The organism is Sphingobium sp. FW306-1B-F04DB, assembly GCF_058781925.1.
The window spans coordinates 1-57671 of the sequence record NZ_JBYSXE010000017.1; the positions used below are offsets into that span (position 1 = coordinate 1).

A 57671-nucleotide genomic window follows, 5' to 3' on the forward strand; every position below is an offset into this window, starting at 1 on the left:
AGCCCCGCCGCCACCGGCACGCGCTTGTCGAGCACCAGCCGCGCTCCGCTTTCGACACCGAAGGCCTGTTGCAGCGCATGCGCCGCCCGCAGCACCAGATTGTCGTCACTTTCACCGTCGAGCGCCCCGGCAAAGGGCCCCTCGATCGTCAGCGACAGTGCATCCGCCTTCTCGCCGCGCAGCACGTCACCGTCTCCCGCAAAGGCGAACAGGCTTTCGATCGTGTGATAGCCATCGGCGCGCCGCGCGCGGACATGGAGCGCCAAATTGATCTTGGCCCAGGCGATTTCGGTCAGCATGGCGGTCAGGGCGCGATATTGTCCGGCTTCAGCCCGGTATCGAGCTTGGACCTGATCCGTTCGGCGATGTGTCCTTCGGCAGTCACCAGCGCCGCGGTCCACGCATAGCGCGCGTCGATCCTGCGCCCCGCGGTCCAATAGGCGTCGCCGAGGTGCTCGCTGATCGTCGGTTCGTCGGGCACTGCCGATGCGGCGCGCTCGAGCGTTTCGACCGCCTTGGGGATGTTGCCGCGAACGAAATAGGCCCAGCCGAGCGAGTCGGCGATCGCGGGATCCTGCGGCGCGAGCTCGCTGGCACGGCGGATCAGCCGTTCGGCCTCTTCCAGATCCTCGCGATACTCGAGCTTTGCGTAGCCGAGATAGTTGAGCACCACGGGCTGATCGGGGCCGAGTTCGGCGGCGCGGGTCAACGCGACCTTTGCATTGGGCCAGTCGCCCGCCTCGTAATGCGCGCTGCCCTTGAGCAGCCACAGCGCCCAGCCCGCACCATCCCTGGTCTTTTCGGCCATGGCGAGCGCGCGGTCATAGGCGATGGCGGCCTCGTCATGGCGCTTGAGTTCGGCATAACGCTCGCCCAGCCGCGTGAAGTCGCTGACGGTCGCGCCCCGCGCCAGCGTCGCTGCGGTCGCGGTCTCCAGCGCGCGCTGCGTTTCGCCGGCATCGACCAGTATCTGCACGCGCGCGTCGCGTGCCGCCGCATTCCAGGGCCCCTTGCGATTGATCCGGTCGAGCAACGGCAGCGCGAGATCCGGATTGCCTCTCGAACCCAGCATGTCGGCGACGAGCAACAGCGCGATATCGCTGCCGGGATCGAGGATCAGCGCGATCCGCGCGATCGAGAGCGCGATTGGTGTCGGACGATCCTGCCGTCCGATGTCCTCGGCCAGCCGCGCGAAGAGCAGCGACACGCCCTTGCTTGCATCGGTCGCGGCGCCAGGCAGCTTCTTGTGCCGCGCAACGAGCGTGTGCGCCGCCTTGAGCGTGACATCATTGCCTTCGAGCAGTTCCATCGCGGCGCGGCGCTCACCCAGCGCCGCCAGACGGCTCGCCACCGCAATCCGCACCGCAGTTTCGCTCGCCCCCCTGCCGATCGCGTTGAGCGCGCGATAGCCGGCCTCACCGTCCTCGGCCTTGCGCTGCGCGAGCAGCAGCAGCGCCTCCTGCTCGCCCTTGTAGGCCGAGGTCAGCGCGCTCGTCGTACGCGCCCTCAACAGTTCGACGGTCGCACCGTCGCGCGCACCGAAATTGGTCCAGGCGCGCAGCATCGGCGACAGGAAGGCGAAGGTCTCCTCGCCTTCCATCGTGCCGATCGCACCGCGCGCGCTTGCCCAGTCTCCAGTCGAAAGTGCATTGGCGAAGAACAGCAACCGCCCGTCGGCGGGCAGCGCGCCACGCGCGTCGAGGATCCGGGCCGCATCGAGCGCCAGCGCGGTGTCGCCCGCAGCCAGCGCGCCGCGATAGGTTCGAAGCGCCATCGTCAGGTCGCCCGGATCGGCGACGAGCAAGGTCGCATAGCCAGCCGCAGCGGCGACGGGTTCGCCCGCATTGTCGGCCAGCCGCGCGCGCACATAATGCGCCATCGCCTCGGCATCGGGCCGGTTCGCCAGCGCGAGCGATGGCAGCATCGCCGCCGCGATCAGCGCGGGCGCGACGATGGTTCGGGTCGTGACGAATATCCGGGCGAACATCCAGCGGGGCACTCCGACGCGGCGTCCGCGGAACCGCGGGCCAGCAGCGATCATACACCATGACGCCCCATGACAGGCAAGCGTCGTATATTGCCCGCGCGCCGCGACGCGCAGGCGAAAGACCGCTTGATCTCAAGCCGGCTTTAAGTTGTACGACTCGCGGGCATTCGACCTGCACGACGAGAAATGGAACAGACACATGCCCGCTGCCTTCATCGAACATGTCAACCTCACCGTCCGCGATCCCGCGCGCTCGGCCGCGCTCATGCACGATCTGTTCGGCTGGCATATCCGCTGGCAGGGGCCGGCGATCGACAACGGCCATACGATCCATGTCGGCGACGACCATGTGTATATGGCGCTCTATACGAGCAAAGGGCGCGACTATGACGTCGCGACTTTTGCCAAGGGCCGGCCGCTCAACCATGTCGGGATCGTCGTCGACGATCTCGATGCCATCGAGGCGCGCGTGCGGGCTGCGGGCCTCGAACCGTTCAACCATGCCGGTTACGAACCCGGCCGCCGATTCTATTTCTTTGACCATGACGGAATCGAGTTCGAGATCATCAGCTATCGCGCCGCCGCCGACTAATTCGTTGACACCGGTGGCGACGCAAAAGCCAAGCGCCAGAATATGATCCGATGTCTATCAGATTCGTTGCTCTTACGAATCATTCGCCGCCGCGGCTTTGGACAAATTTTACAACGAAATCCTAATGATGATTTGCCTCTATTTTCCAGAACCAAGAAAATGCGAACGACTAAAGGTCTTACACGAGTGTAAGTATTAAGAAATTTTCGACCACTGTCGAATTCGTTCTTTTCAACCTCCAACAATTCTGGCATCAATCATTCACCGGCTTAAGTGACCCGGCCGGATTGGCAGCGGGGGGTTTCGATCTCCTTTGCGACCCAGGTGTAGAAACCCCCTGTTGCCAAACTTCCCACCAGAACCGATGTCGATCCATTCGCGAAGGCGGCGCAACGCGGCCGTCGCCCGCCCGGGTCCGGTATCACCGGACGCGCTCCGCTGCCTGCTGCCCCAATTAATCCATTGATACCGCTGTGCATTCCCGCCACTGTGCGGGGCGGCGCGCGGCTTTCCGCTTCGCGCGCACGCCGGTGGCGCCGATTTGAAGTCGGCTTCCTGTAAAGCGCGCCCCGCCAAGCGCATGGCGCGCTTTTCTTTTGCGTGGCCCATGACGCGGAAGCGCCCGGGCGCTGGGTCGTATCCGCTCTCGCGTTCGGCAGCAGCGGCAACCGGATGGAGAGACCGGGAACACCGGCCGAATTCGCCCGGAAGAACAGCGCGATCAGCCCCTCGCCACCCGCGCAGTTCTTCCTGTGATCTCCACCCCTTACATATTGGGGTAGTTGGGGCCCCCGCCACCCTCGGGCACTACCCAGTTGATGTTCTGCGTGGGGTCCTTGATGTCGCAGGTCTTGCAGTGGACGCAGTTCTGCGCGTTGATCTGGAAGCGCGGATTGCCCTCTTCCTGCCCCACGACCTCATAGACGCCCGCGGGGCAGTAACGCTGCGCAGGCTCGTCATAGAGCGGCAGGTTGTGCCTGATCGGGACGTCGGGATCCTTGAGCGTCAGGTGGCAGGGCTGGTCCTCCTCGTGATTGGTGTTTGACAGGAACACCGAGGATAGCCGGTCGAAACTGAAGACGCCGTCGGGCTTGGGATAGTCGATCTTCCTGGCGTGGTCGGCGCGCTGCATCTTGGTGTGATCAGGCTTGTGCCCGAAGGTGAAGGGCAAACCGATCTTCAGGTAGCGCATCCACATGTCGATGCCCGCGAAGAGCGTGCCGAAGAAGTTGCCGAACCGCGAAACCGAGGGCTCGACATTGCGCACCATCTTGAGTTCTTTGGCGATCCAGCTTTCGTTGAGCGCCTGCGGGTAGCTCGACAGTTCGTCCGCCGAACGATCCGCCGCAATCGCCTCGAACGCTGCCTCGGCTGCGAGCATGCCCGATTTGATAGCGGTATGGCTGCCCTTGATGCGCGGCACGTTCACGAAGCCCGCTGAACAGCCGATCAGCGCGCCGCCGGGGAAGACGAGCTTGGGCACCGCCTGCCAGCCGCCCTCGTTGATCGCGCGCGCGCCGTACGACACGCGCTTGCCGCCCTCGAGCATCTTCTTGATCTCGGGATGCGTCTTCCAGCGTTGGAATTCCTGGAAGGGATAGAGGTGCGGGTTGGAATAGGAGAGCGCGACGACGAAGCCGAGCGCGACCTGGCCATTGGCCTGGTGATAGATGAAGCCCCCGCCCCATGCGTCGCTGAGCGGCCAGCCCTGGCTGTGGATCACACGGCCGGGAACGTGCTTGGCAGGATCGATGTCCCACAGTTCCTTCAGCCCGATGCCATAGACCTGCGGCTCGCAATCGCATTCGAGGTCGAAGATGCGCTTCAATTCCTTGGTCAGATGACCGCGCACGCCCTCAGCAAAGAAGGTGTATTTGGCATGGAGCTCGAGCCCCGGCTGGTAATCGGGCTTGTGCGTGCCGTCGCGCGCGACGCCCATGTCGCCCGTCGCGACGCCCTTGACCGACCCGTCCTCGTTGAACAGCACCTCGGCGGCCGCGAAGCCGGGGAAGATCTCGACACCCAGTCCCTCGGCCTGCTCGGCGAGCCAGCGGCAGAGATTGCCGAGCGAGCCCGTATAGGTGCCCTTGTTGTTCATGAAGGGGGGCATCATGAAATGGGGCATTGCGAACTTGCCCGTCTCGGTCAGCAGCCAGTGATGGTTCTCGGTGACCGGCACCTCGGCCATCGGGCAGCCCATGGTGCGCCAGTCTGGCAGCAATTCGTCGAGCCCCTTGGGGTCGACCACCGCGCCCGAGAGGATGTGCGCGCCGACTTCGGAGCCCTTTTCGAGCACGCAGACCGAAAGCTCGCGGCCCTTCTCGTTCGCAAGCTGCTTCAGCCGGATCGCTGCCGCCAGGCCCGCCGGCCCGGCGCCCACGATCACGACGTCATAGGGCATCGATTCCCGTTCGCTCATCTTCCGCTTCCCTCCATGGCCGGTGCGCGATGGATTCCTGTCATCGTGCCCGGACAACGCTTTATCACTAATGCCCGTGCATTCAGATTGACCCCGCCGTCAACCTCTGACTCTAGTGTTTGCGATGGACGCGGGGGCTGAAATCCTTGAAGCGCAACATGCGCTGAGCACACTCGGCTGGTGGCACGAGGCGGGAGTCGACATGCTTGTCGACGAGGCGCCCCGCAACTGGCTCGCCGGGCCGCGTCCGGCTGCCGTAACGTCGCCGGCCGCCGCGCCGTGCCCCGAGCCCGAGGCATTGCCCGCGACACTGGAGGCCTTCCGCAGCTGGATCGAGGCGGCCGAGCAGCTTCCCGACGGCTCGATCAAGGGACGAAGAATTTTTGCATCGGGCGAACCGACATCGCGGCTGATGGTGCTGGTCGACATGCCCGAAGCCGGTGATTCCGACGCCGGAATGCTGTTGTCCGACGAGGCCGGGCAGTTGTTCGACCGGATGATGGCGGCCATCGGGCGGGGCCGCGGGACGATCTGGCTCTCCTCGCTCGTGCTCGCGCGGCCGGCGGGCGGCAGGATCGATTCCCAGCGCGTCGAAGCGATCGGTGCATTTGCGAAACATCATGTCGCGCTCGTTCGCCCTCAGCGATTATTGCTGATGGGTCAGGCGGCAAGCCGTGCGGTTCTCGGGATGGATCTCGTCGCCGCGCGCGGAAGATTACACGCCGTTAACCATGGCGGCGTCAATATGGAGGCAGTCGCGACGTTCGCGCCGCGCTTCCTGCTGCAAAATCCGCAACGCAAGGCGGACAGCTGGCGGGATCTGCGGTTGCTTATCGAGGGAATGCAATGAAGCTCACCCCCCTTCTCGCCGGCGCGCTGCTGCTGTTTTCAGCGCACCCTGCGCTGGCCGCGAACGAGGGTGTGCAGACTTCGGCGCGCAAGCCCGCGCGCGAACCCTTGCCGCGCCAGCTCTCCGCGTCCGAGCGCGAGCTCTATCGCGCGGTCTTCGCCGATATCCGCGCAAGCCGCTGGGTCGAGGCCGCGGCGCGGCTCGATGCCGCGAAGGACGGGCTGCTGACGCCGCTTGCGCGCGCCGAGCTCTATCTCGCCAAGGGCTCGCCCAAGGTCGAGCTCGACCCCCTGCTCGCGCTGGTGGCCCAGGCGCCCGACATGCCCAAGGCGGCGCAGCTCGCCCGTCTCGCAACCACGCGCGGCGCAACCACCCTGCCCCCGATTTCCGAGCCGCAGCGCCTTGTGTGGCTCGGCGGCAAGCCCTTGCGCGGCCGCGCCTCGACCACCAGGGGCGACCTCGTCGCCGAGACGCTGAGCGCCAGGGTGCTGCCGCTCATCAAGGACAACCAGCCCGCGGCGGCCGAGGCGTTGATTGCCGAGGTCGAGGGCCAGCTGACCCCCGAGGCGCTCACCGAATGGCAGCAGCGCGTCGCCTGGTCCTACTATATTACCAACAATGACGCCGCCGCGCGGATGCTCGCCGCCAGGGCGCAGCGCGGCGTGGGCGAATGGGCGGTCTATGCCGACTGGGTCGTCGGTCTCGCCAGCTGGCGCCAACGCGACTTCCGCGCCGCCGCCGCGGCCTTCCAGTCGGTTGCCGCGCGCGGTGCCGACAGCGAGTTCCGCGCCGCGGGGCAGTTCTGGGCGGCGCGTGCCTTCATGGCCAATGGCGAGCCCGAAAAGGTCCAGCCGCTGCTGCGCAACGCAGCGCGCAATGACGAGACCTTCTATGGCCTGCTTTCGGCGCAAACGCTGGGCATCGCCGCGCGCGATGACAATGGTCCCGATCTGGTGACCGCCGACTGGAAGCGCCTTTCCCGGCTTGGCAATGTCCGCACCGCGATCGCGCTGAGCGAGATCGGCGAATACAAGCTCGCCGACGAGACCCTGCGCCATCAGGCGCGGATCGGGACGCGCGCCGATCATGCCGCACTGTGCGAGCTAGCGGCGCGACTGAATCTGCCCGAAACACAGATCTGGCTGGCACATAACGGCCCCAGCGGCGCGCAACCGGGTGCCGGCACACGCTATCCCGCGCCCGACTGGACCCCCGATGGCGGCTGGCGCGTCGACAAGTCGCTCGTCTATGCGCACGCGCTGCAGGAATCGAACTTCCGCCGCGACGTGGTGAGCCCCGCCGGGGCTTACGGCCTGATGCAGGTGATGCCCGCCGCCGCACGCCACATGGCACGCGACCGCGGCGGCGATTTCTCGCGCGAGGCGCTGACCAATCCTTCAACCAATATCGAGTTCGGCCAGCGCTACCTCGAATATCTGCGCGATTTCGATGGAACGCAGGGGCTGCTGCCCAAGGTCATCGCGGCGTATAACGCGGGCCCCGCCCCCGTCCGCGACTGGAATTACCGCAACATCGATGGCGGCGATCCGCTGCTGTACATCGAGTCGCTGCCCTATTGGGAAACGCGCGGCTACGTCACGATCGTGCTCCGGAACTACTGGATGTACCAGCGCAACGCGGGCGAGAAATCCGCCAGCCTTGCCGCGATCGCGCAGGGCATGTGGCCGCGCTTCCCCGGGCTTCGCGGCGCGACCGCCGTGCGCATGGACGCCGCCAACAGGACGCAAAGTGCCGATTGACGAAAGCCGGGCGTTCCGCCCGGTCAACATCGCGGTCATGACGATCTCCGACACGCGCGGGCCTGACGAGGACACGTCGGGCGACGCGCTCGTCGAACGGCTGACCGCCGCCGGGCATCATCTTTCCGACCGCGCGATCGTCCGCGACAAGATAGACCTGATCGTCGCGCGCCTGCACGGCTGGATCGACGATCCGCAGATCGATTGCGTCATCACCACCGGCGGCACCGGCGTCACCGGCCGCGACGTCACCCCCGAGGCGCTCGCCCGATTGGGCGGCAAGGACATTCCCGGTTTCGGCGAGCTGTTCCGCTGGCTCAGTTACCAGACGATCGGCACCTCGACGATCCAGTCTCGCGCCGCGGCCAGCGTCGTGCGCGGCACCTATATCTTCGCGCTGCCCGGCTCGACTGGCGCGGTGAAGGATGGCTGGGACGGCATCCTCGCTACCCAGCTCGATATCCGCCACAAGCCCTGCAACTTCGTCGAGCTAATGCCGCGCCTCACCGAACGCTGAGGCTATTCGGCTGCGGGCTGCATTGCGGCCAGTTCATGCCCTGCGGGATCGCGGAAGTGGAAGCGCCGGCCGCCCGGAAAAGCGAAGATCGGCAACGTGATGGCGCCGCCAGCGGCGATGACCTTTTCCTGCACGGCTTCCAGATCATCAACCTCGATCACCGGCAGCAGCACCGCAGTATGCTGCGTGGCGTCGCCATTGAGGCCGAGATCGGTGTCGCCGGTCATGGTCGCCGCATAGTCGGGCCCGAAATCGGTGAAGGTCCAGCCAAACGCGTCCGCGTAGAAGTGCTTGGTGCCGGCAACGTCGCCCACGGGCAGTTCGACATAGTTCAATCGCGCCATTTTTTTCTCCATTGTTCTTGATTTGTTCTTACGCGACATGCATCATAAGTCAATGGACTCGAAGCTCCGCCCTGCGCGCGGCGCGACGCTCAATCGCGAAAGCAGCCGCTTCAACCTGCCCGAGCGCATCGTCGATGGCGACTGGCTCGACATGCGCGAAGACCTCGACGATGCCCCGCCCCCGCTCAGGACCACCGTCACCATCGAGCACCCGAAGACGATCCTGACGCGCAACACCTCGCCCGACGTCGTCTTCGACCGTTCGATCAACCCTTATCGCGGGTGCGAGCATGGCTGCATCTACTGCTTCGCGCGCCCCACCCACGCCTATCACGACCTGTCGCCCGGTCTCGATTTCGAGAGCAAGCTGTTCGTCAAGCCCGATGCCGCCGAACTGCTGCGAAAGGAGTTGGCGAAACCGGGCTATGTCGTCGCGCCGATCGCGATGGGCACCAACACCGATCCCTTCCAGCCGATCGAGCGCGACTGGCATATCACCCGCCAGTGTATCGAAGTGCTGGCGGAAACCTGTCATCCGCTGCTTATCACGACCAAGTCCGACCGCGTGCTCGGCGATCTCGATCTGCTTGGCCCCATGGCCGAGAAAGGGCTGGTGTCGGTGATGATCTCGATCACCTCGCTCGATCCCAGGATCGCAATGACGCTCGAACCGCGCGCGCCAGCCCCGCGGAGGAGACTTGCCGCGGTCAAGGGCCTCGCCGATGCGGGCATCCCCGTCACCGTCTCGATCTCGCCCGTCATCCCCGCGATCACCGACCATGAAGTCGAACATCTGCTCGAAGCAGCGGCAGAAGCGGGCGCCACCCACGCCGCCTATATCCCTGTCCGCCTCCCCTTCGAGGTCGCCCCGCTGTTCAAGGCCTGGCTCGACGCGCATTTTCCCGATCGCGCGGGCAAGGTGATGTCGATCATCCGCTCGATCCGCGGCGGGCGCGACAACGACCCCGATTTCAGCAGCCGCATGCGCGGCCAGGGTGCTTGGGCCGAACTGCTCCGCACGCGCTTTGTGCTCGCCTGCCGCAAGAACGGCCTCAACCAGCACGAACGCCCGCCGCTCAGGCACGACCTGTTCCGGCCGCCGCAGGGCGATCAGCTGAGCCTGTTCTGACGCAGGATCGCGTTCGGGGGCGCGCCGATCACCCCTTGGTCGGTTTTTCCTCGTAGTAGAGCGGCCCGAGCGCATCGATGATCGTCACGGCGTCCAGCGCGCGTTCCGGCTCGGTGCCGGCATCGACCAGGCGTATCGTCAGCTCGGTCTTGAAGCCCGTCGGGACGCTGCTGATTTCAACCCCGTATTGCCGCGTCGACATCCGCCGCGAAAATTCCTTGCGGTCGATGATCACAAAGGCCGGCTTGCCCGCCGCCCGCGCCACCTCGGCGGCACGCAGCAGCGTCATTTCCTGGACCAGCGCCGCAGACGGCGTGTTCCCGATAAACTCGACTTTGGTGGTCCCATCCGTATTCGCGGTCGTGCGAAATCCGTCGGTGCGGTCGATTCCCCCGAGCAGGCTGGTGCCCATGCTCAAAGCGCCGCCGATCAGCGCCCCAAGGATATTGGGCCGCGCCTTTTCATAGTCGACGACCGCGCGCGGCGTTTCGGGCGCGATCAGCGCGCTCGATATGACATCGGCAAGCGCCTTCTGACGGCTCTCGCGCAGATCCTTTTCGAAGGGGGCGACATCGGGCACCAGCCCGGCGTCCTTTGCGGGCATTGCCGCCTTGAGCGCGGTCAGCAGCTCGATGGTCGCGGCATCGCGCGGCATGGGGCTGGCCACCAGCGCGCCGATCGCATCGGCCGGGCGCGCTTCGGCCACCGCGATGCGTGCCTCGACCTGACGGCTGCGTGTCTCGATATAGCGATCGAGCGAGGTCATTGCCGCAGATGCGAACTCTGCAACCGGGGCCTCCGCTGATGCCGGACGCGCAGCAGCCACCCGGGTGCGCAGTTCGACGAGGTCGCGACGCGCCCCCGCCGCATCGCCCGTCGCCGCACGCGCATAGGCGGTGTGAAGCGACACGAGCACGGCCGACAGCATCTGCGAGAGTGCCGGGTCTTGCACCATGAACCCCACCGGCTTGAACGGTCCGGCCGGCCAGTCGACCGCGACGCCGGGACGCAGCGCGAGCACGCCCGCGAAGTTCCCTACTTCGGCTTCCTTGCCGAGCGCCACCGCTCCAACCTCGGGATCAAGCCGGTTGGCGCCGAGCCACGGCGATGGCGAGGCAGCACCGAGCGGCCTGGCCACCTGAAGCACATTGGCGGCGGCCTGCTGGACCTGCAGCGAATAGGGGCGCGCTGTCATTGCGGTGCGGGCAAGCGGAACCGCATTCGATATGTCACCGGATTGGGCAAGCGCGAGCGCGCGAAGCAGCATCAGCGAAACCGCCATACTGCGCTGGTAAAAGCGGTCCCCGGCAAGATTGGCGGTGGCGGCTTCGGCAAGATCCAGATCGGCCAGCGCCTTTGCGGTATTTCCCGCGCGAAGATAGGAAGCCGCCCTTGCGCGCAGCAGGTGCGCCCGCCTGAGAGTCTGGGTCGGGAGCAATCGCGGGCTCGCCAGCGCGCGGGTGCACGCCGCGACATCACCCCGGCTCGCGAGCAGCGAGGCATAGGGCCGCGTGCTTGCCTCGCCACGCATGCCATCATCCTGTTTTCCCGGATGAATGCGTCCGTCACACGCCTCGAAATCGCGCTTGTCCGAAGCCTGCGCCGGCACCGCAACAAGCGCGCCGAGCGCGAGCAATACAATCCTCCCCCGCAACCGCATCTGACTTCCCCCCAGAAGTTGTGCCCGAACTGGTAGATGAGGAGCGCTGGTCCGGCAAGCAGCACATGCTTGAAAACCGGCATTATTGTGCACGCGCCTGGCGCTCGCCTGCCGCAAAAATAGTCTCGATACGCGCGACGCCCGCCGCTCGAGCACGTCCTGGGCAGGTCGCCGCAAAGGAAGAAGTTGAGATTGTTTTGCTGCCGATTTGAACCTTTTCCGTATCGAACCAAGAAAAGAAATGATAGGTTAACTCAAGCAGACGGAGCGTTGGGGGCGATCCCATGGACAGCTTGTTTGATACTGTAATTGGCTTGGTCAATGCAGGGTTTGCCGGCGTCGGCATCGTTGTTATTCTGCTTTTGAGCTTGCTGATGCTGCGGAAGGAGCAGCTGACCCCAGAGAAGGAAAGGCTGAGCAATCGCATTCTGACTTGGGGCATTTCCTTTGCCGTATTGTGCGGTGTTCTTTCTGTCATTTCGCCGGTGGTCCAGGCGCAATGGGGCGTTAAGCCCGATAGTCGACCCAAGATGCTGCGGCTGGCATTCTCTCCAAGCTTCGAGACGCGAAAACTGCCGCCGCCCCGGATCGAACTGCCGAATGGCGAACATGCCGATCCCGAAAAGCCGTTCGCCATCACCGGTGATATGATTCAGATCAGTGTGGACGCTGCCTTGGCGGAGGTCGAGAATCTGGAAAAAACCGCAAGGGCACTTGGCGAAAGCGTCAAAGACTATAGGAAACAACGCGACGAGTTGGTGGCAATGACCGACGCACCGGATCCCTCGGCGGAGTCGGACCTCAAAGTGCTATCCCAACAGTCAGTAGTGTTGGAAGCCAAGGTTGCGCAGTCGATAAGTAGCGGTAATTTTCAGGCCGCAGCAGAGGCCAGCAAGCAACTGCGCGACCCCGCGCGCGGCTCCAAGGTCATGGTCGAACGGGCAATTGGCCGAGAATTTTGAAACTGGCAATCTTGTCTAACGCTACGCCGCCGCCGGCACTGACGGCAGCTTGATCGGCTCAAGCCAGCCGATGTCCTGACAAGTCGCTGCGTCGCCTCTCCCCGCTGCGAACTACGGAAGCGGCCTTGCTGCCGGGTCCCGGCCAAATCGGCGGCGCGCAGAATGTCCTTAATGTTGCGCTAATGTGACGCTGACATATTTGGGTCAATGCAACCTTAGCGAGCCGTCGATTCGACATGTGTCATATCCAAGCGTCCGATCTGGTCGAGTGCATCAACAACACGCCAATGCACAAGCAAAGCAAGACCATGCCCGAACTCAAGCAGGTCTATAGGGTTGAATCGGTCAGGCCTGCGGGCGACGGCTACAGCGTCAGGCTCGTCGAACTCACGCCCGATTGCTACAAGGGCGGCCCGTGCGCGTGCGACAATTGCGGGTGGGATGCCAGCCGGTTTCGCAAGGTTTATCGCCCCGACGACGGCAAGCTCGCGGTGTTCCACGCCATGCTCGACGCACCGGCGGAGCGGCAGCTGAGGCCAACGGGATAAGCTGCCGCCACGGATAGCCCGTTGTTCCAGCCGCGACTTTCCAATCACAGACACGCGAGGCGACGACTCACGCGGCCGCCGACACCGACGGCAGCTTGTGGTCCTTGTACTGCGTCCTCAGCGCGGTCTTGAGCAGCTTGCCCGTCGCGGTGTGCGGCAGGCTGTCGACGAACAATATCTCGTCGGGCAGCCACCATTTGGCGACCTTGTCAGAAAGATAGGCCGTGATCTCGGCGTCGGACACCTCGGTGCCCGGCTTCTTCACCACGAGGAGCAGCGGCCGCTCGTCCCACTTTGGATGATAGACCCCGATCGCCGCCGCCTCGGCCACCGCGGGATGGCCGACCGCGGCATTCTCGAGCTCGACCGAGCTGATCCATTCGCCGCCCGACTTGATCACGTCCTTCGAACGGTCGGTGATCTGCATCGTGCCGCACGGGTGCATCACCGCGACGTCGCCCGTATCGAACCAGCCTTCGGTGTCGACGCAGTCGCCCCTTTCGTCCTGGAAATAGCGTTTGATGATCCACGGCCCGCGGATCTGGAGCCGGCCCGAGCTTTGCCCGTCGCGCGGCTGTACCCGGCCCTCTTCGTCGACCACGCGCAGCTCGACGCCGAAGGGCACCCTGCCCTGCTTGACGACCTGGTCGACCTTCTGCTCGAAACTCATCTCGTCCCAGTTCGCGGTGGGAGCGCCCATCGTGCCGATCGGCGAGGTTTCGGTCATCCCCCAGGCATGGCCGACGCGGATGCCCATGCCCATCAGCCGCTCGATCATCGCGCGCGGCGCCGCAGACCCGCCGATGGTGACGAGCTTGAGGTGTTCGGGCGCCTCGCCGGTCGCGTCGATATGCTGGAACATCGCGAGCCAGACGGTGGGCACGCCCGCCGAATGCGTCACCTTCTCCTGGTTGAACAGCCGGCACAGCACGCCGCCGTCATTGACCGCAGAATAGACGAACTTCACGCCCGCCAGCGCACCCGCAAAGGGCAGCCCCCAGGCCGCTGCGTGGAACATCGGCACGATCGGCAGCACCACCGACTGGTTGCTAAGGTCGAACACATCGGGTGCGACTTCCGCCAGCGCATGGATCACCGAGGAGCGATGCTCATAGAGCACGCCCTTGGGATTGCCCGTCGTGCCGCTGGTATAGCAGAGCATGCACGGCTCGCGTTCGGGCCCCTCGACCCAGGCGTAATCGCCATCCTCCGTCGCTATCAGCGCCTCAAAATTGTCGGGCGCATCCGAATCGAAGCAGACGAAATGCTCGATCGAGGTCCATTCGGGCTTGAGCCGGTCGACGATCGGCTGGAATGCCTTGTCATAGAACAGCACCCGGTCCTCGGCATGGTTGGCGATATAGACGAGTTGCTCGTCGAACAGCCGCGGGTTGATCGTGTGGATCACCCCGCCCATGCCGATCGCGCCATACCAGGCGACGAGGTGGCGGCTGTGGTTCATCGCCAGCGTCGCCACGCGATCGCCGCGCTTCACGCCCATTTTTTCAAGCGCTTGCGCGAGCTTCCTCGAATCGCGTGCGATCCCTGCCCAGTTGGTGCGCGTCGTCGTGCCGTCGGCCCAGTAGCTCACGATCTCGCGCCGGCCGTTCTCGCGCTCCGCGTGATCGAGAAGCCGCGGCACGCGCAACTCGAAATCCTGCATCCCACCAAGCATTTGTCTCTCCTCGACAATGTGGGTTCCGTTTTCGGAATCCCGTATTTGAGGAGAAGATTACCCGAAAATCCGGCCGAATCCAGCGCCGCAAGCTGACGCTACGGCAAGGAGGGCAGGCGGATGCCTATGCCTTCAGGAGACGAGCGCAAGCCGCGGCTGGTCGGCGGATCTGAGCGATACCGACAGGATGCCGGGAAGCGCCTCGATCCGCGCGGCAAGCTCGGCGTCGAGCAGGAAGTCGCGGCCGAGCAGCACGCGCGCGCTGGCGCCGTCGGGCAGTTGCGCGTTGAGCACCAGCTCGCCGCGGCTGCCGCGCGCGCCCGCCATGAGGCTCGCGAGCGGTGCGATCACCTGCGCATCGTCGATCGAGACCTCGAGCATCAGCCGGACATTGCCCGCGAGCTTCTCGAAACGCTGGATACGCTTCACCGTCACGCGCGGCGTCTCCTCGCCCGGCCGGCGATCCAGCTCGACCGTCAGCAAGGCGCAGCCAATTTCGCGTGCGGCGTCCTCCAGATCCTTCGCGACATCCTCCTCGAAGCAGGTCGCGATGAACTGCCCCGATGCATCCGAACATGTCGCCATCAGATAGCGCCGCCCGCGTGCCGAAGTGCGCCAGCGCGCATCCTCGATCAGCCCCGCCATCGTTCCGGGCGAGCGCGTGGCCTCAGCGGGCGCGGGCTGGGAGCAGAGCGCGGCATAGCTGCGCGCGCCATGCGCATCGGCGAGGTGGCGGAACCGGTCGATCGGATGCGCCGAGAAATAGAAACCGAACGCGTCCTTTTCCTGCGCCATCCGGTCGGCAAGCGACCAGTGCGCGCTCTGGGGGATCTGGATCGCGGCCGCCCGTGCGTCGTTGCCGCCAAACAGCCCACCTTGCCCGCTGGTGCGCTGCTCCTCGGCGTGCGACGCGACCGCGAGGATCGTCTCTGCCACGGCAAACACGCCCGCGCGATCCGGATCGACCCCGTCAAACGCGCCCGCCGCAGCCAGGCTTTCCATCTGGCGGCGGTTCAACGAGCGCGGATCGACGCGGTTCGCGAAATCATCGATCGAGGTGAACGGCCCCTTGGCCTCGCGTTCGGCGACGAGTGCTTCCATCGCCTTTTCGCCCACGCCCTTCAATGCCGCGAGCGCATAGCGCACCGAAAGCCCCTCGGCACCTTCCTCCACCGAGAACTCGGCCTCGCTCGCATTGATGCACGGCGGCAGGCAGGGCACGCCGAGCCGGCGCATATCCTCGCTGAAAATGCCCAGCTTGTCGGTCTGCGCCATGTCGAAACACATCGACGCGGCGAAGAATTCGGGTGCGTGATGCGCCTTGAGCCATGCGGTCTGATAGGCGAGCAGCGCATAGGCCGCCGCGTGGCTCTTGTTGAAGCCATAGCCCGCGAACTTGTCGATCAGGTCGAACAGCTCGTTGGCCTTTTCCGGGCGGATATCGTTGCTGGCGCACCCTTCGACGAAGCGCGCCCGCTGCGCGTCCATCTCGGCCTTGATCTTCTTGCCCATCGCGCGGCGCAGCAGGTCGGCGTCGCCGAGCGAGTAGCCGGCAAGGATCTGCGCGGCCTGCATCACCTGTTCCTGATAGACGAAGATCCCGTAGGTCTCGGCAAGGATGCCCTCCAGCATCGGGTGCGGATATTCGATCGTCTCGCGCCCGTTCTTGCGCGCGCCGAAGGTCGGGATGTTGTCCATCGGGCCCGGCCGGTAGAGCGATACGAGCGCGATGATGTCGCCGAAATTGGTGGGGCGCACCGCAGCGAGCGTGCGGCGCATGCCCTCGGATTCGAGCTGGAACACGCCCACGGTGTCGCCGCGCTGGAGCAGTTCGTAGACCCCCGGGTCGTCCCAGGCGAGCCCGGCGAGATCGACATGGATGCCGCGTTTGGCGAGCAGCTGCACCGCCTTCTGCAGCACAGACAGCGTCTTGAGCCCGAGGAAGTCGAACTTCACCAGCCCCGCGCCCTCGACATATTTCATGTCGAACTGCGTCACGGGCATGTCCGAGCGCGGATCGCGATAGAGCGGGACGAGCTGATCGAGCGGACGGTCGCCGATCACCACGCCCGCGGCGTGGGTCGAACTGTGGCGCGGCAGCCCCTCGAGCTTCATCGCGAGATCGACGAGCCGGCGCACATCCTTGTCGGTCTCGTATTCGTGGCGGAACTCGGGCACCCCGCCCTTTTCCATCGTCCGCTCGAGCGTCCACGGATCGGTCGGGTGGTTGGGCACCAGCTTGGCGAGGCGGTCGACCTGGCCATAGCTCATCTGGAGCACGCGCCCGGTGTCCTTCAGCACCGCGCGCGCCTTCAGGCGCCCGAAGGTGATGATCTGCGCCACGTGATCACGGCCATATTTCTGCTGGACGTAGCGGATCACCTCTTCGCGCCGGGTTTCGCAGAAGTCGATGTCGAAGTCGGGCATCGAGACGCGCTCGGGGTTGAGGAAGCGTTCGAACAGCAGGCCGAGCTTGATCGGGTCGAGATCGGTGATGGTCAGTGCCCAGGCGACCACCGAGCCCGCGCCCGACCCGCGGCCCGGCCCCACCGGAATGTCATTGTCCTTCGCCCATTTGATGAAGTCGGCAACGATCAGGAAATAGCCGGGAAAGCCCATCTGGATGATGATGCCCACCTCGAACTCGAGCCGGTCGAAATAGGTCTTGCGCGCCTCGTCATCCGCAATCCCCGCCTTTTCCAGCCGCGCCTCGAGCCCCGCAAAGGCATCCTCGCGCAGCTTCCTCGCCTCGCCGTCGCGGTCGCCCGCAAGGCTGGGCAGGATCGGCGCGCGCTTGGGCGCCATCACCGCGCAGCGCTGCGCCACCACCAGCGTATTCGCCAGCGCCTCGGGCAGGTCGTCGAACAGCAGCTTCATGTCCTTGGCGGGCTTCAGCCACGCATCGGGTGAGCTTTTGCGCCGATCGTCGCTTTCGACATAGGAGGAATTGGCGATGCACAGCATCGCGTCATGCGCGGCGTGGAACCCCGCATCGGCGAAGCAGCAGGGATTGGTGCCGACGATCGGGATATCGCGCGCATAGGCCAGATCGAGCAGCAACGGCTCGGCCTTGCCCTCCACCTCGTCGAGCCGGCGGACGATCTCGATATAGAGCCGGTCGGGGAACAGCGCCTGCAACCGGTCCAGATAGGCCGCGGCGCGCGTCACCTGCTCCTCAGCGAGCAGCCGCGTCAGCCCGCCCTCGGCGCCCGCGGTGAGCGCGATCAGCCCGTCTGTCCGCCTCTCCAGCGCCGCGAAGGACACATGCGCCTGCTGCTCGACGGGGCGGTCGAGATGCGCCGCCGAGACGAGCGCGCAGAGATTGTCATAGCCCTGCTCGTCCTGCGCATAGAGCGCGATCCAGTCAAAGACCGGATCGACATTGTCGGGCATGTCGGGCCGCACCACGCACAGCATCGTGCCGATGATCGGCTGGACGCCCGCGCCCTTGCACGCGTCCGAAAAGGCCATCGAGCCGTAAAGCCCGTTGCGATCGGTGATCGCCGCCGCGGGAAAGCCAAGCTCGCGCGCGCGCGCCGCGATCTTCTTGGGTTCGATCGCGCCATCAAGCATGGTGAAGGACGAGAAGATACGGAGCGGAACGAAGGGCGCATGCGGCATGGCCGCACGCTAGGCGCACGCCCGCGATTCGGAAAGGGCGCGATGCGCACGCGCAGGACTGGAACCCCCGAAGGCCATTCATCGTTTTCGGAACGAAACAAAGCACGGAGGACCCGCATGACCGAGATGATCCCCGAAACCCCCGACGCGCAGCTGATGCGGCGCGGCAGGGGCTGGTTGGTGGCCTATGGCGTCATCTCGATCATCATCGGCATCGTCGCCTTCATCTGGCCCTTCCCCGCGACGATCGCGGCGACGATATATGTCGGCGCGGCGCTGATCGTCGCGGGCATCGCCGCACTCGCCTCGGGCATGGGGGGCGACGGCCATGAATCGCGCTGGTACGACATACTGTTCGGGCTGCTGACGCTCGTAGTCGGGGCCCTGCTCGCCTTCCGCCCCGTCTCGGGCGCGATCTCGCTGACGCTGCTGGTCGCGATCTGGCTGGGCGTGCGCGGCGTCCTCGAGATCGTCTGGGGCATCCGCTATCCGCGCCACCGCTGGTGGATGATCTCGATGGGCGCGTTCAACCTGCTGCTCGACGTGCTGATCCTCGCGACGATCCCGTTCACCGCGATGATTCTGCCCGGCTATATCCTCGGCTTCAGCTTTCTCATGGGCGGAATCACCGCGATCGCGATCGCGGGCCGTGTGCCGCGCACCGGCTGAGCCTCAGAGCAGCTTTTCGATATCCTTTTCCAGATCCTCGGGCTTGGTCGTCGGCGCATAGCGATCAACCACCTTGCCCGAGCGATCGACGAGGAACTTGGTGAAGTTCCACTTGATCCCCGTCGTCCCCATCAGCCCCGGCTGCGCCGATTTGAGATAGTCGTAGAGCGGGTCAGCGCCGGCGCCATTGACCTCGATCTTGGCGAAGAGCGGAAAGGTCACGTCATAGGTCAGCGAGCAGAAATTCGCGATTTCCTCGGCATCGCCCGGCTCCTGCGCGCCGAACTGGTTGCACGGAAAGGCGAGGATCTCGAAGCCGCGATCGTGATATTTGCGGTACAACGCCTCGAGCCCCGCATATTGCGGCGTGAACCCGCATTTGGAGGCGACATTGACGACCAGCAGCACCTTGCCCGCATAGTCCGAGAGCTTCTGCTCCGCCCCATCGGGCAGCTTCACCGCGAAATCCGTCACTGTCGTCATCGTCGCCTCCGCTATTCGAGCACCCCTTCGTGCAGCCGCACAACGCGGTCCATCTTCGCCGCCAGTCGTTCGTTATGCGTCGCCACGAGCGCGGCCGAGCCCTCCTCGCGCACCAGCCGCAGGAATTCGGCAAGCACGATATCCGCCGTATGCTCGTCGAGATTGCCCGTCGGCTCGTCGGCGAGCACCAGCGCCGGCCGGTTGGCGAGTGCGCGCGCGACCGCCACGCGCTGCTGCTCGCCGCCCGAAAGCTGGCTCGGCCGGTGGCTGAGCCGGTGGCCGAGCCCAAGCGACGTCAGCAGCGCCTGCGACCGCGCATGTGCCGTTGCGTTCTCGGCGCCGTGGATCAGCTGCGGCAGCACCACATTCTCCTCGGCATTGAAGTCGGGCAGCAGGTGATGAAACTGGTAGACGAAGCCCAGCGCGTCGCGGCGCAGGTTCGTGCGGCCGTCATTGTCGAGCTTCGCCGCCTCCTCGCCCCTGATCCGGATCGAGCCCTCGAAGCCGCCCTCAAGCAGCCCGACCGCCTGGAGCAGCGTCGATTTGCCCGATCCCGAGGGGCCGAGCAGTGCGACGATCTCGCCGGGGCCGACATGCAGGTCGATGCCGCGCAGCACCTCGATCGTCTCGCCGCCCTGCGTGAAGCTGCGGCGCAGATCGGTGGTCGCAAGGATATCACTCATAGCGCAGCACCTGCACGGGATCGGTGCTCGCCGCCTTGAAGGCGGGGTAGAGCGTGGCGAGGAAGCTGAAGATCAGCGCCATCGCGCAGATTGCGATCACCTCGAAGGGATCGGTCTTGGCGGGCAGCTCGGTCAGGAAGCGGATCGAGGGATCCCACAGGTTCTGGCCCGTGACGAGCTGGATGAAGTTCACCACCGACTGGCGGAAGAACAGGAAGATCGCGCCCAAAATCAGGCCCGCAACGATGCCCAGCGTGCCAATCGTCACCCCCACCGTCATGAAGATCTTGATCAGCCCGCCACGCGTCGCCCCCATCGTCCTGAGGATCGCGATGTCGCGGTTCTTCGCGCGGACCAGCATGATCAGCGACGACAGGATGTTGAATACCGCGACGAGGATGATGATCGACAGCACCACGAACATCGCGACGCGCTCGACCGCGAGCGCCTCGAACAACTGCGCGTTCATCGAGCGCCAGTCGGAGACGATCGCCTTGCCCGCCACCTGTTGTGCGAGCGGCGCCAGTATCGGCCCGACATTGTCGGGATCGACGGTCTCGACCTCTATCATGCCCACCGAATCGTCCATCAGCAGCAACAGCTGGGCGTTCTCCATCGGCATGATGACGAACGCCTTGTCATAGTCGTAAACACCGACCTCGAAGATCGCGGCGACGCGATAGGCGACGATCCGCGGCACGCTGCCAAAGGGCGTCGTCTGTCCCTGCGGACTGATCAGGCTGATCGTGCTGCCCACGCGCACGCCCAGCGCTTCGGCCAGCCGCGCACCGATCGCGATATTCTCGTTGCCGGGCTGCAGCGCATTCAGACTCCCCTGCCGCACATTGCCCGCGATCTGCGGATTGTTGCGGATGTCCTCGAGCGTCATGCCGCGGACGAGCACGCCCTCGACGCGCCCCTCGGAACTCGCCATCAACGGCTGCTCGATCAGCGGCGTGGCGGATACCACGCCCGGCGTCTTCTTCGCCTCGACCAGCACCTGCCGCCAGTCGTCGAGCCGGCCGCCATAGCCCTGCACCACCGCATGGCCGTTGAGCCCGGTAATCTTGTCGAAAAGTTCGGCGCGAAAGCCGTTCATCACGCTCATCACGATGATGAGCGCAGCAACGCCCAGCATCACGGCGAACAGGCTGATGCCGGCGACGAGGAAGATGAACCCCTCCCCCTTTCCGGGCAGCAGATAGCGTTTGGCGATCATCCGCTCATAGCGGGAAAGGATCATGGGTGAAGCCTTGGCAAAGCGGGCATGATGCTCGCGGGTCTAAAGTGGTTTCGGAGAAAGTGGAAACCGGTTTTTCGATGCTCTTCGAGGGGTTGGATCCGGGCTCTTTCCTTTTGGCATTGCCGGACCGGCTCCGGGCGGGATTCGGGACACGGGCAACATGCTGAGCCTGTTGCCAAATGAACACAGGGTTAAGGCAATCGTCGGGACCGCGCGATTCGGACGATGACAAGGCACAGGTCATTGCGTAGCGTCCGCATGCTGAAACGCAGGCCAAAGGCCGTGGTTCGGGGAAAAGCTTCGCCCACCGGGACGTAAAAGGGAACGGACTGGAAGCGCGCCGAAGTCAATCCAAGGGGGCTGACGAGCATTCGTCACGCGGGTGCCCGGATCGGAAACGATCCGGGCACTTGTCTTTTGTGCGCCATTCCATCCATTTCGAAAGCGGAATTTTACGCAGCCTGGCGACGATTTGCGCTTCATCAAAGAAAAGGGGCAACCGGTCCTTCACGGTCCGGCTGCCCCAGTTCACCCTGCGGGCGATCACCACCAAAGGGCGGACGCCCCGGCCCGGGTCGCTGGGGCCGGGGCGTCCAGGCCTACTCGGCCGTTTCGGCAATCTCCAACAACAGGGCGTTTTCCAGAATGCGTATGCGTCCGCCTTCGAGCGCGATGATTCCCGAATCGGACCATGCTCCCAACTGACGATTGATCTGCTCGCGTGACATCCCCGCGAACATGCCGAGTTCTCCCTGGCTTAGGTCGAGGCGCAATCGCCCGTCATTGCCGCCGCTCAGGCTGAGTCGCTGGAGGAAACGCGCCAGCCGCGGGCCCGAGGCATAGGCGCGATCGCTCTCGATCGTCGCGTTGGCCTGGCGCAGCCGGCGCGCCAGCTCGCGCATGATACGCAGCGCCATGCCATGATGCTGCGTCACGATTCCCTCGAAATTCTCGCGCGACAGGCGCAGCCCCGTCACTTCTTCGAGCGCGGTGACCGAGGCGGTCCGCTCACCCCCGTCGAGCAGCGCGATCTCGCCAATGACGCTGCCGGGCTCGGCATAGTCGAGGATGATCTCGCGGCCGTTGCTCGCGAGCATCGAGATGCGCGCGGTGCCCGTGAGCATGATGAAGAGCGAGGTGCCCTCATCCCCCTGCGCGACGATATCGCGGCCTTTCTTGTAAGTCTGGTGGACGCCGTGGAGGATGATCGCGGCGAGCTCTTCCTCGCTGCACGACGCGAAGATCGAATGCTCCGGCAACAGCGCGGATAACTGCTCGGCTTTCATGCCGCCCCCTTTTCCAGATCGAAATGAACCCGATTCGATCGGAAAAGAACGTTATTTTTCGCTACCGAGTCAATCTCGGCCTGAATCCGATCCGGTGCGGCACCACCGGCGCCGCGCGCGCAATCGCCTCAGACCAGCCGGCTCTGCTTGAGCGCCGCCGCGATGAAGCTCGCGAACAGCGGGTGCGGATCGAACGGCTTGGACTTCAGCTCGGGGTGAAACTGCACGCCCACGAACCAGGGATGATCGGGCCGCTCGACGATCTCGGGCAGCGCGCCGTCGGGGGACATGCCCGAAAAGACGAGCCCGCCCTTCTCCAGCGGATCGCGATAATGGACGTTGACCTCATAGCGATGGCGATGGCGTTCGCTGATGTCGCCCGTGCCATAGATGCTCGCGACATGGCTGTTGCCCGCCAGCTTCGCGGGATAGGCGCCCAGTCGCATCGTACCGCCCAGGTCACCGCCCTCCTCGCGCTTCTGAAGGCCTTCGGCGGTCATCCATTCGGTGATCAGGCCGACAACGGGTTCCTCGGTCGGTCCGAATTCGGTGGTCGAGGCATTGGCGATGCCCGCGGTGTTCCGCGCACCCTCGATGCACGCCATCTGCATGCCGAGGCAGATCCCGAAAAAGGGCACGCGGCGCTCACGCGCGAACTTGACGCTCTCGATCTTGCCTTCCGAACCGCGCTCGCCGAAGCCGCCGGGCACGAGGATCGCGTGCATCGGCTCGAGCTGCGAGGCGATGTCCGCCTCGCCTTTTTCGAACAGTTCGGCGTCGATCCAGCGGACATTGACCTTGACGCGGTTGGCGATGCCGCCATGCACCAGCGCCTCGTTGAGCGACTTGTAGGCGTCGGCAAGCCCGACATATTTGCCGACCACGCCGATCGTGACCTCGCCCTCGGGATTGCCGAGGCGGTCCATGATGTCGTCCCAGCGCGCCAGATTGGGCGCCGCGCCCGCGTCGATCCCGAAGGCCGCAAGCACCGCGTTGTCGAGGCCTTCGGCGTGATATTGCAGCGGCACGCCGTAGATGCTCGATGCGTCGAGCGCGGGAATGACGGCTTCCTTGGCGACGTTGCAGAACAGCGCGATCTTGGCGCGCTCGCTCTCGGGCAATGGCCGTTCGCAGCGGCAGACGAGCACATCGGGCTGGATGCCGAGCGCGGTCAGGTCGCGCACGCTGTGCTGCGTCGGCTTGGTCTTCAGCTCGCCCGCAGCCGCGATATACGGCACCAGCGTGACGTGCACGAAGACGCTGTTGTTGCGGCCCAAATCGTTCCGGAGCTGGCGGATCGCCTCCATGAAGGGCAGCGATTCGATGTCGCCCACGGTGCCGCCGATCTCGCACAGCACGAAATCGACATCGTCGGTCTCGCTGCGCGCGAATTCCTTGATCGCGTCGGTGACGTGCGGGATCACCTGGACGGTCGCGCCGAGATAGTCGCCGCGGCGTTCCTTCTGGATGATCGTCTGATAGATCCGGCCCGAGGTGACGTTGTCCGACTGCCGGCCCGAAACGCCGGTAAAGCGTTCATAATGGCCGAGATCCAGGTCGGTCTCCGCGCCGTCGTCGGTCACATAGACCTCGCCGTGCTGATAGGGGGACATCGTCCCCGGATCGACGTTCAGATAGGGGTCGAACTTACGGATGCGCACGCGGTATCCACGCGCCTGCAAAAGGGCAGCAAGACTTGCTGCCATGAGACCTTTGCCAAGCGAGGAGACCACGCCGCCGGTGATGAAAATAAACCGCGCCATGGGAGTAAAGGCTTAGACCTGAAATAATGGGTACGGCAAGCGCCCGAATCTGACGCTTGCCAGTAAAATTGCGTCAAGACCCTAAAAACGGGTCGGTTTAGGGGTTCGGCGTCGCCGAATTATTGGCCGGAGCCGTCGTCGCGGGCGCAGGCGCCGCGGGAGCGGTTGTCCGGACCGCGCTCGGCGGAGCTACGGGCGCAGCGACCGGATCGGGATTGGCGGGCGCCGCACGGCGCTCGGTGCGCGGCGCCGGCGTGCTCGGCTTCGGCGCGGCCGGTGTCGTCGCGGCAGGCGCCGTGGCACCCGCGAGCGGATCGGTCGTCGGCGCGGGCGCGGCGGGCGCCGCTTCATTGCCCAGCGGCAGCGGCTGCGCCGGCGCCGGAGCCTGTGCGGGCTGGCGCACCAACGAGGTATCGAGCTCCGAGCCCGAGCTGCGGAACGACGCGAGCGCGGCAAGACTGATGCACATGATCACGAACAGCGTCGCGAGGATCGTCGTCGCGCGCGTCAGGAAGTCGGCCGCACCACGCGCGGACATCAGGCCCGACGGGCTGCCGCCCATGCCAAGGCCGCCGCCTTCGGAACGCTGCATGAGGATCACCGCGACAAGCGCAGCGGCGATGATGGCGTGAACGACGAGCAGGAATTGGAACATGGGTGCTTGTGCCGACATTCTTGAGAGATGAAGCGCTGCCCCTTACCCCCTCGCGCCCGGATGTTCAACACGCGAGACAGCGCATCTTTTCGGCGTCAGTCCCGCGAAAGCGTGAAACGCAGCTCACCGCAGGCAATCGCTCTTCAATCGTTTGCTTTCTTCGTGGGCTTCGCGTGAGCAAACGACGCTCGATATCGATTGCGACGAAATCGGCTGACGCCGCCCGAGCTTCAGAGTCCCGCTCTCAATCCTTTCCGATCCATTCGCGATCGACCTCGAACAGGATGCCGGGGATCATCACGTCCGGCCGAAGCTCCTTGATCGCGGTGAAGAACATCACACGCTCGTCATCGCCCGATTGGGCGCTCAGAATCATTCCCCTTGCCGGCCCTGACATCGCCGTGCACACGCTCGACCAGACCAAGCCGCTCGTGCCCCGGCAGACCGCCTTCACACCCGCGATTGTGTCGGTGCCGTGCTTCCGTTCCCGCCTGTTTTCGCCCGGACGCGCCATTAGACTATGGATGCGCTCGAAACTGCTGGAATATTCGCCCGCGCTATGGGTGAAAGGCCAGGATCCAAGCGGCCGCATGTCGTTCGATTGGTCGACATTGAAACTGTGGATGAAGCCGTCCGAGACATAGGCGCGCTCGATATCGTATTGAAAGGAAAGCGCCGTTGCGCACGGCTTGGCCGGGTCGAAGCTGGCCATACGCGTCAGCAATATGCCTTGCGTGCCTGTCCCGTAGAACCAGAACTCCGACATACCGCCCGGCAGCGACTCAATGACCTGATTCTGCTCGGCCGCGGTGCCGACACAGGGCGCGCCATCGAACTCACTGGACCAGATCGGGCCAGCGACCCCATGGGCATAGAGGCCCCGCTGATCGGGGACCGGACGATAGTCCTCATTTTCGCCATGCGACGCCTCATTGGTGAAATGAGCCGGAAGCGGAGCCCATGGCGCCTCCCGCGCCTTCGTAGCCGTCGCGGCGACCAGCAAAAGCACAAGCAGCCAAGACTTCATTACTGCCTCCCCGTCTGCGTTCTCTGCGCGAACTTTTTTTTGGCACGCAGGAGTTACAATGAGACTAAGGGTGACAGTTTACACAAATCCATTCTGGAACCGGAACGACCAGCTGCTCTCAAGCTCAGCCAGCCGCTTCTATGATCGGAACGAAATCCTGGGCCTTCAAGCTAGCACCACCGACGAGTGCGCCGTCGACGTCCTTTACGCCAAGCAGTTCGGCAGCATTGGAGGGCTTGACCGAACCGCCATACAGGATGCGGATCTTCTCCCCCTCCCCGTCGAACAGCGCCTTGAGCTTCACACGAATCGCGGCATGCATTTCCGCAACATCCTCGACTGAAGGTGTGCGCCCTGTGCCGATTGCCCAGACGGGTTCGTAGGCGACGACGAGGGTTTCGCCGTTGCCGGAGGACGGTATCGAGTTGTCGAGCTGCCCCATCACAGTGCCGATCGCGTAACCGGCGTCGCGCTCTTCGATGGTCTCGCCGACACATACGATCGCGATCAACCCGGCAGCAATCGCGGCTGCAGCCTTGGCCTGGATTTCGGCATCGGACTCGTGGTTGTCGGTGCGGCGCTCGCTGTGCCCGACGATGGCGAACCTCGCCCCCGCCTCCTTCACCATCGCGGCCGAGACACATCCCGTATGCGCGCCGCCGGGTGCCGCGTGGCAGTCCTGCGCGCCGACCGACAGTTGCGGCTGCCGCTCCGCAGCGGGCGCGATCAGCGTGAAGGGCGGGCAGATGGCAACATCGGTCTGCGGATTCGCGGCCGCGGCCGCGGCAATCGCATCAAGCTCGGCCAGCTGGGCGCGATCGCCGTTCATCTTCCAGTTTCCGGCGATCAGTTTGCGCAGTGCCATCCGTCGAGCTCCGTTGATGTTTCCAGCGATGATTCCGCGCGGCCATATCGCCGATGCCTTGTCGAAAAAAGGTCTGGCCCCTAAAGCAGCGCATCACTTCCCTATTTCGAGCGACGAGCCAGCATGATCTCCTTCCTCCGCCGCATCTTCAATTCCAAGATCGGGCTGATCGTCAGCTTCGTGTTTATCCTGCTCGTCGCGATCTCCTTCGCGGGCGCGGACATTACCGGATCGATGGGGTCGGGCACAGGCCTCAGCAGCACCACCGTGGCCGAAGTCGGCAAGCATGACATCAGCAGCGAAGAGCTGTCGATGCGCGCCAACAACCAGCTTGACATACAGCGCCGCCAGACGCCCGGACTCGACATGACGAGCTTCATCAATGGCGGGGGTCTCGAAGACACGCTCGAGCAGATGATCAACGTCCGCGCGCTCGAGGAATTCGCCAAATCGGCCGGGCTGGGGGTCAGCAAGCGACTGATCGACGGCGAGATCGCCGCCATCCCCGCGTTCAACGGCCCCAATGGCCAGTTCGACCGCACCACCTTCCTGACGGTGCTCGCACAGCGCAAGATCACCGAAAAGCAGCTTCGCGACGACATCGCATCCGATCTCTACACGCGCCAGATGCTCGTCCCCGCGGCAGGCGCTGCACGGGTTCCCGCCGCGATCGCGCGCCCCTATGCCGCCCTCGCGCTCGAATCGCGCAGCGGCCTTGTCGGCTTCGTGCCGTCGACCGCGATGGGCAAGGGCAACCCGCCGACCCCGGCCGAGCTCGACGCGTATTACAAGCAGAATGTCGCGCGCTACACGGTGCCTGAGCGCCGCGTGATCCGTTACGCGCCCTTCGGCCGCGCGATGCTCGCCGCCAAGGTCAAGCCGACCGAGGCCGAGATCGCCGCCGCCTACAAGGCTGACGCCGCCAAATATGCCGCGGGCGAGACGCGCAATCTGACGCAGGTCATCCTGCAGGACCAGAACGCCGCGCGCGCCTTCGAGGCCAAGGTCAAGGCCGGCACCAGCTTCGCCGCCGCCGCGCAGCAGGCCGGTCTCGAGCCCGCCGCGCTCGCCGGTCAGGACCGCGCCAAGCTCACCGAACTCGCGTCCAAGGCGGTCGCCGATGCCGCCTTCGCCGCGCCGCAAGGGGGCGTCACCGCGCCGCAGCGCTCGGGGCTCGGCTGGCACGTCGTCCGCGTCGATTCGATCACGACGATCCCCGCCAAGTCGCTCGATTCGGTCCGCGCCGAACTCACCGAGACGCTCGCCAAGCAGAAGGTCGACGTCGCGCTCGCCGACCTCTCGGCCAAGATCGAGGACGCGATCGCCGATGGCGCGACCTTCGACGAGGTCATCAAGGCCAACGGCCTCACCGCGGTCTCGACCCCCGCGATCACGGCAGCAGGCGTCGATCCCGAAAATCCCGCCTTCCGGCCCGATGCGGCCTTTGTCCGCCTGATCGAACCCGCCTTCGATGCCGCGGTCGATGACGATCCGGTCGTCGAAACCGTCGCCGAGGGCGAGCAATATGCGCTGGCTGATGTCGAGCGCATCCTTCCCGCCGCGCCGCGCCCGCTCGCGCAGATCCGTGAGCAGGTGGTCCAGCAGTTCGAGCTCGACCGCGCCTCGCGCCAGGCGAAGGCGATCGCCGACGCGATCGTCGCCAAGGCATCGAAGGGCACGCCGCTCGCACAGGCCATTTCGGAAGCCGGCGTCAAGCTGCCCGCCCCCGAGGCGATCGGCGGCAAGCGCATGGAGATCACCGCGGGCGGCCAGCGCGTCCCGCCGCCGCTCGCGCTCCTTTTCTCGATGAAGGAAAAGACCGCCAAGCGGCTTGAGGCACCCGGCAAGCAGGGCTGGTTCATCGTCTGGCTCGACAAGACCACGCCGGGCGACATCGCCAGCCAGCCGCAGCTCGTCGCGGGCCTGCAGGGCGAGATGAGCCGCATCATCGGCCAGGAATATGTCGCGCAGTTCGCCAACGCCGCCAAGGCCGAGCTCGGCGTGAAGCGCAACGCAAAGGCAGCGGCTACGCTGAAGCGTCAGCTCGGCGGTACCGACTCTGTAGCACAGTGAGCGCCGCCGCCGTTGACGCGTTGAAGGCGGGGCGGCCCGCGCTCGTCTGGCGGCGCCAGATCGCCGATACCGACACCCCGGTATCGGCGGCGCTCAAGCTGATGGAGCCCGATCGCGGCGACTATCTGCTCGAATCGGTCGAGGGCGGCGAGACGCGCGGGCGACACAGCCTGATCGGCCTGGCCCCCGATCTCGTCTTCCGCGCCCAGGGGAATGCGGCAGAGATCAATCGCGACTGGCTCACCGACCGCGCCAAATTCGAGCCCGTCGAAAGCGCTTCGCTCGAAGCACTCCGCACGCTCGTCGCGCAATGCCGGATGGATGTGCCCGCCGCACTGCCCCGCGCGCTCGCCTGTCTTGTCGGCTATTTCGGCTATGAGACCGTCGGGCTCGTCGAAAAGCTGCCGCGCCCCGCGCCAAATCCGCTCCAGCTTCCCGACATGCTGTTCGTCCGCCCGACGATCATCCTGATCTTCGACCGGCTTGCGGACGAGCTGTTCTTCGTCTCTCCCGTCTGGCCCGACACGCCGGGCAGCCCCGAGGAAAAGGTCGCGCTGGCGGGGGAGCGGATCGATGCGACGGCGGCAAGGCTCGCACAGGCCATCCCCAACACCCTGTGTCATCCCCGCGAAAGCGAGGATCCAGCTTCTTCTTCAGGCGCCGCTCTGGATCCCTGCTTTCGCGGGAATGACACTGAAATCGTGCCTCAGCCCGTGCTCGCCCCCGGCCGCTATGCCGAGATGGTCGCCAGCGCCAAGGATTATATCGCCGCGGGCGATATCTTTCAGGTCGTACTCGCGCAGCGCTTCACCACGCCCTTCCCGCTCCCGCCCTTCGACCTCTACCGGTCACTGCGGCGGATCAATCCCTCGCCCTTCCTCTATTATCTCGACATGCCCGGCTTCGCGCTGATCGGCTCGAGCCCCGAGATCCTCGTCCGCGCGCGCGATGGCGAGGTGACGATCCGTCCGATCGCGGGTACGCGTCCCCGCGGCAAGACCGCCGCCGAGGATGCCGAGAACCGGGCCAGCCTGCTCGCCGATCCCAAGGAACGCGCCGAACATCTCATGCTGCTCGATCTCGGCCGCAACGATGTCGGCCGCGTCGCCGAGGCGGGCAGCGTCCAGGTGACCGACAGCTACACCGTCGAATTCTACAGCCATGTCATGCACATCGTTTCCAACGTCGTCGGCCGTCTCGATCCGAAGAAGGACGCGCTCGACGCGCTCTTCGCGGGCTTCCCCGCGGGCACCGTCTCGGGCGCACCCAAGGTCCGCGCGTGCGAGATCATCGCCGAGCTCGAGCCCGAAACGCGCGGCGCCTATGCCGGCGGGGTCGGCTATTTCTCGCCCGACGGCGCGATGGACAGCTGCATCGTGCTCAGGACCGCGGTGGTGAAGGACGGCGTCATGCACGTCCAGGCGGGCGCGGGCATCGTAGCCGATTCGGACCCCGCCTATGAGCAGCGCGAATGCGAGGCCAAGTCAGGCGCGCTCTTCGCCGCGGCGAAGGAGGCCGTCAGGATCGCAGGGGAAGCGGGCTTCGGGCAGTAACGCAACGATCTCAACCCATTCCGGCTGAGTCTGTCGAAGCCCTCACGTCTTCTCCGCGTCCTCTGCGTCTCCGCGCGAACACTATTTTGCGCGCAAAGACGCAGAGGACGCAAAGGCGGAAGGAAAGGGCTTCGACAAGCTCAACCCAAACGGTACGTGGAGCATTTGCACGAAAGGAAGCTACCCATTAGCGTCCCCACCCATGCGCATGATCTCCAAAGCAATTTCCGCCCTTCTCCTCGCAGCCGCCCTCCCCGCGGCCGCCCAGACGCTTCCGACGAGAGAGGCCGATGCGGTCCTCAGGGACTTCGCCTTCCGCTCGGGCGAGAAGCTCCCCGAACTCCGCATCCACTACACCACGCTCGGCACGCCACACCGCAATGCGAGGGGCGAGATCGACAATGCCGTGATGGTGCTCCACGGCACCGGCGGCAGCGGCAAGCAGTTCCTGTCGCCGCAGTTCGCGGGCGAACTCTACGGCCCCGGCCAGCCGCTCGACATCAAGCGCTACTACGTCATCCTGCCCGACAATATCGGCCACGGTGCCTCGTCAAAGCCGAGCGACGGCATGAAGATGGCCTTCCCCAAATACGACTATGACGACATGGTCGAGGCGCAGCGCCGCATGCTCGTCGAAGGGCTCAAGGTCACGAAGCTCAAGCTCATCCTCGGCACCTCGATGGGCTGCATGCACGCCTTCGCCTGGGGAGAGGCGCATCCCGGTTTCGTCGAGCGCCTCGCGCCCTTCGCGTGCCTCCCCGTCGAGATCGCGGGCATGAACCGCATGTGGCGCAAGATGGCGATCGACGGGATCAAGGCCGATCCGGCATGGAACGCCGGTAACTACACCGCGCAGCCGCCAATGGGCCTGCGCACCGCCGCGGACCTGCTCATCCTCGCGGGCGCCAATCCGCTCGCGCTCCAGCAGCAATTCCCGACGCGCGAGCAAGCCGAGGCCAATCTGGACGCCGCCTTCGCGCGCACGATCAAGGATCGCGACGCCAACGACCTGATCTACCAGCTCGACGCCTCGCGCACCTACAACCCCTGGCCCGGCCTCGAAAAGATCACCGCGCGCATGCTGTGGATAAATTCGGCCGACGACTTCATCAACCCGCCCGGCTACGGCATCACCGAAGCGGCGACGAAGCGCCTGAAAAACGCCCGCTTCATCCTCATCCCCGCAACCGCCGAGACCAAAGGCCACGGCACGCACACCTGGGCGAAGTTCTGGAAGGACGATCTGGCGAAGCTGATGGCGGACAACTGAACCCTCTCCCGCGAAGGCGGGAGAGGGATCAATGCTCCGAGGCCCTTCCACCACCCCTACCGCCCCACCTCATAAGCCGACACATGGTTGAGCGCGATCACCCAGCGGCCTTTTACCTTGCGGAAGAGCCGCGTGTTGATCCCCTCCATCGGCTTTTCGGGCCGGTCGAGCCGATAGTGCCCGATCAGCTGCGCCGCATCGGGCGCCAATAGCTCGACCGTCATGTCGTAGAAGGTCAGCGTGCCGCGCGTCGCGTCCGATGCGCCATAGTTGCGGACATAGTCATCGAGCGCGCCCTGCCAGCCGTCCTTGATCCGCCCGCCCGAGACGAAGATAACGTCGGGGTTCTTGAAACCCGCCATATAACCGCGGAAATCTCCCCGATTCCAGGCAGCCTGCATATCCGCGACCACCTTCAGTATCTCGGCGCGCGCCTGCTCGCCCTCTGCTTGCGAGGGCGAGTGCGCCGACACGGGCGACACCGGAACCAGCATGAATGCCGTCAGGGCAAGCAATTGACGCAGCACGAACTGTCTCCCTCATACGCCAGCCGCAGCGCCATGCCCGCGCGGCCTGTCCTACACGCGCCCCATCTGTCATGCTTGCCGCCGCAAACGCAACATCCTGTCGAAATGCCATATTTTTCATGCCTCACATGCGTGATGTTCGCGAAGTTCGGAGAAGTTTGATGCCCCCTCGCGTCCGCTTTATGCGCCGATAGAAGCAAATGCTTCCCCCCCGCTCCTCCAGCCGATAAAGCCCGCGCCATGATCCTCGTCATCGACAATTACGACAGCTTCACCTGGAACCTCGTCCATTATCTGATGGAACTGGGCGCCGAGGTGAACGTCGTGCGCAACGATGCGATCTCCGCCGGTCAGGCGCTGTCCTCGGGCGCTGAGGCCTTCCTGATCTCGCCCGGCCCTTGCACCCCAAACGAGGCGGGGATCTCGCTCGATCTGGTCGGCGCCTGCGCCAGGGCGGGAAAACCCCTTCTGGGCGTCTGCCTCGGCCACCAGTCGATCGGCCAATATTTCGGCGGGCAGGTGATCCGCGCGGGCGAGTTGATGCACGGCAAGACTTCGCCCGTCACGCATGACGGCACCGGCCTTTTCGAGGGGTTGCCCTCGCCCTTCACCGCAACGCGCTACCACTCGCTGATCGTGCCCGAGGAAGGGCTGCCCGAAAGCCTGATCGTCAATGCGCGTGCGCCCGACGGCACCGTGATGGGCTTCCGCCACGAAGGCCTGCCCATCCACGGCGTCCAGTTCCACCCCGAAAGCATCGCGACCGAGCATGGCCATGCGATGCTCGCCAATTTCATGCGGCTTGCGGGGCTGAAGGTGAAGGAACTGGCATGACCACGATCGTCCAGCTTCCCGACGCATCCAGCCCGCTCGATCACGAAACCGCGCTCGCGGCGTTCGAGGACATGCTCGACGGGCGCGCGACGGATGAGGATATCCAGCGTTTTCTCACCGTCATGTCCGAACGCGACGAGACCAGCGTCGAGATCGCCGCCGCCGCCCGCGCAATGCGCGCGCGCATGATCGCGATCGAAGCCCCTGCAGGCGCGATCGACGTTTGCGGAACCGGCGGAGACGGCAGCCACAGCGTCAATGTCTCGACCGCGGTCGCGATCGTCGTTGCGGCCTGCGGCGTCCCCGTCGCCAAACACGGCAACCGCGCGGCGTCGAGCAAGGCGGGTTCGTCAGATACGCTCGAGGCATTGGGCCTCGATCTCGACCGCGCCTCGGCCACCGCCGAACGCAGCCTTGCCGATATCGGCATCGCCTTCCTCTTCGCGCAGAAGCACCATCCCGCACTCGGCAAGCTTGCCCCGATCCGCAAGGCGATCGGCCGACGCACGGTGTTCAACCTCACCGGACCGATGTGCAATCCCGCGCGCGTGACGCGCCAGCTGATGGGCGTCGCGCGCCCCGATTTCCTGCCCGTCGTCGCGGGTGCGATGGAACTGCTGGGGCTCGACGCAGCGATGCTCGTCGCGGGTGATGAGCCGCTTGACGAACTCTCGATCGGTGGCCCCAGCACGATCATAGAGGTGAGCAAGGCTGGCACGAAGACCGCGCGTATCGCGCCCGAGGATATCGGTCTCGAACGGCATCCGCTCGAGGCGCTGCGCGGCGGCGATGCCGCGTATAACGCCGCCGCGATGCGCGCGATGCTCAAGGGCGAGCCCGGCGCCTATCGCGATGCGGTCCTTCTCAACGCCGCGGCCGCGCTGATGGTCGCGGGCCGCGTCGAAAGCTGGGAGGAAGGCGTGGAGGAAGCGCGCGAGGTGCTCGACAACGGCCTTGCCAACACGCTCCTCGATTGCTGGATTGCGTACCGATGACCGGTCCCATCCTTCTTGTCATTCCCGCGAAAGCGGGAATCCATGCGATGTCGACGAAGGCCGGTGGTGCGTCAGCCACCCGCTGGATTCCCGCTTTCGCGGGAATGACACGGGATTTTTGCCGATGAACAAGCTCGACGAAATCTGCACCACCAAGCGCGAGGAAGTCGCCCGTCGCAAGGCGCTGAAGACTCTCGCCGAGCTTGAAGCGGAAGCACGGACGCAATCCGCACCCCGCGGCTTCCGCGCCGCGCTCGATGCCAGGGCGAAGATTGGCCACGCCCTCATCGCCGAGGTCAAGAAAGCGAGCCCCTCCAAGGGGCTGATCCGTCCCGATTTCGATCCGCCTGCGCATGCCGCCGCCTATGAGCGCGCGGGCGCCGCGTGCCTCTCGGTGCTGACCGACGAGCCCTATTTCCAGGGTGCCGACGCCTATCTCGTCGCGGCGCGCGCGGCGGTGTCGATCCCCGTACTGCGCAAGGACTTCATGGTCGATCCCTGGCAGGTGGCGGAGGCGCGCGCGCTCGGCGCCGATGCGGTCCTCATCATCGTCGCGGCGCTCGACGACGGGCTGATGGCCGAAATCGAAGCCGAGGCGATCCGCTTCGGCATGGACGCGCTGGTCGAGGTCCACGACGCCCACGAGCTCGATCGCGCCTTCAAGCTCAAGTCCCGACTGATCGGCGTGAACAATCGCGATCTCAGGGACTTCTCTGTCGATTTTGCGCGCACCTATGAACTTGTCGGTCGCGCGCCCGACGGCTGCACCTTCGTCGCCGAGAGCGGCCTCAGGACCAGCGCCGATCTCGACGCGATGGCCGAGCATGGCGTCAAATGCTTCCTCGTCGGCGAGGCGCTGATGCGCCAGGACGACGTCGAACAGGCGACGCGCGAGCTTCTGGGCGTCGCATGAGCAGGTTGACGCACCTCGACGAGACGGGCGCCGCGCGGATGGTCGATGTGTCGGGCAAGGACGCCACCGCGCGCGAGGCAGTGGCGACGGGCCGGATCACCATGTCAGGCGACGCGGCCGCCGCGATCCGCGACGGGTTGGTCAAGAAGGGCGATGTCCTCGCGGTCGCGCGCGTCGCGGGGATCATGGCCGCCAAGAAGACGAGCGAACTGATCCCGCTCTGCCACCCCCTGCCGCTCTCCTCGGTCGAAATCGACCTCGCTCCCGATGACCGTGGCGTCACCGCCACCGCCACCGCGCGAACGACTGGCCAGACCGGGGTCGAGATGGAGGCGCTGACCGCGGTCTCGGTCGCGCTCCTCACCGTCTATGACATGGCCAAGGCACTCGACCGCGGCATGGAGATCGGCGAGGTTCGGCTTATCGCCAAATCGGGCGGCAAATCGGGCGACTGGCGGGCATGAGCCTGCTGCCCGTCACCGAGGCACAGGCACGGCTCTTCGCGCTGGTGGAGCCGGTGGCGGTCGAAACCGTATCGCTCGTCGAGGCCGCGGGCCGCTGGGCGGTCGAAGATGTGACGGCACTCCGCAACCAGCCCTCCGCGGATCTTTCGGCGATGGACGGCTATGCCATCCGCTTCGCAGACCTGCCCGGCCCCTGGAGGGTGACCGGCGAAAGCGTGGCGGGCAAGGGCTATGACGGCTCGGTCGGCGCGGGCGAAGCCGTCCGCATCTTCACCGGCGCCCCGCTACCTCAAGGCGCCGATACGATCGTCATCCAGGAAGAGGTCGCGCGCGACGGCACCGCGCTGACCCTCACCGGCGAAGGCCCCGCCGCCACCGGCCAGCACGTTCGCCGCGCGGGCAGCGACTTCGCAGAGGGCGACCGGCTGATCGCCGCCGGTGACCGGCTCACGCCCGCGCGCATAGGCCTCGCCGCGATCGGCGGACACGGTACGCTCGCGGCCCGACGGCGCATCAAGGTCGCACTGATCTCGACGGGCGATGAACTCGTTCCGCCGGGCATGCCCGTCGAAGGCGCGCAACTCCCCTCGTCCAACGCGGTGATGCTGGCCGCGTTGCTCGGCGATCTTCCGGTCGACGTTCTCGACCGCGGCATCGTGCCCGACCGCCTCGACGCGCTCAGCGCCGCCTTCGGCGCAGCCCTCGACGCAGACGTGATCGTGACGACGGGCGGTGCCTCGGTCGGCGACCACGATCTCGTCCGCCCCGCGCTCGAAGCCGCGGGGGCGATGCTCGATTTCTGGAAGATCGCGATGAAGCCGGGCAAGCCGCTGATGGCGGGCCGGCTGGGCGCGGCGGTGGCACTTGGTCTGCCCGGCAATCCCGTGTCCGCCTTCGCGACTGCGATGCTGTTCCTCAGGCCGCTCGTCGCGCATCTCGCCGGCGCGCGGGATCCCTTGCCCGCCACACATCGCGCGACGCTCGAAACCGACCTTCCGCCGACCGCCGGCCGTGCCGAATATCTGCGCGGAATCTGGTCCGACGGCATTGTCCGCCCTGCGACCAGCCAGGACAGCGCCGCGATGGTTGCGCTGGCCTCGGCCAATGCATTGATCCTGCGCCCCCCGCACGCGCCCGCCGCGCCGGCCGGCGCAATCGCGGAGATCCTGCCGCTGACTTGACTTGGAATCTTTTGTTTCCTACACGTTCTCCGTTCGTTCCTTTGGAGGTGCGGTGATGCTGACGCGCAAGCAACATGAACTGATCTGTTTCATCAGCGATCGGCTCGCCGAAACGGGCGTTTCGCCTTCGTTCGAGGAAATGAAGGAAGCGCTCGACCTCAAGTCCAAGTCGGGCGTCCACCGCCTGATCAGCGCGCTCGAGGAGCGCGGCTTCATCCGCCGCCTCCCCAATCGCGCCCGCGCGCTCGAAGTGCTCAAATTGCCCGAGCGCGCCGAGGTGAAACCGATCAAGGCGCCGAGCGCCCCCGCACCGCGCGAGATTCCGATCGCCGCCAACGACGTGCTCGAGATTCCGCTGCACGGCCGCATCGCCGCGGGCATGCCGATCGAGGCGCTCGAGGGCCAGAGCACCCTCTCGGTGCCCGCCGCACTGCTGGGCTCGGGCGAACATTATGCGCTCGAGGTGTCGGGTGACTCGATGGTCGAGGCGGGGATTCTCGACGGCGACTATGCGCTGATCCGCCGCACCGACGTTGCGCGCGACGGCGAGATCGTGGTGGCACTGGTCGAGGACAGCGAGGCGACGCTCAAATATTTCCGACGCGAGGGCGCCATGGTGCGGCTCGACCCGGCCAACCGCGCCTATGATCCGCAGCGCTACAGCCCCGACCAGATCCGTATCCAGGGTCGGCTCGCGGGGCTTCTGCGCCGCTACTGATCCCCTCGGCGAGATTGCGGCAACGCTGCGGGGCGCGGCGGGTTGAGCCAGGGATGATCCCCCGGTGACTTCACCGTCTGCACGTTTTGCGACGCGAGGTGGATCGCGAGGCCGCCCGTTTGCGCGAGCAGAGTCCGATCGATCTTGAGCCAGCGTGGCTGGCAACCATCAGGCAGCCGCCGGTCGCTGACGACGATATCGGCGCCGCGGCAGGCCGCGACGAGTTCGCGCCAGGGCATGATCTGGCTGCTGCGCGTGGCGAGCAGGCGCCAGCGGCGCGTGCCGCGGATGATGTCGGCGGCGCAGGCATCGGCATTGCAGCGCGCGCCGCGCAGCGCATCGAGATCGGTCAGTTCACCCTCAAACCCGGCGCTTTCGGCGAGCGCGTCGCGGATATAGTCGCCGGCGCGCGGGCGCAGCAATGCATAGCCACCCTTGCCATCTGCAAGCGCAAGATGTCGACCGTCGTTGCTCACGAGCAGGTCGGGGCCTGGTACGGAAAGCGCCCAGATCAGGCCCACGAATAAAGGCGCCAGCCCCAGTTGGCGCACGCGCGTACGCCAAAGGCATAGCCACAGCCCGCCCGTGACCATGAGCGCGAAAGCCGGAGCGGGCATGACAGGGAGCGCGGCGACCGCGCCCGGCGCTTCTGCGACCCAGCGCGCCAGCCCGAGCAGCAGCGCCAGCGCCTTGCCCGTCAACCACCAGAGGGGTTCGCCGAGTCCGACAAGGTCGCAGACAAGCGCCAGGCCCTCGAGCGGCATGATGATGAAGGTCGTGAGCGGAATCGCGACGATATTGGCAAAGGCGCCATAAACACCCGACTTGTGGAAATGGAACAGCGCGATCGGGGTCAGCGCGATCTCTACCGCAATTCCGGTCAACAGCAATCCGAGCAGCAATCGGCCAAGGCGCATCACAATCGCCTCGTCGCGTCGCGACAGTAGTGCGCGAACGCCCGTATGTTCGTGCAGCGCGACCAGCGCAGTGACCGCCGCGAAACTCATCTGAAAGCTGGGCCCCGCGATCGACTCGGGCCAGAGCAGCAGCACGAACAGCGCCCCCGCCGCAATCAGGCGAAGTGTGATCGCCTCGCGTCCGATCGCGATCCCGCCAAGCACCAACAGCGCCGCGATGCAAGATCGGATCGTCGGCACCTCGGCACCAGTCAGCAATGTATAGCCGATCCCCGCCAAGGCTCCCGCCCCCGCGGAAATCAGTGGCAGCGGCCAGTGCAGCGCGAGCCTGGGGCTGAGCGCGAGCAACCGCATCATGATCAGCATCGTGGCGGCAACCACTGCGGTCACATGCAGTCCGCTGATTGAGAGCAGGTGCGCAAGGCCACTGCGCCGCATCGCCTCGACATCTTCTTCGGTAATTGCCCCGCGATCGCCCGTCGCAAGTGTGGCGGCGATCGCACCCTCGTCACCGCCCACCGAATCGCGCACATGCCGCGTCAGCCGGGCGCGGAAACCGGCGCCCAAGGCGTCGGGCGCGGGCGATACAATCGCGGGCGCCCCCAGTGCCTTGCCAGTCCCGCCGATGCCTGAAAACCAGGCGAGGCGCGAATAATCATAGGCACCCGGCACCGCGGCTTCGGGAGGCGGCATGATCCGCGCACGCAAGGAAACCTTGGCGCCCCGCGCGATTTGCGGCGATGCATCCGCCTCATCGATATTGACGCGCACCCGGTCCGGCAGTTCGGGCGCCTCGATCGGTGCGAGCAGCAGGCGGACCACGCCGCGTGCCGGGAGCGGTTCGGCGGCGAGAACCTGACCGCGAAACTGGGTCACCGCCGGTTGCTCGAGCACGGGCGCGGCAACGCTGTCCGCGCGCCACCAGATGAGCGCGCACCCCGATGCCGCCATGACGCCAATCCAGAACAACCCCCTACCCACGCGGCGCGAAAACCCGATCGCCGCGCCGCCGAGCGCAACCGCCAAAGCCACGAGGAGGAACGCGACCCAACCCGTGCGCATGGGAATCCAGAACCAGGCCGCGATGCCGATCCCCAACGCCACGGGAATCCACAGAGCGAGTTGATCTCGCTCGGCCTCGAGCCAGTTTTCCAGCCATGTCGTAACGTCGCCGGACGCGCGCGATCGGGCCTTTTGCAGCATCGGAAAACCCGTGCTAGGGGCGTGCCCGGTCGTTCTGGCCATCCTGCTTATAGTGGAGAACATGCGCGTGGGCGCAAGCGTTGAAACTCAGCCTGTTGTAACCCGGTTCGCACCGTCGCCCACCGGCTTCCTCCATATCGGAGGCGCGCGCACCGCGCTGTTCAACTGGCTGTTCGCGCGGCACCATGGCGGCAAGTTCCTGCTCCGTATCGAGGATACTGACCGCGCGCGTTCGACCGACGCCGCGATCGAGGCGATTCTCGACGGCATGAAGTGGCTGAACCTCGATTGGGATGGCGACGCGGTTTACCAGTTCGCGCGCGCCTCGCGCCATGCGGAGGTCGCCAATGCGATGCTGGCGCGCGGCGCTGCCTATCGCTGCTATCTGACCCCCGACGAGCTGGCGCAGATGCGCGCCGAGGCTCAGGCGGCGAAGCAGCCGCTGCGCATCCGCTCGCCCTGGCGCGACAAGGTCCCCAGCGATCCCGACGCGCCCCACGTCATCCGCCTCAAGGCACCCATCGAGGGCGCGACCACGATCCGCGACCATGTCCAGGGCGAGGTCACCGTGCAGAATGCCGAAATCGACGATCTCGTGCTTCTCCGCTCGGACGGCATACCAACGTATATGCTTGCGGTGGTGGTCGACGACCACGACATGGGGGTCACGCATGTCATCCGTGGTGACGATCACTTGAACAACGCCTTCCGCCAGTTGCCGATCTATCGCGCCATGGGCTGGCCCGAGCCCGAATATGCGCATATCCCGCTGATCCACGGCAGCGACGGCGCTAAGCTATCCAAGCGCCATGGTGCGCTGGGGGTCGACGCCTATCGCGACGAAATGGGGCTGCTGTCCGAGGCCGTGTCCAACTATCTGCTGCGGCTGGGCTGGGGTCACGGTGATGACGAGATCATCAGCCGCGAACAGGCGGTGGAATGGTTCGAGCTGGCGGGCGTTGGCCGCTCGCCTTCGCGCTTCGACCTCAAGAAGCTCGAGAATCTCAATGGCCACTATATTCGCGAGGCTGATGATACGCGCCTTGCCGATCTGGTTCGTACGCGCGTCGAAGCGCGGATCGGGCGCACGCTGACCAGCAAAGACGTCACGCTCCTGACTGCGGCGATGGCCTCACTCAAGCCGCGCGCCAAGAATCTCAACGAGATCGCGGAAGGCGCTCTCTTCCTCTTCGACACACGCCCGCTCATGCTCGACGAAAAGGCGGCAACTCTGCTAGAGGGCGACGCGGCGAACCTGCTGGCACAGGCGGGCGCCGCGTTGGAGAAGGTCGCCGACTGGTCCACACCTGCGCTTGAAGCCGCGGTGCGCCAGGTGGCCGAGGATGCAGGAATTGGCTTGGGCAAAGTTGCCCAGCCCTTGCGGGCCGCGCTCACCGGGCGTTCGACCTCGCCGGGAATATTCGACGTGCTGGTGCTTCTCGGCAGGGAGGAGTCGCTGGCGCGTATCGCGGAACGGGCAGCCTGATTCGCCCGTGACGGAGTTTTGACAGGAAGGAAGTGAATATGGCCGAAGCACCCGCGAAACTGGCGATGGACGACAAGAATGTGGACTTACCCGTCCTGAAGGGCAGTGTTGGTCCGGACGTCCTCGACATTCGCAAGCTGTATGGCCAGACGGGCGCCTTCACCTATGACCCCGGCTTCACCTCGACCGCCAGCTGCGAATCGGGCCTGACCTACATAGACGGCGACAACGGCGTGCTGCTGCACCGCGGCTATCCGATCGACCAGCTCGCCGAGCAGTCGAGCTTCATGGAAGTCGCCTATCTGCTGCTGAACGGCGAGCTTCCGACCAAGACCGAGCTCGAAAAGTTCGACAACACCATCACCCGTCACACCATGCTGCACGAGCAGCTCGCGACGTTCTATCGCGGCTTCCGCCGCGACGCGCACCCGATGGCGATCATGTGCGGCGTCGTCGGCGCGCTCTCGGCCTTCTATCACGACTCGACCGACATCACCGATCCGCACCAGCGCATGATCGCCAGCCACCGGCTGATAGCGAAGATGCCGACGATCGCGGCGATGGCGTATAAATATTCGGTCGGCCAGCCCTTCCTCTACCCTGATAACTCGCTGAGCTACACGGGCAATTTCCTGCGCATGACCTTCGGCGTCCCTGCAGAGGAATATGTCGTCGATCCGGTCGTCGAAGACGCGATGGACAAGATCTTCATCCTGCACGCCGACCATGAGCAGAACGCTTCGACCTCGACCGTTCGCCTCGCCGGCTCGTCGGGGGCCAATCCCTTTGCGTGCATCGCGGCGGGCATCGCGTGCCTCTGGGGGCCCGCGCATGGCGGCGCGAACGAGGCGGCGCTCAACATGCTGCGCGAGATCGGCACGCCCGACCGTATCCCCGAGTACATCGCGCGCGCCAAGAACAAGGATGATCCGTTCCGTCTGATGGGTTTTGGCCACCGCGTGTACAAGAACTACGATCCGCGCGCGAAGGTGATGCAGAAGACCGCTAACGAGGTCCTCGACAAGCTGGGCGTCACCGATCCTGTGTTCGACGTCGCGCGTGAGCTTGAGCAGATCGCGCTCAAGGACGAATATTTCGTTTCGAAGAAGCTTTACCCGAACGTCGATTTCTATTCGGGCGTGATCCTGTCGGCGATCGGCTTCCCGACGACGATGTTCACCGTGCTCTTCGCGCTCGCGCGCACCACGGGCTGGGTCGCGCAGTGGAACGAGATGATCTCGGATCCCGAGCAGAAGATCGGTCGTCCACGTCAGCTCTACACGGGCCCGACGCAGCGCGACTATGTCGCGATCGACAACCGCTGATCAGGCAGACAGCAAGATGAGGGTGAACCGCGCGCCTTGACCGGGTGCGCTGTCCACCACGACGTCGCCCCCCATCGCGCGCGCCAGCCTGCGCGCGATGTAGAGACCGAGCCCGCTGCCACCGGGCTCGTCGTGATCGATGCGCTCGAATTTCTCGAAGATGCGCTCGTGCGCCTCGCCATCGATGCCCTTGCCCTGGTCGGCCACGACCACGCGTACGTGGCCTTCCACGACCTCGCCACGGATCCAGACCATTGCGCCCGCGGGCGAATAGCGCACCGCATTGCCTACCAGATTCACGAGAATCTGCAGCACGCGGCGGAATTCACCGCGCGCGGGCAGCGGCTCATCCGTAGCCGGCTTGTCGATTCGGATATCGCGATCGGCTGCACGGACCGCGAGAAGCCCTGCCGCGCGCCGCGCGATGTCGGCGACGTCGATCTCGTCCATCGCGGGCTGGAAGTCGGGCCGCTCGATCGCCTGCAGGTCGACAAGATCGTCGACCAGCGCGAGCAGATGGCGTCCTGCGGTGGCAATGTCGGTCGCGTAATCGGCATAGTCGCGGCGCAACGGCCCTTCGCTCTGCGCCCTTATGCTCTCGGCATTGGCGATGATCCGCCCCAGCGGCTGGCGCAGCGCCTTGTCGAGCCGTTCACCAAAAGCATCGGGAACGCCGACCGCATCATCGTCATGCGCAAGCCGTGCGGGCACGTTGAGCCAGCTGGCACCGCCGCGAAATCCCCTGAAGCGGCCGACGCCGTCGAGCAGCGGCACCGCGGCGAGGCGAACGCGCCCCGAGATGCCGCGCATCTCCGCAATCTGATCGTCAAAGCGCGTTTTGGCCGCGAGTGCCTCGAGCAATGGGAGCGTCCCCTGGTCGCTCTCGACGAGCTTGAGCAGCTTGGTCAGCGGCTGGCCGATTACCGCGCTCGCCGCCCCGCCGATGGCGGCTTCCGCCGACGCCGACAGCGCAACAATCCTGAGATTCTCGTCAGCCTCCCAGAGCCAGTCGGCACTCGCGCGCAGGAAGTCGGTTTCGCGCTCCATGTTCGCGGTTTCGGCCGGGCTGTGCGCGGTCCGACGGCTCCAGCCGCCGACGGTCAGGCGAACGTCGTTGCCTTCGGGCTGGGCGCGCACCCACAGATCGACATCCTCCGCCCCGTCCGCCGCGATCACGGCGCGCGAGATCAGGATGCCGAGCCGCTGGGCAAGCCGCGCCAATGTCGCGATCTGGGGTACGGCCAGCATGCCGCCCTCCTCGCCCCCGGCGCGCAAATGCAGATCAAGCAGGGGCGTGTCGGCCTCGACCAGCCGTCCCTGCCGGTCAACGCGGCCATGTGCGGTCAACGCGGTCATGGCGCCCACCCGTTACCGCGCTCGGCGAGACGCGTTGCGAGCGAGGCGATCGCGGTACGGTAGCCAGGATCGATCTGCCAGGGACGGATCGCCTCCATCGCCTGCACGGGAATCAGCGTATCATAGGCATTCATTGCATCCGAAAACTCGGCGTCGCCCAACCCCATCGCAAGCAAAATCGCCGCAGCGGACTCGCGGTTCACGTCGAGTGCCCTCATCAGCAGGATCAGCCGATCGCCATAGGACGGCAGGATCATGTCGCGCGCGGCGTCAAAATCGAGCCCGGCGCGCGTTGCAAGGATCGCGACAAGCAATGCCAGCCGCCCTTCGACGCACGCCGCCCTCAGCACCTGATCGTCGAGCCAGCCGCGCTCGCCGAGCAGCCTCGCGAGGTGCATCGCCGAAGATTCGAGCGTTTCTCCCTCGTCATGTGCTGCGAGGATTGTCGATGCGACATCCATCAGGGCGGTGTCGACCTGCGCTGGATCAGCGCCGTGAAGCCGCGTCATATAGTCGCGCAGCGCTGCGGCGACCCACCAGACCAGGCGATAATGGAGATCGGCGGGCAGGTCGGTGCGCGGCAGGACCTGTTCCTCGAAGATGTAATATCGGCGGCTCTCGGCAATCAGCAATGACATCGCGGCCGCCGACAGCGCGGCGTCGGCGTCGGCGAGCAGTGCCTCGATCAGCGTGCTGACCTCGCCATTGGCGGCGGCATTGCGGCGCAAATCGTCGGCGACCCGCTGCTCCTCGACGCGCGCGAGCAACAGCGAAACGAGTTCGATATCGTGGAGCGCCCGCGCGCGTTCGAGGACGGGCATCGCGATCGCCACGCGCGCGCTTCCGAGTGCGGCGACAAGTTCGGGAGAGAAGCGCGCGGCATGTTCCGAGACGAGCCGTTGCCGGACATCGCTTTCGACCGTGGCGACAAGCCGCACGATGAAGCGGCGCACGGTAACCCGCTGATAGTCGCTGAGCCGCATCGTATCGGGAAGGAACAGGTCGACGAGCGATGCGAGCCTATGACGCGTCGCATGCGCCGCGCGCGCGGCGTCGGCCAGCAGCCGCTCGGCGCCGATCGGCTCATGCGCCGCCTTGTCACTGTCCTCCGCGAACATGGCACCGCGATAAACGAGCATAGTTAAATTGCTCTTAGCGTCATTCGGCCTGGTTTCGCGGCCCATGTCGTTGATCCGCACGTCGACGGTGAACGGTCGTTGGTCGAAGTCGCCACCGCAGCTTGCTCGAACTGTATTACACAACCAACACGCCAAGTCGAAGACGGCGCGTACCGAGCGTAGCCCGGTGAGATACAGACACTCGAAGGGAAATCAGGATGACCAATTCCATCGCATTCATGCGCGCGGCCGTGATCGGCCTCTCGCTCGCCGCGACCTCCGCCCCGGCGCTGGCCGGAGAATCCGAAAATGCGGAAAAGGCACAGCTCACGCTCGACGCGAAGACCGGCAAGTACTGCTACAAGGCCTCGTTCACCGGAACGCGCATGTCCAGGTCGGTTTGCCGCACCCGCGAGCAGTGGGCGGAGGAAGGCGTCAAGATCCCGGCGAAAGCCGATACCGAGATCGCGAAGAAGTAGCGCTGCCGTTGCCCGGGGCGGCGTCGACCGCAAACGCTGCCCCGGGTCTATCCCCGTTCGGTGACGGGCAGGTTACCCTCGCGGATTCTGCGGCCCAGCAGCCGCTGACCGAAGATGAGCGCGCCGAACGCTGCGAGCGCGGCAGCGGCGATGCCGCCCACCGGGTAGCCGAAAAAGGCGAAGGGCAGATAAAGGGCGGCGAGCGCGGGTGCGTTGACATAGGAGCGCCCGACAAGCCTGTCCTGCCCCGACACCGCGACCATCAGCGCGATTGCGGTCAGCGCCAGCGCCCAGACCCCCCAACCCGCGCCGTCGCGCGCCAGACGCCAGGCGAGCGCGCATGCTGCAATTGCAAAGACGATATCGCGACCGGTCCGCCACAGGCGGTTCCATTTCGCGGCGCGCAGCGCCACGCCGTCCATTCGCCGGGGGATTGCCGCAACCGGCCCCGACAGCGCGAGGGCGGCGGTCCCCGTCGTAATCCAGCCATTGCCGAAGGCGGGCAGCGCCGATGCCGCGAGCAGGATTGATCCCGTGCGTAGCCAGAGCGGCTTGATATTGCGTCCAAGCAGGAACGCGGTGATCGCCTCCGATAACGATCCGGGCAGGAAGTCATTGCCCTTACCGCTCAGCAACTGCGCTTCGGTCTGCCGCGCCTCGTCGGCGCGGTCGATGAGCCAGACAGAGCCGATGCCGGTCTCTATGCGCATCGCCTCGGCCTGGATCACCCGTCGCAGCAGGGTCGACTGAAGATCCCAGTCGCCGAGCATCGCGACGGTCCGGCGCAGCGTGGCGCCGTCGACCAGCGCAATTCCTGACCAGCGTGCTCCCGCGTCGATTCGCTCGAAGCGCAGCGTCTCGCTGGCATCCGGGAGCGTGAAGATACTGGGCGCATTCGCGCGACCGGCTTTATCGATCACTTCCTGCCGCGCAATGACGCCGTCGCCGATCAGCAGCAGCCTTTCTTCGGGATGGATGCGATCCGCCGCATCGGCGACGCTGCGCGCCAGTTCGACGGCGATGCCGTCGCGGCGCAGCCGATCGACCGCCCCGACCAGCGCCGAGGGTACGCGTTCGACGAGCACGACGACATGCCGTGCGCCAGCGGCGGCGACCTGCCGGATCTGATATTCAATCAGCGTCTGGCCAAGAAAGGGCAAGGCGGCGCGCAGGCCGCGATTGTCATCCTCGCGTTCCGAACAGCCGATAATCAGACTGGCGAGCGCCACGTACGTCCCTCAACCCCCAAAAAACCTTGACGGTCGATAGGCTTTCCGCGCGGCGGTGCAAAGGGGGGTTCAGCAGTCGAAGGATGCGATCGCGGCATCGATGCGACGGAACGCGCCGGGATCGCCAGGCACAGTGCGCGACGCCTGTTCGGCCGCCTCCATCAGCCGGACCGCGCCAAAACTCGCCGCAAGACCTTTGAGCCGCCATGCTGCGGCGCGCCAGTTGGCATCGCAGCGCGCACGTGAAAGGAGGTCACGCTGCCGCCCCGCGCTCTCAAGAAACGCGCTGCGCAACTCGGCGATCAATGCGGGATCGTTGCCGACCGCCGCCGCCAGCGCGGTATCCAGGGCTCCGGGATCATATGCCATTCCGTGCGATATATCCGATGAGCCTTAAGGAGCGGTTTCCATAAGATGTTCCTTGACCGGAAATTCATGATAAACATGCGTCATGACAGGGGGATCACGGATCATCGACATCCGCCGCAGGGCGACGGGAACGGGGACTGAAGACGCGGAAGGCGCGCCGCCCGGCGACGCCGAGGCGGAGGTTCTCGAGCCGATCTATTTCCCGGACGATGAAGAGACGTTTTCGCAGGGGCGCGATCGGGCCGCCGCGGTCTTTTGCCTTGTACTCGCGCTTTCCTGGACGGGGTTCACGATGTGGGCTTTCTGGGATGGCCTTGGCGGCCGGCTGCCCGCGCCCGCGGAGGCGGTTGCGTTCTTCGTCAGCATCAGCGCGCCTTTGGCACTGATCGGTGTCGTCTATCTTCTGCTGATGCGCAGCAGCCGCCGCGAGGCGCAGCGCTTCGCGGGCACCTCGGCCGCGCTCCGATCCGATTCGCAATGGCTTGAATCGGTGCTGCGCTCGGTCACGCAGCGGATCGACGAGAACCGCGCGCTGCTCGCCGAACAGTCGCAGCAGCTGATGGACATTGGCGAGGAAGCATCGGCGCGTATGAAGGTGGTGAGCGATGCGATGCACGGTGAGGTCGAATCGCTCGGCCGGCAGGCACACGCACTCAAGACCGCGGCCACCGCGGCGCGTGCCGACATGACGGTGCTGCTTGCAGATCTGCCCAAGGCGCAGGTCCAGACGCGACGCATGGCCGAGGACCTGCGCGATGCGGGGCTGAAGGCGCATGAAAACGCCGGCGCGCTCGAGGCGCAGCTGTCCTCACTGACGTTGCGCGGCCGCGAGGCGGACGAGATCGCGGGCGGCGCCGCGCAACGGCTCGCCGCGCATCTCGCCAGAATGGAAAGCACGAGCGACGTCGCGGGGGCACGACTGGAAGCGGCTGCGGGACAGATGACCGAAGCCGTCGACGCCGCGCTGTCGCGCGCCGCCGAGGCAATCGACGCTGCACGCCAGGGCATGGAGGCGCAGGGCGCCGCGATGCTCGCCATGGTCGAACAATCGCATGCCGCGCTCGGCCAGACCGGCGAGGAAGCCGCGCGCGCGCTGACCGCGCGCGTCACCGACATCAACGCCCGGATCGAACAGCTGGGCCAGTTGCTCGCGACGCACGAGGCGGTGTCGCGCGATATGGTCACCACGCTGCAGACCGCCTTTGCTGAAGCCGAACAGCGGCTCGTCAGCCTTGATGAGACGGGTAGCGAGCGCACCGGCCGCCTGTCCGAAGCGATCGAGCATCTTCATGGCCATGCCGAGCGGATGACCGAGGTACTGCGCCGCGGCGGCACGGTCGCCGACACGCTGATCCAGAAGTCGGAATCGCTGCTCACCGCGCTCGACGCCAATGCGCGGGAGCTCGACGAGACGCTGCCCGGCGCGCTTGACCGGCTCGACAGCAAGGTCAGCGCCAGCAAGACGCTGCTCTCCTCGGTCGTGCCTGAGGCCGAGAAGCTCGAGATGACGACGCTGAGCGCGTATAATCGACTCTCCGAAACCGAATCCGTCGTTACCAAACAACGTAAGGCGATCGACAAGCTGGTCGCCGACATCGACCGCCAGATCACGGCCCGGCAGAAGACCGTCGAGCAGCTCGGCAAGGCGATCGGCCTTGCCGGCGACGAGGCGACGCGCTTCGCCGAATCGGCGGGCCCGCAGCTGATCGAATCGCTCGTCCGCGTGCGCGAGACCGCGGTGCAGGCATCCGAGCGCGCCAAGGAAACGCTCGCCTCGATCGTGCCCGAAACCAGCGCGGCGCTCGGACGCGCCAGCGACGAGGCGATGCGCGAAACGATCACCGCAAAGGTCGAGGCACAGATGGCCGAGATCGCCGCGGCGGCTCAGCGCGCGGTCGCGGCGGCGGACAAGGCGTCGGAGCGCCTGATGCACCAGATGCTGACGATCGCCGACACGACCTCGAATGTCGAAGCGCGGATCGAACAGGCGCGCACCGACGCCGAAGAGGCCAATCGCGATACGCTTTCAAGGAAGGTCGCGCTGCTGATCGAGTCGCTCAACTCGACCGCGATCGACGTCACCAAAATCTTGTCCAACGACGTCACCGACACTGCCTGGGCCGCCTATCTGAAGGGCGATCGCGGCGTCTTCACGCGGCGGGCGGTGCGGCTGCTCGACGCTGGCGAGGTACGCGAAATCGCCCGTCACTATGACGACGACACCGAGTTCCGCGAACAGGTCAATCGATACATCCACGATTTCGAGGCGATGCTCCGCCACATCCTGTCGACACGCGACGGATCGCCGCTCGGCGTGACGATCCTGTCGTCGGACATGGGCAAGCTCTACGTCGCGCTCGCACAAGCGATCGAGCGACTGCGCAACTGACGTGCAACCGCCTGACGGGATCAGGCGGCGACGGAATTCTCCGGGATGACAATCGCGTCCGGGTCGCGCGCGGCAGCGGAAGCGTCGGGCGAGAAGAGCGGCGTCCCCAGCAGCACCGCCGCGGTACCGACGAAGCCGATCGCCGCGCGACCGAGCGATGACTGCGTCACGAGCGCCAGTTTCTTCATCTCATTGTCCTCAATCTGGTCCGCCCGTCATGTCGGGCTGCACGCAAATGCCAGACGAATGATGGAATGCGCGTGGGAGTTGCCGTTGAAATGGCGCGCACACTCCAACGATGCGACGGTGAAGGCTCAAGCAGCGCGTTCATCCGCGCCGTCGTTGGCAGGCGAGGCAGGATTGCCATCCGCTGAACGCGGCTTGGCCAGAGCCCGCCGGGCGATCGCGTGGGCCTGCGCATGGCGGCAGAGCAGCTGCAGGTCCTCCCTGCTGACATCAAGCTCCTCCCCTAATTGCGGCGATTGCGTGATCGATATCCTCCGCATGAAACGCGAGTGTTTGGGGTAGTTCCGCGCCCGCTGCAACGCGGTGCGGATAACTATGCCCCGAAAGGCGATGGAAACCCCAACCGATGGCGAGAAGAAGCAGCGAATTGATCGCGACGGGCACGAGGGCAAAGCTGAAGCCCGCGGCGGTGATGGCGGGGCCGCCGATCACCGCGGTCAGCGCCGCGGCGCCGCCCGGAGGATGGAGGCAGCGCAACACCGACATGACCAGGATCGCGCCTCCGACCGCGATACCCGCGGCGAGCGAGACATCGGGAATCAGGCGCGCCGCCGCCACGCCGACGATCGCGGAAACGACATTGCCGCCGAAAATCGCCCAAGGCTGTGCCAGCGGGCTTGCGGGCAGCACGAAGAGGATCACCGCGGATGCCCCAAGCGGCGCGACGAGCAAAGGCAGATCGGCTGGTGCGACATGCAGGCCCAGGCATGCCAAGCTGGTCAGCGCGATACCGATCAATGCTCCGAGACAGGCCAGCAGCCGGTCCCCGCGCCGCGCGCCAACCGGTTCTGGAACGAGAATCCGCAATATCCGCTGGTGCAGCATGCGTTCAACAACATTCATGGGCGCGATGTGGCTGAGCGACAGACTGCGCGCCACCCAGCATTCAATTGATCGGTGAAAGTTGGGTTTTCCATGCCGCGGCGGCGATCACCCCGGGTGACGAAACAGGTCAAGCGCCTCGACGCCAACCCAGCCATTCACGTAGTTCAGGTAGAACAGGCCAAAGGTCACTGCCGAGAGCGCCGTCGTCCACAGCGCTACGCGCCCGGGTCGAAAATTGGCAGGCGCGCTGTCGGCCTGGCCGGGCGTCTTGGGCAGCCCGGCTTCGTCATGCGTCTTCACGCCGAAGGGCAGTACGACAAAGGCGCACATCACCCAGAAGAGCAGATAGATGGCGAGCGCCGAAGTCCACTTCATGGCGTCAGACCCTTATGATCAACACATCGACGACCGGCTTCTTGCCCGTCCAGTGCGTGGCGCGGCGCCGGACCGCCAGGCGCAACGCCTCGCGTAGCGAGCCGTCGTCGCGCGCGCCCTTGGCGACGGCCTGTTCCGCCGCCGCGCACACGTCCTCCAGAAAGGCCTCGCGATCCTCCTCGACCGGTACGCCGTTGAGCCGGATCTCGGGTGAACCAACCAATGCATTGTCGCGATTGAGCGCGACAGCGACGGAAACCTGACCATTGAGCGACAGCTTGCGCCGCTCATTCATCGTCGAACCGTCGGCGGGGAGGATGACGTCGCCATCAAGCACGAACCGCCCGACATGCTCGTGGCCGAGCCTGAGCGGGCCGTTGGGGGCGAGGCGGATCAGCTCGCCGTTCTGCTGGACGATCGCCTGCTGCACCCCCTGCGAAAGCCCGAAGCGCGCCTGCTCGACCATGTGACGCATCTCGCCATGCACGGGCACGAGGATGTGCGGCCGAATCCAGTGGTACATCGAAGCGAGCTCGGGGCGTCCCGGATGCCCCGAGACATGGACGTGCGCCTGGCGGTCGGTGATCATCTCGATCCCCGCCGCAGCAAGCGCGTTCTGGATGCGGCCGATAGCTATCTCGTTTCCCGGAATCTGCTTCGACGAAAAGACCACGAGGTCGCCCGCGTCGAGCTTGATCGGATGCGAGCCCTCGGCAATCCGCGACAGCGCCGCACGCGGTTCGCCCTGCCCCCCCGTCGCGACGATCATGACATTGCGCGCGGGAAGTCCCATAGCGGTGTCGAAATCGACGACATCCGGAAAGTCCTTGAGATAGCCCGTCGCCTTGGCAACGCGCAGGATGCGGTCGAGCGAACGCCCCGCGACGCAAAGCGTCCGGCCCGTGTCCTTTGCGACCTGTCCCAGCGTCCGGAGACGCGCGGCGTTCGAGGCGAAGGTGGTAACGAGCACCCTGCCCCTTGCCTGGCCGATCACCTCGTCCAGCCCCGCACGCACCGCACCTTCGGAGCCCGACGCTTCGGGATTGAAGACATTGGTCGAGTCGCAGACCAGTGCGAGCACGCCCCCATCGCCGATTTCGGTCAGTTCCTCGGGCGTTGATGGCGCACCGAGCTGGGGCGCATCGTCGAGCTTCCAGTCGCCGGTGTGGAAGATCCGGCCATAGGGCGTATCGATCAGGACCGCGTTGCCCTCGGGGATCGAGTGCGCGAGCGGCACGTAGCGGAAACCGAAGGGCCCGAGCGCGAAGCTGCCTTCATTGTCGACGATATTGAGTTCGACCTGATCGGCGATACCCTCCTCGTCGAGCTTGCCCTGTATCAGCCCCGCGGTGAACGGGGTGGCATAGAGCGGCACGCCGAGGTCGGCGGCGAGATAGGGCAGCGCACCGATATGATCCTCATGCCCGTGCGTCAGGACGATTCCCAGCAGATCCTCGGCGCGCTCTTCTATGAACGACAGATCGGGCAGGATCAGCTCGACGCCCGGATAAGCGGGGTCAGCGAAGGTCAGGCCGCAATCGACCATCACCCATTTGCCCTGGGTGCCGTAGAGATTGACGTTCATGCCGATCTCCCCCGACCCGCCAAGCGCGAGGAAGAGGAGTTCATTGCCGGGTTTGGTCACTTGGGTCTTGTCCAATCCATATACCTGCCATCCCAGCGAAAGCAGGGATCCAGCCGGGCACTTTTTGCGCGCTCCGGCATCGTCTGGATTCCCGCTTTCGCGGGAATGACACTCAGTGTTTCACGCGTTCGTAAAGCATTGCGAGCCCCCGGATCGTCAGATCGGGCTCGATCGCATCGAACACGTCGCTGTGCTTCTCGAACAGCGTCGCAAGGCCGCCTGTAGCAAGAACCTTCACCGGACGTCCAATCTCGGCCTTCATCCGGGCGACAAGCCCCTCCATCATGGCGACATAGCCCCAGAAGATGCCGATATGCATCTGGTCCTCGGTGGTGCGACCAATCACGCTGTTGTTGCCGGCCGGTGCCTCGATCGCGATACGCGGAAGCTTGGCCGCGGCAGCGACCAGCGCGTCGAGCGACAGGTTGATGCCGGGCGCGATGATCCCACCCTTGTACGCGCCGGTATAGTCGATCACGTCAAAGGTTGTGGCGGTGCCGAAATCGATGACGATCAGGTCCCCCTTGTGCCCCGCATGCGCCGCGATCGCGTTGAGCACGCGGTCCGCGCCGACGGTCTTGGGCTCGACCACGTCGAGCGTCACCCCCCATTCGGCGTCCCCCTGCCCGGCGACGAGCGGCGCGGTCCCGAAATATTTTTCCGACAGCACGGTGAGGTTGTGGAGCGCGCGCGGCACGACGGTACCGATGATCACACCGGTCACATCGTCGAGGCCATAGCCCTCCAGATCGAGCAGCTGGCGCAGCCACACCGCATATTCGTCGGCGGTGCGGCGCGGATCGGTCGCGATCCGCCAGCGCGCGCGAATCTCGAGACCCCTGACGAGCGCGAAGACGACATTGGTGTTTCCGGCATCGATAGCGAGCAGCATGATGAACCTTCAGATCAGAAAGACGTCGCCCGCGTGAATGACACGCGCGGTCCCGTCCGCCAAGCGCAGGATGAGCGCGCCATCGGCATCGAGACCGTCGAACAGCCCCTCAACACGGGTATTGTCGGGCAAATTCGCGACGAGTGCAGTACCGCGCGGGTGCGCCCATTCGAGCCATTTCTCGCGGAGCGGCGCCAGCCCTTCTCCGCGCCAGCGGTCAAGCCAGCGCGCAAAGGCGGCCGCCAGGTCTTCCAGAAAGAGTGCCGGGTCCGGCGCGCCATGTCCGGCAAGGCTGGTCGTCATCCGATCCGGGATCTCGGGATGATGCGCGAGGTTGACGCCAATACCGATCACCACCGCGTCGCCCGCGCGTTCGAGGAGAATGCCCGACATCTTGGCGCCATCGAGCAATAGGTCGTTGGGCCATTTGAGCGACAACTGCGCGTGCCTCGTCCATGCAGCGACGACCTCAGCCAGCGCGACCGCAGCGACAAAGGCGAGCGTGGCCGGGGCCGGATCGCTCGGGCGCAACCTGACGATCGTACTCGCATAGAGATTGCCGCGCGGCGATGCCCAGTCGCGCCCCTGCCGCCCACGTCCGGCGGTCTGCGTCTCGGCTCGGAGCCAAAGCCCCTCGGGCTCTCCGGCGGCGGCGAGCCCGAGCATATCGGCATTGGTGGAGGCGGTTGCCTCTACGGTGCGGATGATCGTCAGAACAGCGCCCTGGCTGCGTTCATCGTTGCCACGCCCAGCACCGGGATCAGGAAATAGCCCAGCGGCGAGACGAACAGCGCGGAGACCGCGATCAGGCCGTTCTCGACGACGCTGTTCGATGGCGCATAGGCGGGCGCGGGTTCGTCGAAATACATCGTCTTGATGATCTTGAGATAATAGTAAGCCCCGATCACCGAAGCCGCGATGCCGATCGCGGCCAGCGGCCACATGCCCGCAGCGACCGCGGCGTCGAACACGAGGAACTTCGCCCAGAAGCCGAGCAGCGGCGGAATCCCCGCAAGGCTGAACATGAAGGTGGCGAGCGCCGCCGCCAGTGCGGGACGCGTGCTCGACAGCCCCGAAAGGCTCGAGATCGTCTCGACATGGTTGCCATCGCGGTCACGCATCTGGAGCACGCACAGGAAACTGCCCAGCGTCATCGCGACATAGATCGCCATATAGGTCATGACCGATGCAACGCCCTCTTCGGTGCCCGCAGCAAGCCCGATGAGCGCGAAGCCGACATTGTTGATCGACGAATAGGCGAGCAGGCGCTTGATGTTGATCTGACCGATCGCGGCGACCGCGCCGAGCACGATGGAGGCGAGTGCGGCGAAAATCACGATCTGGCGCCATGCGTCCGAACCCGGGCCCATCGCCTCCACGGCAACGCGCACGGTCAGCGCGATTGCAGCAACCTTGGGCGCGCTTGCGAAGAAGGTCGTGACCGGCGTCGGCGCGCCTTCATACACGTCCGGCGTCCACATGTGGAAGGGCACCGCGCTGATCTTGAAGGCGAGGCCCGCGAGCACGAAGACGAGCCCGAACAGTTCCCCGTTCGAGAGGCCGTCCTTCATCGCGACCGCAATGCCCTCGAACATCGTCGTGCCCGAAAAGCCGTAAAGCAGCGTGATGCCGTAGAGCAGGATGCCCGACGCCAGCGCGCCGAGGACGAAATATTTGAGCCCCGCCTCGGCCGAGCGCGTGTCTCGGCGCATGAAGCTGGCGAGCACGTAAGCCGCAAGGCTGTTGAGCTCGAGTCCGACATAGAGCGTCAGCAGGTCTGCGGCCGAAACCATCATCCCCATGCCGACTGCGGCAAGCACGATCAGCACCGGATATTCGGCGCGCAGCGCGCCGTCCTTGAAGAAGTCCGGCGCGATGATGATCGAGACTGCCGCCGCAATGAAGATCAGCAGCTTGGCGAAAGCGGCGAAGGCGTCTGCGCGGTAGAGGCCGTAAAAAGCCTCGCCGCCATGACCGGCGGGGCCGAGCAGCGCAAGGCCGGCGGCAGCGAAGAGGAGCACCGAGAGCCAGCCGATCGCGCGCGTCGACTTGTCGCCGACATAGGCCGCGACCATCAGCAGGACGAGCGAGCCGAGACTCAGAATGACCTCGGGGAGCGCCATCTGAAGGGAAGCAACGTAGTCCATCAGTGCGCCTCCCCGTGCGCTTCAACTTTGACTGGTGCTTTACCCATGGCGAACTGTGCGTCGCCGACGGGTTTTGCGCGTTCGATGCGCGCGAGCAAGGTGCCGATATCGCGGCGCATCGGCGCCATGAAGCTCTCCGGATATACGCCCATCCACAGCACGACGGCGGCGATGGGGGCCATCAGCCACATCTCGCGGTGAGACAGGTCGGGCATGGCGCGGACATCGTCCTTGTCGAGCTCGCCGAACGCGACGCGACGGTAGAGATAGAGCATGTATGCGGCGCCCAGAATGATGCCCGTGGTACAGATCAGCGTGACAAAGCTCGATACCTGGTAGGTGCCCGCCAGCGACAGGAACTCGCCGACGAAGCCGCTGGTGCCCGGCAGACCGACCGAAGCCATGGTGAAGAGCATGAAGAACAGCGCATATTTGGGCATATTGATCGAAAGCCCGCCATAGCGGTCGATCTCGCGCGTGTGCAGGCGATCATAAATGATGCCGACACACAGGAAGAGCGCGCCCGAGACCAGGCCATGCGAGAGCATCACGATCATCGCGCCCTCGAGACCCTGACGGTTGAAGGCGAACAGGCCGATCGTCACGATCGCCATGTGCGCAACCGAGGAATAGGCGATGAGCTTCTTCATGTCCTGCTGCACAAGCGCCACAAGCGAGGTGTAAACGACCGCGATCATCGACAGGCCGAAGATCACCCAGATCAGCTCTGCCGAAGCCTCGGGGAACATGGGGAGCGAGAAGCGGATGAAGCCGTAGCCGCCCATCTTCAGCAGCACGCCCGCGAGGATCACCGAACCCGCGGTCGGCGCCTGCACGTGCGCGTCGGGAAGCCAGGTGTGGACGGGCCACATCGGCATCTTCACCGCAAACGAGGCGAAGAAGGCGAGCCAGAGCAGTGTCTGGGCTTCCACGGGGAAGTCGTAGTTCATCAGTTCGGGGATGAAGGTCGTCCCCGCCTCACGCGCCATCCACAGCATCGCGATCAGCATCAGCACCGATCCGAGCAGCGTGTAGAGGAAGAACTTGTACGACGCGTAGATCCGGTCCTTGCCGCCCCAGATGCCGATGATCAGGTACATCGGGATCAGGCCGGCCTCGAAGAAGATGTAGAACAGGAACAGGTCCTGCGCGGTGAACACGCCGATCATCAGCACTTCCATGAACAGGAAGGCCGACATGTATTCGGGCACCCGCTTCTCGATCGCCTCCCACGAAGCGAGGATGCAAATCGGCATCAGGAACAGGGTGAGCATGATCAGCATCAGTGCGATGCCGTCGATGCCCATCGCCCAGGCGAAGCGACCGAATATCTCCTGATATTCGGTGAACTGCCACTGCGAGCCCAACGGGCTCGCGTCAAAATTGAGCCAAAGCACGATGCCGAGCGCGAGGTCAACGAGTGTCGCGACGAGCGCGAGCATGCGCGCATTCTGCGCATTCAGGTAAAGGCACGCAACCGCCGCCGCCATCGGAATGGCGAGCATCAGCGAAAGGATGGGAAAGCCGAGCTGGTTCATTGTGCGATCGCCCACACTGCCCAGGTCGCCGCTGCGGCAAGGCCGATCAGCATGACGAAGGCATAGCTGGCAAGGAAGCCCGACTGGAGCTTCGCGGTGAGCCCGTTGCCCTTGACCACGAGCGCGGAGATGCCGTCGGGGCCGAAGCGGTCGATCGTTCCTTCGTCGCCACCCTTCCAGAAGAGGCGGCCGAACCAGAAGGCAGGTTTCACGAAAATCAGGTCAAAGAGCTCGTCGAAATACCACTTGTTGAGCAGGAAATCGTACAGCACGCGGAACTGGGCCACGAACTTCTCCGGAATGTCGGTGTTCACGATATAGGCGCGCCAGGCGATGAACAGGCCGATCGCCATCACGCCGAAGGGCGTCCATTTCACCCAGGTCGGCACCTCATGCATCGCGTGCATCAGGTGCGCGTCGAAGGCGAGGCTGCCGTTCCAGAAGTGGACGCCATGCTCGGCCTCGACGAACTGGTGGTGGAAGAGGAAGCCGGCGAAGATCGCGCCCAATGCCAGCAGGCCGATCGGAATCAGCATGGAGAGCGGGCTTTCATGCGGATGATAGCCGCCCGTGCCGGTGTGCGGCAGCGGATCGTGTTCATCGGCATGATGCTCTTCGGTAGGCTCGTCGCGATGCTCGACCACATGATGCACGGCGTGCTGGATATGCTCGGATTCGACCCAGCGGGGCTTGCCCCAGAAGGTCAGGAACATGAGCCGCCACGAATAGAAGCTGGTGAGCAGCGCGGCGAAGGAACCCACGAAGAAAGCGAGCTGGCCGTTGGTGCCCGAGGCGAAGGCGGATTCAAGGATCGCGTCCTTCGAATAGAAGCCCGCAAAGCCCAGCACGCCCGGAATGCCGACGCC

The 57671-nt window shown here is 65.3% G+C and carries 49 protein-coding genes and 2 pseudogenes (1 of these 51 running past the window's edge); 21 read left to right on the top strand and 30 right to left on the bottom strand.

The features are described 5' to 3' along the window. Both AC3WJD_RS09940 and AC3WJD_RS09945 read right to left on the bottom strand, forming a co-directional pair. A pseudogene (locus tag AC3WJD_RS09940) lies at positions 1–299 on the bottom strand (4-(cytidine 5'-diphospho)-2-C-methyl-D-erythritol kinase); the annotation flags it as partial. A gap of 5 nt (positions 300–304) precedes the next feature. After that, on the bottom strand, positions 305–1987 hold the full coding sequence (locus AC3WJD_RS09945) for a tetratricopeptide repeat protein (RefSeq protein WP_492746457.1): 1683 nt from the start codon (positions 1985–1987) through the stop codon (positions 305–307). A gap of 199 nt (positions 1988–2186) precedes the next feature. Here AC3WJD_RS09945 and AC3WJD_RS09950 point away from each other — a divergent pair, with 199 nt between their 5' ends. After that, positions 2187–2579 (top strand): VOC family protein, encoded by a 393-nt coding sequence (locus tag AC3WJD_RS09950; protein ID WP_492746458.1) that lies wholly within the window; start codon positions 2187–2189, stop codon positions 2577–2579. Between the two features lie 766 nt (positions 2580–3345). Here the strand turns inward: AC3WJD_RS09950 and AC3WJD_RS09955 are convergent. Continuing rightward, the gene (locus tag AC3WJD_RS09955) at positions 3346–4998 is read right to left on the bottom strand and encodes an electron transfer flavoprotein-ubiquinone oxidoreductase (protein ID WP_492746459.1); all 1653 of its coding nucleotides are present in this window, start codon (positions 4996–4998) and stop codon (positions 3346–3348) included. 124 nt (positions 4999–5122) lie between these two features. Between AC3WJD_RS09955 and AC3WJD_RS09960 the strand changes: the two genes are divergently transcribed. From AC3WJD_RS09960 to moaB, 3 genes are read left to right on the top strand one after another with little or no spacing between them, the layout of a single operon-like run. Then, positions 5123–5848 (top strand): uracil-DNA glycosylase family protein, encoded by a 726-nt coding sequence (locus tag AC3WJD_RS09960; protein ID WP_492746460.1) that lies wholly within the window; start codon positions 5123–5125, stop codon positions 5846–5848. Then, complete coding sequence (locus AC3WJD_RS09965; RefSeq protein WP_492746461.1) at positions 5845–7608, top strand: lytic transglycosylase domain-containing protein; 1764 nt, start codon at positions 5845–5847, stop codon at positions 7606–7608. The genes AC3WJD_RS09960 and AC3WJD_RS09965 overlap by 4 nt, the downstream gene beginning before the upstream one ends. Next, positions 7598–8125 carry a molybdenum cofactor biosynthesis protein B gene (gene moaB, locus AC3WJD_RS09970; protein WP_492746462.1) on the top strand — a complete coding sequence of 176 codons (528 nt, stop codon included), beginning with the start codon at positions 7598–7600 and terminating at the stop codon, positions 8123–8125. Before AC3WJD_RS09965 ends, moaB begins: the two co-directional genes overlap by 11 nt. A gap of 2 nt (positions 8126–8127) precedes the next feature. Here the strand turns inward: moaB and AC3WJD_RS09975 are convergent, their stop codons facing one another. Beyond that, a complete protein-coding gene (locus AC3WJD_RS09975; protein WP_492746463.1) occupies positions 8128–8469 on the bottom strand; it encodes a VOC family protein in 342 nt (113 codons plus the stop codon). A gap of 52 nt (positions 8470–8521) precedes the next feature. Here AC3WJD_RS09975 and AC3WJD_RS09980 point away from each other — a divergent pair, with 52 nt between their 5' ends. Continuing rightward, the gene (locus tag AC3WJD_RS09980) at positions 8522–9598 is read left to right on the top strand and encodes a PA0069 family radical SAM protein (RefSeq protein ID WP_492746464.1); all 1077 of its coding nucleotides are present in this window, start codon (positions 8522–8524) and stop codon (positions 9596–9598) included. A 28-nt stretch (positions 9599–9626) separates the two neighbouring features. On the opposite strand, the gene AC3WJD_RS09985 is transcribed toward AC3WJD_RS09980, so the two are convergent. Next, positions 9627–11234: a hypothetical protein gene (locus AC3WJD_RS09985; protein ID WP_492746465.1), complete on the bottom strand. Its 1608-nt coding sequence runs from the start codon at positions 11232–11234 to the stop codon at positions 9627–9629. 308 nt (positions 11235–11542) lie between these two features. On the opposite strand from AC3WJD_RS09985, the gene AC3WJD_RS09990 reads away from it, so the two are divergent. Both AC3WJD_RS09990 and AC3WJD_RS09995 read left to right on the top strand, forming a co-directional pair. Then, the gene (locus AC3WJD_RS09990) at positions 11543–12220 is read left to right on the top strand and encodes a hypothetical protein (protein WP_492746466.1); all 678 of its coding nucleotides are present in this window, start codon (positions 11543–11545) and stop codon (positions 12218–12220) included. A gap of 236 nt (positions 12221–12456) precedes the next feature. Next, positions 12457–12768, top strand: coding sequence for a hypothetical protein (locus AC3WJD_RS09995; RefSeq protein WP_492746467.1), 312 nt, complete (start codon positions 12457–12459; stop codon positions 12766–12768). Positions 12769–12835: 67 nt separating this feature from the next. On the opposite strand, the gene AC3WJD_RS10000 is transcribed toward AC3WJD_RS09995, so the two are convergent. Together AC3WJD_RS10000 and dnaE are read right to left on the bottom strand one after the other, a co-directional pair. After that, complete coding sequence (locus AC3WJD_RS10000; protein WP_492746468.1) at positions 12836–14443, bottom strand: long-chain fatty acid--CoA ligase; 1608 nt, start codon at positions 14441–14443, stop codon at positions 12836–12838. Between the two features lie 132 nt (positions 14444–14575). Then, entirely contained in the window at positions 14576–18064 is a 3489-nt protein-coding gene (dnaE, locus tag AC3WJD_RS10005; RefSeq protein ID WP_492746469.1) for a DNA polymerase III subunit alpha, read from the bottom strand. Positions 18065–18181: 117 nt separating this feature from the next. Here dnaE and AC3WJD_RS10010 point away from each other — a divergent pair, with 117 nt between their 5' ends. After that, complete coding sequence (locus AC3WJD_RS10010) at positions 18182–18733, top strand: HdeD family acid-resistance protein (protein ID WP_492746470.1); 552 nt, start codon at positions 18182–18184, stop codon at positions 18731–18733. 3 nt (positions 18734–18736) lie between these two features. Here AC3WJD_RS10010 and AC3WJD_RS10015 read toward each other — a convergent pair whose 3' ends face one another. From AC3WJD_RS10015 to tpiA, 8 genes and pseudogenes are all read right to left on the bottom strand, one after another. Then, complete coding sequence (locus tag AC3WJD_RS10015) at positions 18737–19216, bottom strand: glutathione peroxidase (protein WP_492746471.1); 480 nt, start codon at positions 19214–19216, stop codon at positions 18737–18739. Between the two features lie 11 nt (positions 19217–19227). Further along, the gene (locus AC3WJD_RS10020; RefSeq protein ID WP_492746472.1) at positions 19228–19899 is read right to left on the bottom strand and encodes an ABC transporter ATP-binding protein; all 672 of its coding nucleotides are present in this window, start codon (positions 19897–19899) and stop codon (positions 19228–19230) included. After that, on the bottom strand, positions 19892–21142 hold the full coding sequence (locus AC3WJD_RS10025) for a lipoprotein-releasing ABC transporter permease subunit (protein WP_492746473.1): 1251 nt from the start codon (positions 21140–21142) through the stop codon (positions 19892–19894). Before AC3WJD_RS10025 ends, AC3WJD_RS10020 begins: the two co-directional genes overlap by 8 nt. A 599-nt stretch (positions 21143–21741) precedes the next feature. Next, positions 21742–22428 carry a Crp/Fnr family transcriptional regulator gene (locus AC3WJD_RS10030; protein WP_492746474.1) on the bottom strand — a complete coding sequence of 229 codons (687 nt, stop codon included), beginning with the start codon at positions 22426–22428 and terminating at the stop codon, positions 21742–21744. Between the two features lie 128 nt (positions 22429–22556). Beyond that, on the bottom strand, positions 22557–24191 hold the full coding sequence (pyrG, locus tag AC3WJD_RS10035) for a CTP synthase (protein WP_492746475.1): 1635 nt from the start codon (positions 24189–24191) through the stop codon (positions 22557–22559). Positions 24192–24459: 268 nt separating this feature from the next. Next, positions 24460–24846, bottom strand: a pseudogene (gene secG, locus AC3WJD_RS10040) (preprotein translocase subunit SecG); the annotation flags it as partial. A gap of 244 nt (positions 24847–25090) precedes the next feature. Next, the gene (locus AC3WJD_RS10045; RefSeq protein WP_492746476.1) at positions 25091–25849 is read right to left on the bottom strand and encodes a hypothetical protein; all 759 of its coding nucleotides are present in this window, start codon (positions 25847–25849) and stop codon (positions 25091–25093) included. A 148-nt stretch (positions 25850–25997) separates the two neighbouring features. Continuing rightward, entirely contained in the window at positions 25998–26738 is a 741-nt protein-coding gene (tpiA, locus tag AC3WJD_RS10050) for a triose-phosphate isomerase (RefSeq protein ID WP_492746477.1), read from the bottom strand. A 123-nt stretch (positions 26739–26861) separates the two neighbouring features. Here tpiA and AC3WJD_RS10055 point away from each other — a divergent pair, with 123 nt between their 5' ends. From AC3WJD_RS10055 to AC3WJD_RS10065, 3 genes are all read left to right on the top strand, one after another. Beyond that, positions 26862–28811: a peptidylprolyl isomerase gene (locus tag AC3WJD_RS10055; protein ID WP_492746478.1), complete on the top strand. Its 1950-nt coding sequence runs from the start codon at positions 26862–26864 to the stop codon at positions 28809–28811. Further along, positions 28808–30364, top strand: a complete 1557-nt coding sequence (gene trpE, locus AC3WJD_RS10060) for an anthranilate synthase component I (RefSeq protein WP_492746479.1) — start codon at positions 28808–28810, stop codon at positions 30362–30364. The genes AC3WJD_RS10055 and trpE overlap by 4 nt, the downstream gene beginning before the upstream one ends. A 208-nt stretch (positions 30365–30572) precedes the next feature. After that, complete coding sequence (locus AC3WJD_RS10065) at positions 30573–31634, top strand: alpha/beta fold hydrolase (protein WP_492746480.1); 1062 nt, start codon at positions 30573–30575, stop codon at positions 31632–31634. Between the two features lie 56 nt (positions 31635–31690). On the opposite strand, the gene AC3WJD_RS10070 is transcribed toward AC3WJD_RS10065, so the two are convergent. Then, positions 31691–32161: a YybH family protein gene (locus tag AC3WJD_RS10070; protein WP_492746482.1), complete on the bottom strand. Its 471-nt coding sequence runs from the start codon at positions 32159–32161 to the stop codon at positions 31691–31693. A 240-nt stretch (positions 32162–32401) separates the two neighbouring features. On the opposite strand from AC3WJD_RS10070, the gene AC3WJD_RS10075 reads away from it, so the two are divergent. From AC3WJD_RS10075 to lexA, 6 genes are all read left to right on the top strand, one after another. Continuing rightward, positions 32402–32995: an anthranilate synthase component II gene (locus tag AC3WJD_RS10075; RefSeq protein ID WP_492746483.1), complete on the top strand. Its 594-nt coding sequence runs from the start codon at positions 32402–32404 to the stop codon at positions 32993–32995. Further along, positions 32992–33990, top strand: a complete 999-nt coding sequence (gene trpD / locus AC3WJD_RS10080; protein WP_492746484.1) for an anthranilate phosphoribosyltransferase — start codon at positions 32992–32994, stop codon at positions 33988–33990. Before AC3WJD_RS10075 ends, trpD begins: the two co-directional genes overlap by 4 nt. Before the next feature lie 124 nt (positions 33991–34114). Continuing rightward, on the top strand, positions 34115–34903 hold the full coding sequence (gene trpC, locus AC3WJD_RS10085) for an indole-3-glycerol phosphate synthase TrpC (protein WP_492746485.1): 789 nt from the start codon (positions 34115–34117) through the stop codon (positions 34901–34903). Continuing rightward, positions 34900–35367, top strand: coding sequence for a cyclic pyranopterin monophosphate synthase MoaC (gene moaC / locus AC3WJD_RS10090; protein WP_492746486.1), 468 nt, complete (start codon positions 34900–34902; stop codon positions 35365–35367). The genes trpC and moaC overlap by 4 nt, the downstream gene beginning before the upstream one ends. Next, on the top strand, positions 35364–36548 hold the full coding sequence (locus AC3WJD_RS10095) for a molybdopterin molybdotransferase MoeA (RefSeq protein ID WP_492746487.1): 1185 nt from the start codon (positions 35364–35366) through the stop codon (positions 36546–36548). Before moaC ends, AC3WJD_RS10095 begins: the two co-directional genes overlap by 4 nt. 55 nt (positions 36549–36603) lie before the next feature. Continuing rightward, complete coding sequence (lexA, locus tag AC3WJD_RS10100; RefSeq protein WP_492746488.1) at positions 36604–37266, top strand: transcriptional repressor LexA; 663 nt, start codon at positions 36604–36606, stop codon at positions 37264–37266. Here the strand turns inward: lexA and AC3WJD_RS10105 are convergent. Beyond that, a complete protein-coding gene (locus AC3WJD_RS10105) occupies positions 37260–39386 on the bottom strand; it encodes a ComEC/Rec2 family competence protein (protein ID WP_492746489.1) in 2127 nt (708 codons plus the stop codon). The two genes, lexA and AC3WJD_RS10105, sit on opposite strands and share 7 nt — an antisense overlap. Before the next feature lie 61 nt (positions 39387–39447). Between AC3WJD_RS10105 and gltX the strand changes: the two genes are divergently transcribed. Together gltX and AC3WJD_RS10115 are read left to right on the top strand one after the other, a co-directional pair. Continuing rightward, the gene (gene gltX, locus AC3WJD_RS10110; protein WP_492746491.1) at positions 39448–40872 is read left to right on the top strand and encodes a glutamate--tRNA ligase; all 1425 of its coding nucleotides are present in this window, start codon (positions 39448–39450) and stop codon (positions 40870–40872) included. A gap of 38 nt (positions 40873–40910) precedes the next feature. Beyond that, positions 40911–42197 carry a citrate synthase gene (locus tag AC3WJD_RS10115; protein WP_492746492.1) on the top strand — a complete coding sequence of 429 codons (1287 nt, stop codon included), beginning with the start codon at positions 40911–40913 and terminating at the stop codon, positions 42195–42197. On the opposite strand, the gene AC3WJD_RS10120 is transcribed toward AC3WJD_RS10115, so the two are convergent. Together AC3WJD_RS10120 and AC3WJD_RS10125 are read right to left on the bottom strand one after the other, a co-directional pair. Beyond that, positions 42198–43553 carry a sensor histidine kinase gene (locus AC3WJD_RS10120; protein WP_492746493.1) on the bottom strand — a complete coding sequence of 452 codons (1356 nt, stop codon included), beginning with the start codon at positions 43551–43553 and terminating at the stop codon, positions 42198–42200. After that, a complete protein-coding gene (locus tag AC3WJD_RS10125) occupies positions 43550–44692 on the bottom strand; it encodes a DUF2336 domain-containing protein (RefSeq protein WP_492746494.1) in 1143 nt (380 codons plus the stop codon). Before AC3WJD_RS10125 ends, AC3WJD_RS10120 begins: the two co-directional genes overlap by 4 nt. A gap of 197 nt (positions 44693–44889) precedes the next feature. On the opposite strand from AC3WJD_RS10125, the gene AC3WJD_RS10130 reads away from it, so the two are divergent. Beyond that, positions 44890–45150, top strand: a complete 261-nt coding sequence (locus AC3WJD_RS10130; RefSeq protein WP_492746495.1) for a hypothetical protein — start codon at positions 44890–44892, stop codon at positions 45148–45150. 47 nt (positions 45151–45197) lie between these two features. On the opposite strand, the gene AC3WJD_RS10135 is transcribed toward AC3WJD_RS10130, so the two are convergent. Further along, a complete protein-coding gene (locus AC3WJD_RS10135) occupies positions 45198–46379 on the bottom strand; it encodes a glycosyltransferase family protein (protein WP_492746496.1) in 1182 nt (393 codons plus the stop codon). 69 nt (positions 46380–46448) lie between these two features. After that, positions 46449–46748 carry an Hpt domain-containing protein gene (locus AC3WJD_RS10140; protein WP_492746497.1) on the bottom strand — a complete coding sequence of 100 codons (300 nt, stop codon included), beginning with the start codon at positions 46746–46748 and terminating at the stop codon, positions 46449–46451. A gap of 82 nt (positions 46749–46830) precedes the next feature. On the opposite strand from AC3WJD_RS10140, the gene AC3WJD_RS10145 reads away from it, so the two are divergent. Further along, entirely contained in the window at positions 46831–49137 is a 2307-nt protein-coding gene (locus AC3WJD_RS10145) for a coiled-coil domain-containing protein (RefSeq protein ID WP_492746498.1), read from the top strand. A 20-nt stretch (positions 49138–49157) separates the two neighbouring features. Here the strand turns inward: AC3WJD_RS10145 and AC3WJD_RS10150 are convergent, their stop codons facing one another. From AC3WJD_RS10150 to nuoL, 9 genes are all read right to left on the bottom strand, one after another. Continuing rightward, complete coding sequence (locus tag AC3WJD_RS10150; RefSeq protein WP_492746499.1) at positions 49158–49325, bottom strand: hypothetical protein; 168 nt, start codon at positions 49323–49325, stop codon at positions 49158–49160. A gap of 268 nt (positions 49326–49593) precedes the next feature. Next, positions 49594–50262 (bottom strand): HPP family protein, encoded by a 669-nt coding sequence (locus tag AC3WJD_RS10155; protein WP_492746500.1) that lies wholly within the window; start codon positions 50260–50262, stop codon positions 49594–49596. A 51-nt stretch (positions 50263–50313) separates the two neighbouring features. Next, the gene (locus AC3WJD_RS10160; protein ID WP_492746501.1) at positions 50314–50583 is read right to left on the bottom strand and encodes a DUF1467 family protein; all 270 of its coding nucleotides are present in this window, start codon (positions 50581–50583) and stop codon (positions 50314–50316) included. 4 nt (positions 50584–50587) lie between these two features. Beyond that, positions 50588–52168: a ribonuclease J gene (locus AC3WJD_RS10165; RefSeq protein ID WP_492746521.1), complete on the bottom strand. Its 1581-nt coding sequence runs from the start codon at positions 52166–52168 to the stop codon at positions 50588–50590. Between the two features lie 172 nt (positions 52169–52340). Beyond that, entirely contained in the window at positions 52341–53120 is a 780-nt protein-coding gene (locus tag AC3WJD_RS10170; protein WP_492746502.1) for a type III pantothenate kinase, read from the bottom strand. 9 nt (positions 53121–53129) lie between these two features. Then, a complete protein-coding gene (locus tag AC3WJD_RS10175; protein ID WP_492746522.1) occupies positions 53130–53828 on the bottom strand; it encodes a biotin--[acetyl-CoA-carboxylase] ligase in 699 nt (232 codons plus the stop codon). Positions 53829–53830: 2 nt separating this feature from the next. Continuing rightward, complete coding sequence (nuoN, locus tag AC3WJD_RS10180; protein ID WP_492746503.1) at positions 53831–55267, bottom strand: NADH-quinone oxidoreductase subunit NuoN; 1437 nt, start codon at positions 55265–55267, stop codon at positions 53831–53833. After that, a complete protein-coding gene (locus AC3WJD_RS10185) occupies positions 55267–56805 on the bottom strand; it encodes an NADH-quinone oxidoreductase subunit M (protein WP_492746504.1) in 1539 nt (512 codons plus the stop codon). Before AC3WJD_RS10185 ends, nuoN begins: the two co-directional genes overlap by 1 nt. Next, a protein-coding gene (gene nuoL, locus AC3WJD_RS10190) for an NADH-quinone oxidoreductase subunit L (protein ID WP_492746505.1) crosses the window boundary here: on the bottom strand, positions 56802–57671 show its end. Its footprint extends 1182 nt past the window's final position; 870 of the gene's 2052 nt are visible here — the last part of the coding sequence; its start codon lies off the right edge, out of view; its stop codon occupies positions 56802–56804. Before nuoL ends, AC3WJD_RS10185 begins: the two co-directional genes overlap by 4 nt.

Bases quoted from the DNA above. Each gene is read 5' to 3' on its own strand.
- AC3WJD_RS09945 (WP_492746457.1), bottom strand. From the start codon at position 1,987: ATGTTCGCCCGGATATTCGTCACGACCCGAACCATCGTCGCGCCCGCG.
- AC3WJD_RS09950 (WP_492746458.1), top strand. From the start codon at position 2,187: ATGCCCGCTGCCTTCATCGAACATGTCAACCTCACCGTCCGCGATCCC.
- AC3WJD_RS09955 (WP_492746459.1), bottom strand. From the start codon at position 4,998: ATGAGCGAACGGGAATCGATGCCCTATGACGTCGTGATCGTGGGCGCC.
- AC3WJD_RS09960 (WP_492746460.1), top strand. From the start codon at position 5,123: ATGGACGCGGGGGCTGAAATCCTTGAAGCGCAACATGCGCTGAGCACA.
- AC3WJD_RS09965 (WP_492746461.1), top strand. From the start codon at position 5,845: ATGAAGCTCACCCCCCTTCTCGCCGGCGCGCTGCTGCTGTTTTCAGCG.
- AC3WJD_RS09975 (WP_492746463.1), bottom strand. From the start codon at position 8,469: ATGGCGCGATTGAACTATGTCGAACTGCCCGTGGGCGACGTTGCCGGC.
- AC3WJD_RS09980 (WP_492746464.1), top strand. From the start codon at position 8,522: ATGGACTCGAAGCTCCGCCCTGCGCGCGGCGCGACGCTCAATCGCGAA.
- AC3WJD_RS09990 (WP_492746466.1), top strand. From the start codon at position 11,543: ATGGACAGCTTGTTTGATACTGTAATTGGCTTGGTCAATGCAGGGTTT.
- AC3WJD_RS09995 (WP_492746467.1), top strand. From the start codon at position 12,457: ATGTGTCATATCCAAGCGTCCGATCTGGTCGAGTGCATCAACAACACG.
- AC3WJD_RS10000 (WP_492746468.1), bottom strand. From the start codon at position 14,443: ATGCTTGGTGGGATGCAGGATTTCGAGTTGCGCGTGCCGCGGCTTCTC.
- dnaE (WP_492746469.1), bottom strand. From the start codon at position 18,064: ATGCCGCATGCGCCCTTCGTTCCGCTCCGTATCTTCTCGTCCTTCACC.
- AC3WJD_RS10010 (WP_492746470.1), top strand. From the start codon at position 18,182: ATGACCGAGATGATCCCCGAAACCCCCGACGCGCAGCTGATGCGGCGC.
- AC3WJD_RS10015 (WP_492746471.1), bottom strand. From the start codon at position 19,216: ATGACGACAGTGACGGATTTCGCGGTGAAGCTGCCCGATGGGGCGGAG.
- AC3WJD_RS10020 (WP_492746472.1), bottom strand. From the start codon at position 19,899: ATGAGTGATATCCTTGCGACCACCGATCTGCGCCGCAGCTTCACGCAG.
- AC3WJD_RS10025 (WP_492746473.1), bottom strand. From the start codon at position 21,142: ATGATCCTTTCCCGCTATGAGCGGATGATCGCCAAACGCTATCTGCTG.
- AC3WJD_RS10030 (WP_492746474.1), bottom strand. From the start codon at position 22,428: ATGAAAGCCGAGCAGTTATCCGCGCTGTTGCCGGAGCATTCGATCTTC.
- pyrG (WP_492746475.1), bottom strand. From the start codon at position 24,191: ATGGCGCGGTTTATTTTCATCACCGGCGGCGTGGTCTCCTCGCTTGGC.
- tpiA (WP_492746477.1), bottom strand. From the start codon at position 26,738: ATGGCACTGCGCAAACTGATCGCCGGAAACTGGAAGATGAACGGCGAT.
- AC3WJD_RS10055 (WP_492746478.1), top strand. From the start codon at position 26,862: ATGATCTCCTTCCTCCGCCGCATCTTCAATTCCAAGATCGGGCTGATC.
- AC3WJD_RS10065 (WP_492746480.1), top strand. From the start codon at position 30,573: ATGATCTCCAAAGCAATTTCCGCCCTTCTCCTCGCAGCCGCCCTCCCC.
- AC3WJD_RS10075 (WP_492746483.1), top strand. From the start codon at position 32,402: ATGATCCTCGTCATCGACAATTACGACAGCTTCACCTGGAACCTCGTC.
- trpD (WP_492746484.1), top strand. From the start codon at position 32,992: ATGACCACGATCGTCCAGCTTCCCGACGCATCCAGCCCGCTCGATCAC.
- trpC (WP_492746485.1), top strand. From the start codon at position 34,115: ATGAACAAGCTCGACGAAATCTGCACCACCAAGCGCGAGGAAGTCGCC.
- moaC (WP_492746486.1), top strand. From the start codon at position 34,900: ATGAGCAGGTTGACGCACCTCGACGAGACGGGCGCCGCGCGGATGGTC.
- AC3WJD_RS10095 (WP_492746487.1), top strand. From the start codon at position 35,364: ATGAGCCTGCTGCCCGTCACCGAGGCACAGGCACGGCTCTTCGCGCTG.
- lexA (WP_492746488.1), top strand. From the start codon at position 36,604: ATGCTGACGCGCAAGCAACATGAACTGATCTGTTTCATCAGCGATCGG.
- AC3WJD_RS10105 (WP_492746489.1), bottom strand. From the start codon at position 39,386: ATGCTGCAAAAGGCCCGATCGCGCGCGTCCGGCGACGTTACGACATGG.
- gltX (WP_492746491.1), top strand. From the start codon at position 39,448: ATGCGCGTGGGCGCAAGCGTTGAAACTCAGCCTGTTGTAACCCGGTTC.
- AC3WJD_RS10115 (WP_492746492.1), top strand. From the start codon at position 40,911: ATGGCCGAAGCACCCGCGAAACTGGCGATGGACGACAAGAATGTGGAC.
- AC3WJD_RS10120 (WP_492746493.1), bottom strand. From the start codon at position 43,553: ATGACCGCGTTGACCGCACATGGCCGCGTTGACCGGCAGGGACGGCTG.
- AC3WJD_RS10125 (WP_492746494.1), bottom strand. From the start codon at position 44,692: ATGCTCGTTTATCGCGGTGCCATGTTCGCGGAGGACAGTGACAAGGCG.
- AC3WJD_RS10130 (WP_492746495.1), top strand. From the start codon at position 44,890: ATGACCAATTCCATCGCATTCATGCGCGCGGCCGTGATCGGCCTCTCG.
- AC3WJD_RS10140 (WP_492746497.1), bottom strand. From the start codon at position 46,748: ATGGCATATGATCCCGGAGCCCTGGATACCGCGCTGGCGGCGGCGGTC.
- AC3WJD_RS10145 (WP_492746498.1), top strand. From the start codon at position 46,831: ATGACAGGGGGATCACGGATCATCGACATCCGCCGCAGGGCGACGGGA.
- AC3WJD_RS10150 (WP_492746499.1), bottom strand. From the start codon at position 49,325: ATGAAGAAACTGGCGCTCGTGACGCAGTCATCGCTCGGTCGCGCGGCG.
- AC3WJD_RS10160 (WP_492746501.1), bottom strand. From the start codon at position 50,583: ATGAAGTGGACTTCGGCGCTCGCCATCTATCTGCTCTTCTGGGTGATG.
- AC3WJD_RS10165 (WP_492746521.1), bottom strand. From the start codon at position 52,168: ATGAACGTCAATCTCTACGGCACCCAGGGCAAATGGGTGATGGTCGAT.
- AC3WJD_RS10170 (WP_492746502.1), bottom strand. From the start codon at position 53,120: ATGCTGCTCGCTATCGATGCCGGAAACACCAATGTCGTCTTCGCGCTC.
- nuoN (WP_492746503.1), bottom strand. From the start codon at position 55,267: ATGGACTACGTTGCTTCCCTTCAGATGGCGCTCCCCGAGGTCATTCTG.
- AC3WJD_RS10185 (WP_492746504.1), bottom strand. From the start codon at position 56,805: ATGAACCAGCTCGGCTTTCCCATCCTTTCGCTGATGCTCGCCATTCCG.